This window comes from Streptomyces sp. NPDC096132 (assembly GCF_044763345.1).
Classification (GTDB): domain Bacteria; phylum Actinomycetota; class Actinomycetes; order Streptomycetales; family Streptomycetaceae; genus Streptomyces.
In genome coordinates, this window is the sequence record NZ_JBIWGA010000016.1 from 186,830 (window position 1) to 242,571 (window position 55,742).

Annotated in this window: 54 protein-coding genes and 2 pseudogenes (2 of these 56 running past the window's edge); 28 read left to right on the forward strand and 28 right to left on the reverse strand. The window is 71.7% G+C overall.

Going from position 1 to position 55,742, the window contains the following annotated elements; translation table 11 throughout:
* From ACIRF9_RS33405 to ACIRF9_RS33420, 4 genes are all read right to left on the reverse strand, one after another.
* Positions 1-8 carry the 5' end (the start) of a transketolase gene (locus ACIRF9_RS33405; RefSeq protein WP_403829829.1) on the reverse strand. It extends 1,855 nt beyond the left edge of the window, so the window shows 8 of its 1,863 coding nt (coding positions 1-8); the start codon lies at positions 6-8; its stop codon lies beyond the left edge, outside the window.
* A gap of 4 nt (positions 9-12) precedes the next feature.
* Positions 13-1,587, reverse strand: a complete 1,575-nt coding sequence (locus tag ACIRF9_RS33410) for an FAD-dependent oxidoreductase (protein ID WP_403829831.1) — start codon at positions 1,585-1,587, stop codon at positions 13-15.
* A 136-nt stretch (positions 1,588-1,723) separates the two neighbouring features.
* Positions 1,724-2,800 carry an SDR family oxidoreductase gene (locus ACIRF9_RS33415; protein ID WP_403829834.1) on the reverse strand — a complete coding sequence of 359 codons (1,077 nt, stop codon included), beginning with the start codon at positions 2,798-2,800 and terminating at the stop codon, positions 1,724-1,726.
* Positions 2,801-2,806: 6 nt separating this feature from the next.
* Complete coding sequence (locus ACIRF9_RS33420) at positions 2,807-3,352, reverse strand: phage holin family protein (protein WP_403829836.1); 546 nt, start codon at positions 3,350-3,352, stop codon at positions 2,807-2,809.
* A 113-nt stretch (positions 3,353-3,465) separates the two neighbouring features.
* Between ACIRF9_RS33420 and ACIRF9_RS33425 the strand changes: the two genes are divergently transcribed.
* Positions 3,466-3,846, forward strand: a complete 381-nt coding sequence (locus tag ACIRF9_RS33425) for a VOC family protein (protein ID WP_403829839.1) — start codon at positions 3,466-3,468, stop codon at positions 3,844-3,846.
* Here ACIRF9_RS33425 and ACIRF9_RS33430 read toward each other — a convergent pair.
* Positions 3,843-4,583: pseudogene (locus tag ACIRF9_RS33430) on the reverse strand (arginase family protein). The gene ACIRF9_RS33425 and the pseudogene ACIRF9_RS33430 overlap by 4 nt on opposite strands.
* A 58-nt stretch (positions 4,584-4,641) precedes the next feature.
* Between ACIRF9_RS33430 and ACIRF9_RS33435 the strand changes: the two are divergent.
* On the forward strand, positions 4,642-4,989 hold the full coding sequence (locus ACIRF9_RS33435) for a DUF6204 family protein (protein WP_403829841.1): 348 nt from the start codon (positions 4,642-4,644) through the stop codon (positions 4,987-4,989).
* Here the strand turns inward: ACIRF9_RS33435 and ACIRF9_RS33440 are convergent.
* The 7 genes from ACIRF9_RS33440 to ACIRF9_RS33470 form a co-directional block, all read right to left on the reverse strand.
* On the reverse strand, positions 4,961-5,563 hold the full coding sequence (locus ACIRF9_RS33440) for a GNAT family N-acetyltransferase (protein WP_403829843.1): 603 nt from the start codon (positions 5,561-5,563) through the stop codon (positions 4,961-4,963). The two genes, ACIRF9_RS33435 and ACIRF9_RS33440, sit on opposite strands and share 29 nt — an antisense overlap.
* Positions 5,564-5,582: 19 nt before the next feature.
* On the reverse strand, positions 5,583-5,846 hold the full coding sequence (locus ACIRF9_RS33445) for a LapA family protein (protein ID WP_403829845.1): 264 nt from the start codon (positions 5,844-5,846) through the stop codon (positions 5,583-5,585).
* Positions 5,847-5,882: 36 nt separating this feature from the next.
* Positions 5,883-6,824, reverse strand: a complete 942-nt coding sequence (locus ACIRF9_RS33450; protein ID WP_403829848.1) for an LD-carboxypeptidase — start codon at positions 6,822-6,824, stop codon at positions 5,883-5,885.
* Positions 6,821-8,947 (reverse strand): S9 family peptidase, encoded by a 2,127-nt coding sequence (locus tag ACIRF9_RS33455; RefSeq protein WP_403829850.1) that lies wholly within the window; start codon positions 8,945-8,947, stop codon positions 6,821-6,823. Before ACIRF9_RS33455 ends, ACIRF9_RS33450 begins: the two co-directional genes overlap by 4 nt.
* 15 nt (positions 8,948-8,962) lie before the next feature.
* Positions 8,963-10,291, reverse strand: a complete 1,329-nt coding sequence (locus ACIRF9_RS33460; protein WP_403829852.1) for a M20/M25/M40 family metallo-hydrolase — start codon at positions 10,289-10,291, stop codon at positions 8,963-8,965.
* 78 nt (positions 10,292-10,369) lie between these two features.
* On the reverse strand, positions 10,370-11,203 hold the full coding sequence (locus tag ACIRF9_RS33465; RefSeq protein ID WP_403829854.1) for a M55 family metallopeptidase: 834 nt from the start codon (positions 11,201-11,203) through the stop codon (positions 10,370-10,372).
* Positions 11,204-11,290: 87 nt separating this feature from the next.
* The gene (locus tag ACIRF9_RS33470) at positions 11,291-12,292 is read right to left on the reverse strand and encodes an Lrp/AsnC family transcriptional regulator (protein WP_403829855.1); all 1,002 of its coding nucleotides are present in this window, start codon (positions 12,290-12,292) and stop codon (positions 11,291-11,293) included.
* 163 nt (positions 12,293-12,455) lie between these two features.
* Here ACIRF9_RS33470 and ACIRF9_RS33475 point away from each other — a divergent pair, with 163 nt between their 5' ends.
* Genes ACIRF9_RS33475 through ACIRF9_RS33485 form a run of 3 tightly spaced genes read left to right on the forward strand, consistent with a single transcriptional unit; the run spans position 12,456 to position 14,933 of the window.
* On the forward strand, positions 12,456-13,823 hold the full coding sequence (locus ACIRF9_RS33475) for a rhodanese-like domain-containing protein (protein WP_403829857.1): 1,368 nt from the start codon (positions 12,456-12,458) through the stop codon (positions 13,821-13,823).
* A 31-nt stretch (positions 13,824-13,854) separates the two neighbouring features.
* Complete coding sequence (locus tag ACIRF9_RS33480; protein ID WP_403829859.1) at positions 13,855-14,193, forward strand: rhodanese-like domain-containing protein; 339 nt, start codon at positions 13,855-13,857, stop codon at positions 14,191-14,193.
* Entirely contained in the window at positions 14,190-14,933 is a 744-nt protein-coding gene (locus ACIRF9_RS33485) for a sulfite exporter TauE/SafE family protein (protein WP_403829862.1), read from the forward strand. Before ACIRF9_RS33480 ends, ACIRF9_RS33485 begins: the two co-directional genes overlap by 4 nt.
* Positions 14,934-14,982: 49 nt before the next feature.
* On the opposite strand, the gene ACIRF9_RS33490 is transcribed toward ACIRF9_RS33485, so the two are convergent.
* A complete protein-coding gene (locus ACIRF9_RS33490) occupies positions 14,983-15,261 on the reverse strand; it encodes a metal-sensitive transcriptional regulator (RefSeq protein WP_055638536.1) in 279 nt (92 codons plus the stop codon).
* A 73-nt stretch (positions 15,262-15,334) separates the two neighbouring features.
* On the opposite strand from ACIRF9_RS33490, the gene ACIRF9_RS33495 reads away from it, so the two are divergent.
* Positions 15,335-15,919 carry a rhodanese-like domain-containing protein gene (locus tag ACIRF9_RS33495; RefSeq protein WP_403829865.1) on the forward strand — a complete coding sequence of 195 codons (585 nt, stop codon included), beginning with the start codon at positions 15,335-15,337 and terminating at the stop codon, positions 15,917-15,919.
* Here the strand turns inward: ACIRF9_RS33495 and ACIRF9_RS33500 are convergent, their stop codons facing one another.
* From ACIRF9_RS33500 to ACIRF9_RS33515, 4 genes and pseudogenes are all read right to left on the reverse strand, one after another.
* Positions 15,920-16,645 carry a class I SAM-dependent methyltransferase gene (locus ACIRF9_RS33500; protein ID WP_403829867.1) on the reverse strand — a complete coding sequence of 242 codons (726 nt, stop codon included), beginning with the start codon at positions 16,643-16,645 and terminating at the stop codon, positions 15,920-15,922. It abuts the gene before it with no gap.
* A gap of 236 nt (positions 16,646-16,881) precedes the next feature.
* Positions 16,882-19,389, reverse strand: coding sequence for a SpoIIE family protein phosphatase (locus tag ACIRF9_RS33505; RefSeq protein WP_403829870.1), 2,508 nt, complete (start codon positions 19,387-19,389; stop codon positions 16,882-16,884).
* Positions 19,390-19,532: 143 nt separating this feature from the next.
* Positions 19,533-19,854: pseudogene (locus ACIRF9_RS33510) on the reverse strand (carboxypeptidase-like regulatory domain-containing protein); the annotation flags it as partial.
* 509 nt (positions 19,855-20,363) lie between these two features.
* Positions 20,364-20,807 (reverse strand): SRPBCC family protein, encoded by a 444-nt coding sequence (locus ACIRF9_RS33515; RefSeq protein ID WP_403829874.1) that lies wholly within the window; start codon positions 20,805-20,807, stop codon positions 20,364-20,366.
* Between the two features lie 201 nt (positions 20,808-21,008).
* On the opposite strand from ACIRF9_RS33515, the gene ACIRF9_RS33520 reads away from it, so the two are divergent.
* From ACIRF9_RS33520 to ACIRF9_RS33530, 3 genes are all read left to right on the forward strand, one after another.
* Entirely contained in the window at positions 21,009-22,064 is a 1,056-nt protein-coding gene (locus tag ACIRF9_RS33520) for an Rv2578c family radical SAM protein (RefSeq protein ID WP_403829876.1), read from the forward strand.
* 146 nt (positions 22,065-22,210) lie between these two features.
* On the forward strand, positions 22,211-23,785 hold the full coding sequence (locus ACIRF9_RS33525; protein ID WP_403829877.1) for an alpha/beta hydrolase: 1,575 nt from the start codon (positions 22,211-22,213) through the stop codon (positions 23,783-23,785).
* Between the two features lie 58 nt (positions 23,786-23,843).
* Positions 23,844-23,987 (forward strand): hypothetical protein, encoded by a 144-nt coding sequence (locus ACIRF9_RS33530; protein WP_403829969.1) that lies wholly within the window; start codon positions 23,844-23,846, stop codon positions 23,985-23,987.
* Positions 23,988-24,071: 84 nt separating this feature from the next.
* On the opposite strand, the gene ACIRF9_RS33535 is transcribed toward ACIRF9_RS33530, so the two are convergent.
* A complete protein-coding gene (locus tag ACIRF9_RS33535) occupies positions 24,072-24,647 on the reverse strand; it encodes an adenylosuccinate lyase (protein ID WP_403829879.1) in 576 nt (191 codons plus the stop codon).
* Between the two features lie 624 nt (positions 24,648-25,271).
* Here ACIRF9_RS33535 and ACIRF9_RS33540 point away from each other — a divergent pair.
* The 12 genes from ACIRF9_RS33540 to pssA all read left to right on the forward strand — a co-directional run bounded on the left by ACIRF9_RS33540 (position 25,272) and on the right by pssA (position 38,512).
* Entirely contained in the window at positions 25,272-25,793 is a 522-nt protein-coding gene (locus ACIRF9_RS33540) for a hypothetical protein (RefSeq protein ID WP_403829881.1), read from the forward strand.
* Positions 25,790-26,245 (forward strand): hypothetical protein, encoded by a 456-nt coding sequence (locus ACIRF9_RS33545; protein ID WP_403829883.1) that lies wholly within the window; start codon positions 25,790-25,792, stop codon positions 26,243-26,245. The genes ACIRF9_RS33540 and ACIRF9_RS33545 overlap by 4 nt, the downstream gene beginning before the upstream one ends.
* A 741-nt stretch (positions 26,246-26,986) precedes the next feature.
* The gene (locus ACIRF9_RS33550; RefSeq protein WP_403829885.1) at positions 26,987-27,193 is read left to right on the forward strand and encodes a hypothetical protein; all 207 of its coding nucleotides are present in this window, start codon (positions 26,987-26,989) and stop codon (positions 27,191-27,193) included.
* Between the two features lie 374 nt (positions 27,194-27,567).
* Entirely contained in the window at positions 27,568-29,373 is a 1,806-nt protein-coding gene (locus ACIRF9_RS33555; RefSeq protein ID WP_403829887.1) for a 3-hydroxyacyl-CoA dehydrogenase family protein, read from the forward strand.
* A gap of 160 nt (positions 29,374-29,533) precedes the next feature.
* Complete coding sequence (locus ACIRF9_RS33560) at positions 29,534-30,349, forward strand: TetR family transcriptional regulator (RefSeq protein ID WP_403829889.1); 816 nt, start codon at positions 29,534-29,536, stop codon at positions 30,347-30,349.
* A gap of 424 nt (positions 30,350-30,773) precedes the next feature.
* Positions 30,774-32,117: a crotonyl-CoA carboxylase/reductase gene (gene ccrA, locus ACIRF9_RS33565; protein WP_403829891.1), complete on the forward strand. Its 1,344-nt coding sequence runs from the start codon at positions 30,774-30,776 to the stop codon at positions 32,115-32,117.
* A 17-nt stretch (positions 32,118-32,134) separates the two neighbouring features.
* On the forward strand, positions 32,135-34,162 hold the full coding sequence (locus tag ACIRF9_RS33570; protein ID WP_403829893.1) for a protein meaA: 2,028 nt from the start codon (positions 32,135-32,137) through the stop codon (positions 34,160-34,162).
* A complete protein-coding gene (locus ACIRF9_RS33575) occupies positions 34,159-35,118 on the forward strand; it encodes a CoA ester lyase (RefSeq protein ID WP_062716550.1) in 960 nt (319 codons plus the stop codon). Before ACIRF9_RS33570 ends, ACIRF9_RS33575 begins: the two co-directional genes overlap by 4 nt.
* 4 nt (positions 35,119-35,122) lie before the next feature.
* Positions 35,123-35,635, forward strand: coding sequence for a MaoC family dehydratase (locus ACIRF9_RS33580; RefSeq protein ID WP_403829896.1), 513 nt, complete (start codon positions 35,123-35,125; stop codon positions 35,633-35,635).
* A 3-nt stretch (positions 35,636-35,638) separates the two neighbouring features.
* The gene (locus tag ACIRF9_RS33585; RefSeq protein ID WP_403829898.1) at positions 35,639-36,844 is read left to right on the forward strand and encodes an acyl-CoA dehydrogenase family protein; all 1,206 of its coding nucleotides are present in this window, start codon (positions 35,639-35,641) and stop codon (positions 36,842-36,844) included.
* Positions 36,845-37,014: 170 nt separating this feature from the next.
* Positions 37,015-37,671: a phosphatidylserine decarboxylase gene (locus ACIRF9_RS33590; protein ID WP_403829900.1), complete on the forward strand. Its 657-nt coding sequence runs from the start codon at positions 37,015-37,017 to the stop codon at positions 37,669-37,671.
* A 58-nt stretch (positions 37,672-37,729) separates the two neighbouring features.
* Positions 37,730-38,512, forward strand: a complete 783-nt coding sequence (gene pssA / locus ACIRF9_RS33595) for a CDP-diacylglycerol--serine O-phosphatidyltransferase (RefSeq protein ID WP_403829955.1) — start codon at positions 37,730-37,732, stop codon at positions 38,510-38,512.
* Between the two features lie 134 nt (positions 38,513-38,646).
* Here the strand turns inward: pssA and ACIRF9_RS33600 are convergent, their stop codons facing one another.
* Entirely contained in the window at positions 38,647-39,765 is a 1,119-nt protein-coding gene (locus ACIRF9_RS33600; RefSeq protein WP_403829957.1) for a glycerate kinase, read from the reverse strand.
* A 213-nt stretch (positions 39,766-39,978) separates the two neighbouring features.
* On the opposite strand from ACIRF9_RS33600, the gene ACIRF9_RS33605 reads away from it, so the two are divergent.
* The gene (locus ACIRF9_RS33605; RefSeq protein WP_403829902.1) at positions 39,979-41,052 is read left to right on the forward strand and encodes an ADP-ribosylglycohydrolase family protein; all 1,074 of its coding nucleotides are present in this window, start codon (positions 39,979-39,981) and stop codon (positions 41,050-41,052) included.
* Between the two features lie 94 nt (positions 41,053-41,146).
* The gene (locus tag ACIRF9_RS33610) at positions 41,147-41,647 is read left to right on the forward strand and encodes an NUDIX domain-containing protein (protein ID WP_403829904.1); all 501 of its coding nucleotides are present in this window, start codon (positions 41,147-41,149) and stop codon (positions 41,645-41,647) included.
* Between the two features lie 17 nt (positions 41,648-41,664).
* On the opposite strand, the gene ACIRF9_RS33615 is transcribed toward ACIRF9_RS33610, so the two are convergent.
* The gene (locus ACIRF9_RS33615; protein ID WP_403829906.1) at positions 41,665-41,865 is read right to left on the reverse strand and encodes a type II toxin-antitoxin system VapB family antitoxin; all 201 of its coding nucleotides are present in this window, start codon (positions 41,863-41,865) and stop codon (positions 41,665-41,667) included.
* A 407-nt stretch (positions 41,866-42,272) separates the two neighbouring features.
* Between ACIRF9_RS33615 and ACIRF9_RS33620 the strand changes: the two genes are divergently transcribed.
* Entirely contained in the window at positions 42,273-42,488 is a 216-nt protein-coding gene (locus ACIRF9_RS33620; protein ID WP_403829909.1) for a recombinase family protein, read from the forward strand.
* Positions 42,489-42,608: 120 nt separating this feature from the next.
* Positions 42,609-43,199 (forward strand): hypothetical protein, encoded by a 591-nt coding sequence (locus tag ACIRF9_RS33625; protein WP_403829911.1) that lies wholly within the window; start codon positions 42,609-42,611, stop codon positions 43,197-43,199.
* A gap of 131 nt (positions 43,200-43,330) precedes the next feature.
* On the opposite strand, the gene ACIRF9_RS33630 is transcribed toward ACIRF9_RS33625, so the two are convergent.
* Positions 43,331-45,391 carry a restriction endonuclease gene (locus ACIRF9_RS33630; protein WP_403829913.1) on the reverse strand — a complete coding sequence of 687 codons (2,061 nt, stop codon included), beginning with the start codon at positions 45,389-45,391 and terminating at the stop codon, positions 43,331-43,333.
* 492 nt (positions 45,392-45,883) lie between these two features.
* Complete coding sequence (locus ACIRF9_RS33635) at positions 45,884-46,300, reverse strand: hypothetical protein (protein WP_403829915.1); 417 nt, start codon at positions 46,298-46,300, stop codon at positions 45,884-45,886.
* A gap of 438 nt (positions 46,301-46,738) precedes the next feature.
* Here ACIRF9_RS33635 and ACIRF9_RS33640 point away from each other — a divergent pair, with 438 nt between their 5' ends.
* Together ACIRF9_RS33640 and ACIRF9_RS33645 are read left to right on the forward strand one after the other, a co-directional pair.
* Positions 46,739-47,473 carry an SIR2 family NAD-dependent protein deacylase gene (locus ACIRF9_RS33640; protein WP_403829917.1) on the forward strand — a complete coding sequence of 245 codons (735 nt, stop codon included), beginning with the start codon at positions 46,739-46,741 and terminating at the stop codon, positions 47,471-47,473.
* A gap of 95 nt (positions 47,474-47,568) precedes the next feature.
* Positions 47,569-48,318: an SIR2 family NAD-dependent protein deacylase gene (locus ACIRF9_RS33645; RefSeq protein WP_403829919.1), complete on the forward strand. Its 750-nt coding sequence runs from the start codon at positions 47,569-47,571 to the stop codon at positions 48,316-48,318.
* On the opposite strand, the gene ACIRF9_RS33650 is transcribed toward ACIRF9_RS33645, so the two are convergent.
* Positions 48,315-48,806 carry a DUF6194 family protein gene (locus ACIRF9_RS33650; protein WP_403829960.1) on the reverse strand — a complete coding sequence of 164 codons (492 nt, stop codon included), beginning with the start codon at positions 48,804-48,806 and terminating at the stop codon, positions 48,315-48,317. The two genes, ACIRF9_RS33645 and ACIRF9_RS33650, sit on opposite strands and share 4 nt — an antisense overlap.
* Before the next feature lie 15 nt (positions 48,807-48,821).
* Here ACIRF9_RS33650 and ACIRF9_RS33655 point away from each other — a divergent pair, with 15 nt between their 5' ends.
* Complete coding sequence (locus ACIRF9_RS33655) at positions 48,822-49,556, forward strand: MerR family transcriptional regulator (RefSeq protein ID WP_403829922.1); 735 nt, start codon at positions 48,822-48,824, stop codon at positions 49,554-49,556.
* A gap of 4 nt (positions 49,557-49,560) precedes the next feature.
* On the opposite strand, the gene ACIRF9_RS33660 is transcribed toward ACIRF9_RS33655, so the two are convergent.
* The 5 genes from ACIRF9_RS33660 to ACIRF9_RS33680 all read right to left on the reverse strand — a co-directional run.
* Entirely contained in the window at positions 49,561-50,046 is a 486-nt protein-coding gene (locus tag ACIRF9_RS33660; RefSeq protein ID WP_403829923.1) for a methylated-DNA--[protein]-cysteine S-methyltransferase, read from the reverse strand.
* A 9-nt stretch (positions 50,047-50,055) separates the two neighbouring features.
* The gene (locus tag ACIRF9_RS33665; RefSeq protein WP_403829963.1) at positions 50,056-51,540 is read right to left on the reverse strand and encodes an AlkA N-terminal domain-containing protein; all 1,485 of its coding nucleotides are present in this window, start codon (positions 51,538-51,540) and stop codon (positions 50,056-50,058) included.
* A gap of 115 nt (positions 51,541-51,655) precedes the next feature.
* Complete coding sequence (locus ACIRF9_RS33670; RefSeq protein ID WP_403829925.1) at positions 51,656-52,162, reverse strand: hypothetical protein; 507 nt, start codon at positions 52,160-52,162, stop codon at positions 51,656-51,658.
* A gap of 175 nt (positions 52,163-52,337) precedes the next feature.
* The gene (gene lpdA / locus ACIRF9_RS33675) at positions 52,338-53,750 is read right to left on the reverse strand and encodes a dihydrolipoyl dehydrogenase (RefSeq protein WP_403829928.1); all 1,413 of its coding nucleotides are present in this window, start codon (positions 53,748-53,750) and stop codon (positions 52,338-52,340) included.
* A 76-nt stretch (positions 53,751-53,826) separates the two neighbouring features.
* A protein-coding gene (locus ACIRF9_RS33680) for a glycoside hydrolase family 2 TIM barrel-domain containing protein (RefSeq protein WP_403829930.1) crosses the window boundary here: on the reverse strand, positions 53,827-55,742 show its end. Its footprint extends 2,023 nt past the window's final position; only the last 1,916 of its 3,939 coding nucleotides appear in the window; its start codon lies off the right edge, out of view — the gene reads right to left on this strand; the stop codon is at positions 53,827-53,829.

The window sequence follows — 55,742 nt, forward strand, 5'->3', positions numbered from 1 at the left end:
GTGTCCATCGGGCTACTGATCTCCTTCGGAACGGGGCTGCTGCTTCTTCGCGGGATCGGGAGTGGGCGCGACGACCGGCGCGGAGTCGTCCTCGGCGGAGTCGGGCTCCGGTGCGGGGTCGTCGGCGGTGGCCTCGGGCTCCGGGTCGTCCTGCGTCGCCTCGGGAGTCGGCGCCACGACCGCGGCGGTCCCCTCATCTCCGCCGGACCCGTCGGCTCCGGGCGGGTCGTGCGCGTCCTGGGCGAGGGCCGCGCCGGGCCCGGACGCGGGCCGGTGCTCGCGGCCGCCCGGCACCCGCGCCAGTTCCGGGGAGGCCGTGTCGAGCGGCACCGACCAGGAGCGCACGAGGCCCAACTGGACGGCCTGACGCGGCAGTACGGCGTCCAGCAGCCAGTCGGCGGCGACGCGGACCCGGTTGCCGGGCAGGGCGGCGAGGTGGTAGCCGCGGGTGACGAGGCCCGCCGGAAGACCGGAGAGGGGCACGCCCAGCGGATTGGCGGCCGCCTGCACCCCGCCCAGGTCGACCACGAACCCCATGTCCTTGTGCCGGTAGGACCGCAGCTCGCCCCCGCTGAGCGAGGCGGCCACGTTCTCCCCGGCCACCCGGCCCTGCCGCCACGCGTGCTGCGCGGTCATCGGCGTGTACTGTCCGGGCTGCTCCAGATCGGGTACGGCGGCCGCGTCGCCGCACGCGAACACCTCGGGCCGGCCCGGCACCCGCAGGGTGGGCTCGACGAGGAGCCGTCCGCGTTCCAGGGGCAGTCCGAGGGACTCGGCGAGCGGATCGGGCCGTACGCCCACGCACCACACCAGGGTGCGGGTGTCGACGAACTCGCCGTCGGTCAGCAGGACTCCGTCGCCGGTGGCCTCCTTCACGGAGGTCCCCATGCGCACCTCGACGCCCCGCTCGCGCAGCACCCGGTCGGCGGTGCGGGAGAGCCGTTCGTCGAGTTCGGGCAGGACGCGTTCGGCGACGTCGAGCAGCAGCCAGCGCGGCCGGATGCCCCTGCTCAGCGGGTGGGCGCGCACCAGTGCCTCGGTGAACTGCTGCCCGTGAGCGGCGACTTCGGTGCCGGTGTAGCCGGCGCCGACCACCACGAACGTACAACGCGCCGCGCAGTCGTCGGCGTTGTCGGCGCCGGCCGCCAACTCCACCTGGCGGGTGAGGTGGTCGCGGAGGTAGAGGGCCTCGGGCAGACCGCGGAAGCCGTGGGCGTGCTCGGCGACGCCGGGGATGGGCAGCAGTTTGTTGACGCTGCCGGCGGCGAGGACGAGACGGTCGTAGGCGAGGGTGCCCGTGCCGCCCTCGGGGTCCGTGTAGTGGACCGTGCGGCCGTCGAGGTCGATCCGGTCGGCCTCGCCGAGCACCAGCCGCACCTCCCGCAGGGTCCCGGCCAGCGAGACGGTGACCCGGCGCGGTTCGAGGATGCCGGCGGCCACCTGGGGCAGCAGGGGCAGGTAGAGGAAGTAGTCGGTCGGGTTGAGCACGGTGATGTCGGCCCGTCCTCGGGCCGCCCGTGCGAGGGTGCGGGCCGTGCGGTATCCGGCGAAGCCGGCTCCGACGATCACGATGCGGGGTCGCGCCACGGTTCGCCTCCGGAGGTCGGTCGTACGGGGTTTCCGCGTCCCCCCGGCCGGGAGGGCCAAACCCCGCGAACTCCCCCTGTGCCCGGGTACGGCCCCTTGTCGTCCTCCGCCGCCGTCGCCCGCCCCGCCGGGTGCGTCACGCCCGTGACCTGCGGCGCAGTCCGGCGGTGAGCGCGGCACCCAGGCCGCCGGCCAGCAGGCCGGCCCCCATGCGCGTACGGTTGCGGGAGATCCACTCCTGGACGCTCGTGTCCGCCGCCTCGCCGTCGAAGCGGCCGTGAGCGCCGTAGTCGTGCCCGTGGGGTCCGTCGGCGGGGCTCCACAGGTTGCCCGGGCCCGCGGCGCGCTCGTCCTCCTGCCGCCGCTCGTCCTCCTGCCGTCGCGCGTCCTGCTGCCGTCGCTCGTCCTGCTGGGCGTCGAATCCGGTCCGGGCGAGATACCGGTCCAGGAAGCCCGGAACCACCGCGTTGGCGACGAGGGTCGCCGCGGTGGAGCCTCCCACCCAGTACTCCCGCCGGCGCCCGTGCCCGGCCGCGTGCACGATCGCCCGGGCCGCGACCTCCGGCTGGTACACCGGGGCCACCGGCCGGGCCCGCCCTGGCAGCCGGTTCACCACCCACTCGAACTGCGGGGTGTTCACGGCCGGCAGCTGCACCATCGTCGTACGGACCCGGCTGCCCGAGTGCAGCAGCTCGCACCGCAGCGACTCGTTGAACCCCTGGATCGCGTGCTTGGCCCCGCAGTACGCCGACTGCAGCGGCACCCCGCGGTAGGCGAGCGCGGAGCCGACCTGGACGATCGTGCCGCGATCGCGCGGCAGCATGTGCCGCAGGGCGGCACGGGTGCCGAACACACAGCCCAGGTACGTCACTTCGGTGACCCGGCGGAACTCGTCGGGGGTGATCGCGGTGAAGGGGGCGAAGACCCCGGCGAAGGCGTCGTTGACCCACACGTCGATGCCGCCGAACACGTCGGCGACCTGCTGCGCCGCGTCCTCGACGGCCTTGGCGTCGGCCATGTCGACGCTCACGACGAGGGCCTCACCGCCGGCGCGCTGCACCTCGTCCGCGGCGGCGGCGAGGCCCTCACGTCCCCGGGCGAGGAGGGCGACCCGGTCGCCGCGCGCGGCGAAGGCCAGGGCCGTGGCCCGGCCGACGCCCGCGCTGGCCCCGGTCACCACCACCGCCCTGCCCGGGCCCCAGGGAGTACGCACCGCGCTTCACGCCCGGTGGTGCGGGTTCTCGGGGTCGGTGTCGCCGGCGCCGGGCGCCACGCCCGGCTCCGCGTCCCGGGCGCCGGGCACGTCCGGCGTGGGGGGTGCGGTGGGTGCCGTCGGCGGCATGGGCGGGTACGGGGTGCCCAGACCGGCGGCCGGTCCGGCCGGCGGCATACCGCCGGCGACGGGACCGTGTCCGGCGTGCTGTGCGGCGTGGCTCAGCGTCGCCTCCTGCCCGGCCGCGGACCGGGCGGACGCGTGCGGCCGGGCGGCGCCGCGCAGCGCGTACGCCACGGCGGCGAGGATCGCCGCGGTGATCAGCGCGGCGGCCCAGCCGGGCAGACCGGTGTCGAGGGCGAGGCCCAGGGCGAGCGCGACGGCCGCGCCCGCGTAGAGGGCGACCGCGCCGGACGCCGCGTACAGCGTGGCCTTGCGGCGCTGCCTGCGGGTCTGCTCGCGCAGCTCGTCGCGGATCGTCTCGCGCGCCACCTGCGCCAGCTCGTCGACGAGGTGCTTGTCCAGATGCTCCAGGTGATCCATGCGCTCCATGGCCGCCGGGTACCCGCCGTCCCGGGCCCGTAACGTCACGGGCCGGTGGGCGGGCGGGAGGGGATCGGGTGAAGGGATCCCCACCCTCCGCCCGGCCCAACTAGGCTCGCGGCATGGACATTCTGGGAGCCACGCTGCGGGTCTGTGTCGACGATCTGGAGGCCTCGGTCTCGTTCTACGAGCGGCTCGCGGGCGCCACGGCGCTCCGTTTCGAGCGCGGCGGTGTGGAGGTGGCCGCGGTCGGCTGCTTCCTCCTGATGAGCGGGCCCGAGGCGGAGCTGGAGGTGTTGCGCAAGGTGGCGGCGACGATCGCCGTCACGGACGTCGACGAGGCCCACAAGACCCTCACCGAGCTCGGCGCTCAGGTCGTCCTCGGCCCGGTGGCGACCCCGGCGGGCCGCAACCTGATCGCCCGGCACCCGGACGGCGCGGTGTACGAGTACGTGGACCGCCGGCCCGCCCAGGCCCTGCCCGGACCGGGCACGGGCGTCTAGTCCGCGGAGGGCTCCAGCGACGACACGACGACGTCGGTGAGCAGCGCGCCCGCGGTGCCGTCGGGGTCCAGATCGGGGTCGTAGATGGTGACGTTGAGGCCGACGCAGTGCGGGGAGGCGAGCAACGGCCGCAGCAGGGCGACGAGTTCGTCGGGGAGCAGTCCGTCGGGGTCGGGGCTGTCGACGGCCGGCATGACGGCGGGGTCGAGGACGTCGGCGTCCAAGTGGACCCAGAACCCGTCGAGTTGCGGGATCCCGAAGGCCTGGGCGGTGGCGTCGCCGAGCGCCTCGGGACCCCATATAGGTCCGAGGCCCTCCAGGTTCGTGAGGTCCTTCTGGCCACGGCCGGTGGCCAGCGCCACCTCCTCGCCGCACGCCGCTCCGATCCGGTCCGAGGTGCCGGCGTGCCGGAAGTCCGGAGAGGCTCCCCCACTGCCTGAAGGACGTGGGAGGTACCCCCATCGGCCGCCAGCCCGTACCGTCCCGGGCGGCGCAGTGCGAGCGAGGCACCGAGCTGGATCGAGCAGTCCCCGCCGAGGACGACGGGGAAGGCGCCCGCGCGCAGATGGTCGTAGCGCGGCGGGACGACGACCCCGCCCTCGGCCGCGCCCAGCCGCCGTACGATGCCCTGCTCGCGCAGGGCGCCCGGCGAGCTTGTAGCAGCCGGGGACGGTACCGGGCGCGGGTGGCCGCAGGCCCAGGTTCGACGGGGCGTCGAGCACGACGAAATTCCGCATGCGCCGCGTCCTCGCCGACGTACCCTCGACCGTCCAACGAGTTGAGCGAGGAGCGAACGTGAGCGAGCGGCACACCTACCGGGTCATCGTCCGGGGCACGTGGGACGGCCTCACCGACGAGGCCCGCGCCCGGCTGCTCGCCGAGGCCGCCGATCACGGCATGACCAGCATGCGCTTCACCGAGGAGGGCACGCTCTCGTACGAGCCGCGCCCGCTGAAGCACTTCTCGATGCGTTATGCGGTGGTGTCGGACGCGGCGGACGGCGAGGAGATGGCGGGCGCGCTGGCGGAGGACCGGGCGGAGACAACGCTGCGGGAGCTGGGCTACGGCTTCACGGAGCTGAAGTCGACGGTGACGGACCTCGACACCATGAAGATCAACCGGAAGTCCGCATCTCGGCGGTGATCGCCCACCGCTCGTGGTCGCGCCACTCCCCGTCGATGTGGATCATCTTCGGGGAGAAGCCCTCCAGCCGGAACCCGCAGGCCCGGGCGAGGGCGATCGAGGCGGCGTTCTGGGGCTGCACGTTGATCTCCAGCCGGTGCAGCCGCATCGGCCCGAACGCGTACCCCACCACCAGCTCGAGCCCCTCGCGCATCAGGCCCCGCCCGGCCGCGTGCGCGAAGGCGCCGTAGCCCAGCGCACCGCACTGGAAGCCGCCCTGCACGATGTTGTTGATGTTGATGAACCCGGCGACGGCCCCGTCGGGCTGCCGCTCGCGCTCGTTCTCGCCCTCCCCCGCACGCTCTGTCCCGCGCTCCTTCTCGCAGACCAGGAATCCCGCCTTGGTGGGGTCCTCGATCAGCCGTCCCGCGTAGGCGGTGTACGCCTGGGACGTGGCCGGCGGGAACAGCCACGGGTGGTGCAGGTCCTTGCTCTCGCGGACCCGCGCGGTGAACTCGGCCCCGTCGGCGTACGTGAAGTGGCGTATCCCCACGCAGGGGCTCTCGGCGAGGTAGCGGGAGGCGGTGTGCGGCATCCGGCCAGCCTACGACCGGTCAGCGACGGCGGCCCATGAAGTACGCCCCGCACAGCACGCCGATCAGGCCGGTGGCGAGCAGCGCGGCCCACAGCGGCATGGTCACCACGGGGATCAGCACTCTGATCTCGGTCTCCTGGGTGTTCTCGAAGATGAAGATCAGGGCCAGCACGGCGAGCACCAGGACGGCGACGCGGCCGGGCGTCATCGCCTCGCGCCAGCCACCGGACCTGGGGGCGGTCCCGTAGGTCTTGGCGGACGACTTGGAGGTCTTCGGGCTCATACGTCCAGGGTGGGCCGCGGACCGCTGTCCCGCACGTCAGCGCAGGGCCGGCTCGTCCAGGGTCAGTGTGCCCGCGTCCGCGTCGAGTTCGGCGCCCACCCCGAAGGGCACGGTCAGCGCGCCCTCGCAGTGCCCGAACCCGAGCTCCTCGACCACCGGCACGCCGAGGCCGCCGAGCCGGTCGGCGAACACCGGCCGCAGCTCCTCGTAGGGCCCGCACCGGTCCCAGGAGCCGAGCGCGATCCCGGCGACGCCGTCCAGCCAGCCGGTGCGCAGCAGCTGGGTGAGGGCACGGTCGACCGCATACGGTCGCTCGCCCACGTCCTCGATCAGCAGCAGCCCGCCACGCGCGCCGGCCCGGGTGTGCGGGGTGCCGTATCCGGTGGTGAGGAGCGTCAGACAGCCGCCGAGGGTGACGCCCCGGGCGCGGCCCGGGGCGAGGGGCGTGCCCGAGCCGGCGGAGGCGACGGCGGAGGTGAGGGTACGGACGGTCTCGGGGGCGAAGAGGGTGGCCCGGAGGTGGTCCTGGGCGCGGGCGTTCTTGACGAAGTCGATGCCGGCGGCCACCGGACCGTAGAGCGTGACCAGTCCGAGGCGGACGGCGAACGCCTCGTGGAGGGTGGTGCTGTCGCTGAAGCCGACGAACACCTTCGGCCCGGCCGCCCGCATCGCGTCCCAGTCGAGCAGGTCGACCACGCGCTGGGCGCCGTAGCCGCCGCGGGCGCACAGGACGGCGTCGACGGACGGGTCGCACCAGGCCCGCTGGAGGTCGGCGGCCCGGTCGGCGTCCGTGCCCGCGAGATGCCCGAGGTCCGGGTGCCGGTCCAGGACATGGGGTGCGGGCACCGGGTCGAGGTCCCAGCCGCGCAGCAGGTCCAGTCCGGCCTGCAGCCGTTCCTCCGCCACGGGTCCGCTGGGGGCGACGACGGCCACCCGGGCACCGGGGGCCAGCCGGGACGGCCGGACGAGTTCGTTCACCGCGTGAGCTCCAGGGTGGGGATACCGGGCGGACGCAGCCCGAACACCTGAGCGTACAGCGACAGCTCCGCCTCCAGCGCCCGCACGGTGGTCTCCACCCGCCGGAACCCGTGCCCCTCCCCCTCGAACATGAGACAGGCGTACGGCACCCGCCGCCCGGCCAGCCGCGTCAGGAACCGCTCGGACTGCACGGGCGGACAGATCACGTCGTCCAGGCCCTGCAACAGCAGAAACGGTACGGTGATCCGGTCGGCGTGCTCCAGCGGCGAGCGCTCCGCGTACCGGGCGGGCACCTCGGCGAGCGGCCCGACCAGCGTGTCCAGGTACCGCGACTCCAGGTCATGGGTCCCGCCGGTCGCCCAGCCCACCAGGTCCAGCACGGGATAGCGGATCGTGCCGCAGGCGTACACGTCCGTGCCGGTCAGCGAGGCCGCCGCGGTCCAGCCGCCGGCACTGCCGCCCCGGATCGCCAGCCGGTCGCGGTCGGCGGTGCCCTCGTCGGCCAGCGCCCGGGCTACGGCCGCGCAGTCCTCGACGTCGACCACCCCCCACTGCTCCCGCAGCCGCTCCCGGTACTCCCGCCCGTACCCGGTCGACCCCCCGTAGTTGACCTCGGCGACCCCGATGCCCCGGGAGGTGAAGTAGGCGATCTCCAGGTCGAGCACCAGCGGCGCCCGGTCGGTGGGCCCGCCGTGCGCCCACACCACATAGGGCGGCACCTCGTGCCCGGGGGCCGCGCAGGCCGGATGGTGGGGCGGATACACGTGCGCGTGCACCTCACGCCCGTCGGGCCCGGCGAAGGTGCGGATCTGCGGCTCCGGGTAGTACGCCGGATCCACCGCGTCGTCGTGCGCGGCCCCGATCACCCGGGCCCGGCCGGTCCGCGCGTCCAGCTCCACCACCTCGTGGGCACTGCGCGGACTCGCCGCCACGGCGACCACCCGCTCGCCCCGCACGGCCAGGGTGGACGCGAACTCCGTCCACGGCCCGGCCGCGTCGACCAGTTCCCCGGTCTCCGGGTCGAGTATCCCGAGCGCGGTGGCGCCCCGGCCGTGCACGACCGCGACGAGCCCGTTGTCCAGCGGCGCGAACCAGCGGTGCCCGAGCTTCCACAGGGCCCCGCCGAACTCTTCCTCGCGGGGGCAGACGGGCTCGTGGTCGCGGTAGAGGTTCCACCAGCCGGTGCGGTCGCTTGCATACAGAAGGCAGTCGGCTGGGGGGTGTATGCGATCGTCGGCGGATTGCATACGGGCGACCGTGGACCGCGCGTCGCCACCGGTGGACTGCATACCGTCAGCCGTGGACTGTGCACCATCGCCCGCCGACCGCACACCACCGCCCGCAGATCGCATACCGCCGCCAGGAGACTGCACACCGCCACCCGCCGACCGCTGCCAGTCCACCTGTGCGATCGACTCCTCCGGCCCGCCGGCCACCACCCGTGCGCCGCTCAGGGTTCCGTCCGGTGTGATGTCGGCGACGAGCACCTCCGTGCCGTCCCACGGCATCCGGGGATGGTCCCAGGCGAGCCAGGCGGCACGGCGGCCGTCGGACGAGAGGCGGGCTCCGGTGACGAACCGGTGCCGGTCGTCGGTGAGTTCGCGTACGGCGCCGCGGTCGTCGGCGGCCGAGCCGTCCAGGGGGACGGCGGCCAGGACCCGGCGTACGTCGGTGGGGCCGGGGCCGGTGAACTCCTCCAGGACGCACCAGACTTCGCCCCGGTCGAGGAGCAACTGCGGTTCCGCCCAGCGCAGTCCGCCGCCGAGGGTGGAGACGGGGGTCAGGGGCCGGGGCCCGGCGCCGGGCTCGCAGGCGTACAGGCGCTGGTCGTCGAAGTGCACGAACACCACCAGCGGGCCGTTCTCCAGCGCGGCTCCCGCCCAGGGCTGTCCGCCGTACTCGACGACCCTGCTGCGCACGTTCCAGGGCGGGGGCAGGAACGACTCCTCGGTGCCGTCCACGCGCCGGCGGACCAGGGTGCGCCGGCCGTCCTCGGTGGGGCGGGGCGCGGTCCACCACACCTCGTCGCCGACGAACCCGACGTACTCGGGCCGTCCGTCGTGGGTGGCGGCGAGGTGCGCGTCGAGGGGTGAGGGCCAGGAACCGTACGGCAGGATCTGCACGTTCTCCCCGCTCGTCTAGGCGGTGCGCAGGAAGCGGTCGAGGACCTGGACGCCGAAGTGCAGGGCCTCGACGGGGACGCGTTCGTCGACGCCGTGGAAGAGGGCCTGGTAGTCGAAGCCCTTCGGCAGCTTCAGCGGCGCGAAGCCGTAGGCGGTGACGCCGAGTCGGGAGAACTGCTTGGCGTCGGTGCCGCCGGACATGCAGTACGGCACCACGTGCCCCTCGGGGGCGAACTCCTCGACGGCGGCCCGCATGCGTGCGTACAGCGGGGTGTCCACCGGCGCCTGGAGCGCGGCCGAATGGTGGCGGAACTCCCAGTCGACGTCGGGTCCGGTGAGTTCGTCGAGGGTCGCGCGGAACTCGTCCTCGGTGCCCCAGAGATACCGTCCGTCGACGTGGGCGACGGCCTCGCCCGGGATGACGTTGAGCTTGTAACCGGCTTCCAGCATGGTCGGGTTGGCGCTGTTGCGGACCGTCGACTCGACGAGGGAGGCGGCCGGGCCGAGCTTCTCCAGCAGGGCGTCCACGCCGGCGGGGTCGTCGAGCACGGGGTCGTCGAGCGCGGTCTCGATGCCGTAGAGGGCGGCGAGTTCGGTGAGCGCGGCGCGGACCGTCGGGGTGAGGCGGAGCGGCCACTCGTGCTCGCCGATCCGGGTCACGGCGGCGGCCAGCCGGGTGACGGCGTTCTCCCGGTTGACCTTGGAGCCGTGTCCGGCGCGGCCGCGCGCGGTGAGCCGGAGCCAGCCGGTGCCGCGCTCCCCCGCCGCGATCGGGTAGATCTCGCGGCCGGCGCCGTCGTGGAAGGTGAACGCGCCGGACTCGCCGACGGCTTCCGTGCAGCCCTCGAACAGCGCGGCATGGCGGTCGGCGAGGAACCCGGCGCCATCCTCGGCACTGGCCTCCTCGTCGGCGGTGAAGGCGAGGACGATGTCCCGGCGGGGCCGCACGCCCTGCCGGGCCCAGGCGCGGACCACGGCCAGGATCATCGCGTCCATGTTCTTCATGTCGACGGCGCCGCGCCCCCACACCACCCCGTCGCGGACCTCCCCGGAGAAGGGGTGCACGCTCCAGTCGGCAGCCTCGGCGGGGACGACGTCCAGATGGCCGTGGAGGAGCAGCGCGTCCGCGGCGGGGTCGGTGCCCTCGACGCGGGCGACGACGTTGGTGCGTCCCGGGGTGCGTTCGAGGAGGGTGGGTTCGATGCCCGCGTCGGCCAGTCGGGCGGCCGCGTACTCGGCGGCGGGCCGCTCCCGGCAGTCGCCGCCGCCGCGGTTGGTGGTGTCGATGCGGATGAGGTCGGAGGTGAAGCGGACGACCTCGTCCCGTGCCTGCGCGTCAGCCATCCCGCTCCTGTCCGTGCCCTTGGGCGTGCCCTTGCCCGTGCCGGTCGGTCATCCCGCTCCCGTCCCCGTCTCCGCCGCTCAGCCGTACTGCTCCTCGATCGCCGCCGAGACGATCGTGGTGACCGCTTTGAAGGTACGGATGCCGTCGTACATGGTGCCGCTGGTGTAGGCGATCCTACGTTCGCCCGTGCGGGCCACGCCGGGTACGACGGTGGCGGCCAGGGCGAGGTGCTCGGCGTCGAACTCGACGGCGACCGTATGCGGTCCACCGTCGACCGGATCCCGTCGCACCGCGAGCGGGGCCGCCTCCTTCGCGGCCGCCCGGATGTCGGCGGCGGTACGGGCCGGTGTGCGGCACACGGCGGCGTACCGCGAGACATGGTCCTTGACGGCCACCTTCGGCGCCTCGGGCGCGTAGCCCAGGGCGTCCTCGCAGGCCACGTCGTCGCCGGTGACCAGGACGACCGGCACGCCGTACTCGGCGACGACGCGTGCGTTGAGCAGGCCCTCGCTGGCGCGTACGTCGTCGAGCCAGACGCCGGTGATGGAGTTGGCGAGGTAGGTGTGGGCGAGGACGCCCTCCATGCCGGCGCCGGCGTGGTAGCCGACGAACGCGATGCCGTCGACGTCGCCGTACTGCACGCCCTCCACCATGGAGAGGGACTTGTGCTTGCCGGTGAGCATCTCGGCCCGGTCGTCGAGGCGTTCGAGGAGGAGGTTGCGCATGCTCCAGTGGGCCTCGTTGATCAGCACCTCGTCGGCGCCGCCGTCGAAGAAGCCGAGGACGGCCGCGTTGACGTCGGAGGTGAACATCGACCGGCAGCGCTCCCACTGCGGGGTGCCCGGCAGCACGTCGGCCGGCCAGGTGACGCCGGTGGCGCCCTCCATGTCGGCGCTGATCAGGATCTTCACGTCCGGTCCCCGTCCTCTCCGGCCGCGGCTCCGGCACGAACTCCGGCTCCGGGCCCGGCCCGTCGGCCTCTCCAAGGGGCCCCGAGCCTAACGGCCCGCGGTCCCGTTCCCCGGTGAGCGACTCCGTTCGTACGCCAGTTGCTTCACCTGGCGGAGCATCAGGAGGGTCTCCACGGAACGCACGCCCTCCAGGGCGCCGATCCGCTCGCTGAGGTAGGCGTACAGGGCGCCGGGGTCGGTGTGCAGGGTGGCGGCGACGAGGTTGGCGCGGCCGGTGGTCGCGGCGGCGAAGCGGACCTCCGGGTGGGCGGCCAGCGCGCGTCCGACGCCGGCGAGGGCGGCGGGCTCGACCGTGAGCCAGAGCATCGCCTCGATCTCCTGGCCGAGGGGTTCCACGTCGTGCTGGACGTCGAAGTAGAGCATGCCGGCCGCCCGCAGGCGCTCCAGGCGCCGCTTGGCCACGGACTCCGTGAGGCCGGTGGCGGACTGGAGTTCGGCGAGGGTGGCGCGTCCGTCCTCGCGGAGCAGGGCGAGCAGGTGTTCGTCGTCCGCGTCGACGGCCACGGGGCCGGCGGGCGCCTCCGGGTGGGCCGGGTGCAGGGCGGCCGTCTCATCCGGGGTGAGGGCGTCGATCTTGGTGAGCCAGCCGAGGGGGCCGCCGTAGAAGTAGTGCAGGAGGCAGTGGGCGCTGATCGAGGTGAGGCGGGGGGTGCTCCGGAGGCGGCCGAGGAGCAGGTCGTCGCGTTCGCGGCGGCTGTGGGGCTTCATCGCGCACATCACCTCGGTGCCGCCGGAGATCAGGGCGACGTAGGTGGTGTCGGGGCGGCGGGCGAGTGCTCCGGCGAGGCGGTCGGCGGCATCCGGGGTGCAGGAGAGGCGGACGATCCAGCTGCTGCGGCCGAGCCGGCCCTCGTCGGTCATGCCGAGGACGCGCAGTCCGGCCGTGGTGCGCAGTCGGCGGAAGCGGCGGGCGACGGTCTGGTCGGAGACCCCGAGCACCTGGGCGATACGGCTGAACGGCGCCCGGCCGTCGAGTTGCAGCGCCTGGAGCAGCTTCAGGTCGAGGGCGTCGAGTGCGGGTGGGTTCACCGGGTGGTTCTCCTGCGCGTGGTGGGCGGGTGGGGACACCGTGCCACACACATCGCTCTGCATTCACACCGCCGGGACACCCGCCCGGAATACCCCCCGGGGTATCTCTGTTACGGTGGATACCCGGATACCCCCGGGGGTAATTTTCTGCGAGGAGAGTGCCGTGTTCTTTGCCGACATCCTGGAGACCGAGGGCCTGGGCAACCGGAGCCATCTGGCGGGCGGGGCCCGCGCGGCGGTGGTCGTGGATCCGCCGCGGGACGTCGACCGGGTGATCGCCGCGGCGGCGCGGCGCGGGGTGCGGATCGTGGCCGTCGCCGAGACCCATGTCCACAACGACTACGTGAGCGGCGGTCTGGAACTGGCCCGGCTGACGGGGGCGCGCTACCTGGTGCCGGCCGGGGCGCGGGTGGCGTACGCGCGCGTGCCGGTCGCGGACGGGGACGTGGAGCCGGTCGACGAGGGCCTGGTACTGCGGGCGGTGGCCACTCCGGGGCACACCCCGCACCACACCTCGTACGTGCTTCAGGACGCGGGGCGCGCGGTGGCCGCTTTCACCGGGGGTTCGCTGCTGATGGGTGGCGTGGGTCGGCCCGACCTCGTCGAGCCGCGGCTGACCGAGTGGCTGGCCCGCGCCCAGCACGCCTCCGCGCACCGGCTCGCGGACGAGCTGGACGACGAGGTGGCCGTCATGCCGACGCACGGCTTCGGCAGCTTCTGTTCCGCCGCGCACGGCGGGGGCGCGCAGAGCACGATCGGCGCCGAGAAGGCGTCCAACCCGGTGCTCGTGCAGGACGTCGACACGTTCGTGAAGGAACTGCTGGCCGGGCTGGACGACATCCCCGCCTACTACGCCCACATGGGCCCGGCCAACGCGGGCGGACCGGCTCCGGTGGACCTGACGCCGCCCGGACGGGCCGACGCGGCGGAGATCGCGCGGCGGCTCGCCGCCGGGGAGTGGGTGGTGGACCTGCGCGGCCGGGTGGCGTTCGCCGCCGGGCATGTGGCGGGGACGTTCAACTTCGAGGTCGACGGGCAGCTCGCGACGCAGCTGGCCTGGATGATCCCGTGGGGCAGGCCGGTGACGCTGCTCGCCGCGAGCGCCGAGGACGTCACGCGTGCCCAGCGGGAGCTGGCCCGGGTCGGCATCGACCGGCCGGCCGCGGCAGCCGTCGGCTCCCCCGCCGACTGGCTCGCCGACGGGGCGACGCCGGCGTCCTTCCCACGGGCCACCTTCGCCGGTCTGGCGGCCGCCCGTGAGCGGCGTGACGACGTGGTCGTCCTCGACGTGCGCCGCGACGGCGAGCGGGCGGGCGGCTGGATCGGGGGCAGCACGCACATCCCGCTCCACCAGCTCCACCGGCGTACGGCCGAGGTGCCGCCCGGCACGGTGTGGGTGCACTGCGCGGGCGGGATGCGCGCGGCGATCGCCGCGTCCCTGCTCGACGCCGCCGGGCGGGCGGTCGTGGCCGTCGACGACGGCTTCCCGGCGGCCGCCGCGGCGGGCCTCCCGCTCGTCGTGCCCGCCTGACCGCGCCGCCCCGAACCGAGGAACCCCTACGATGCCCCTCCCCCGCATCACCGCCGCCCAGGCCCGCCGCAGGCTCCTGGACGGCGCCGCCGTCCTGGTCGACGTCCGCGAGCCGGACGAGTTCACGGCCGGTCACGCCCCGGGCGCCCTGCCCGTCCCCCTGTCCCGGCTGTCGGACGGCACCGCGGTCCTCCCGGCCGGGCGGGACCTGATGCTGATCTGCCGCTCGGGCAACCGCTCGCGCCGGGCCGCCGACCTGCTCGCCGAGCGGGGCGTGACGGCGCCGGACGTGATCGGAGGCCTGCAAGCCTGGGCCGCCCTGGGACTGCCGGTCGAGGACGCGCACGGCGGCGCCGGGACCGTCGTATGAGTACGGTCGTCCTGGCGCTGCTCGCCGGAGCCCTGGTCGGCGTCGCTCTGGGCGCGCTGGGGGCGGGCGGCAGCATCCTCACCGTCCCGGCCCTGATCTATCTGCTCGGCTTCGACCCGGCCTCGGCGACCACCGCGAGCCTGATCGTCGTGATCGTCACCGCGGTCACCGCGCTGGTCGCCCATGCGCGGGCGGGGGCGGTGCGCTGGCGGGCGGGGCTGCTGTTCGCGGCGGCCGGTGTGCTGCCCGCAGCCGCGGCCGGGGCCCTGTCCTCGCGCATCCCGCAGTCCGTGCTGACGCTGATGTTCGCGGCGCTGGCCGCCGTGGCGGCCCTGCGGATGCTGCGCCGCCGCGCCCCGGCGGGAACCGGCAGGGTCTCGGCGGGCCCCGCGGCCGCCGCCGGGGCGGGGCTGGGCGCGGTGACCGGGTTCCTCGGGGTCGGCGGCGGCTTCCTCGCCGTACCGGCGCTGGTGGGCGTGCTGGCCGTGCCGATGGGCGCGGCGGTGGGCACGAGTCTGCTGGTCGTCGTCGCCAACGCGCTGGTGGCCCTCGGTGCGCGCGCCTACACGGCGGTCGATCTGGACTGGACCCTGATCATGCCGTTTCTCGCGACCGCCGTACTGGGGGCGTGGGACGGCAGGCGGCTGGCCGCGAAGGTCTCCCCGGGGACGCTCCAGCGGGTCTTCGGCGCCGTCCTGCTGGCCGTCGCGGCGGGCATGGGCCTGACGGCCGTGCTGTGACGCCGCCCCCCGGCGCCCTGCCCCCCCCGCCCTGTCCCCCGGTGGGCGGTCAGGCCAGCGACAGGAACAGCTTCTCCAGGCGGGCGCGCATCTGCGCGGAGTCCCGGACCTCCGGGTCCTCGCTGGTCATGCACTGCTCCAGCCCGGTCGCGATGATCGCGAAGCCGGCCCGGTCCAGGGCCCGGGAGACCGCGGCGAGCTGGGTGACCACGTCCTCGCAGTCGCGGCCCTCCTCGATCATCCGGATCACGCCCGCGAGCTGGCCCTGGGCGCGCCGCAGCCGGTTGAGCGCCGACTTCAGCTCCTCGGCCGACATGTCGAGTTGCACATTTCCTCCTCTTGCATACCCCCATGGGTATCGTACCCGTGCGGGACAACACCCCACAGAAAGGTTCTGTTCCGTGACCGGTCCCCAGACCGCCCCCACCGCCCTCACCCCCGCCGAGGCGACCGCCCGCTCCGGCGCGTTCACCGTCGTGGACGTCCGTACGCCCGGCGAGTACGCCTCGGGTCATCTGCCCGGCGCGCACAACGTGCCGCTGGACCGGCTCGACGAGGCCGCGCCCGCGCTGCGGGCGGCCGCACGGCAGCGGCCTCTGCTGATCGTATGCGCCTCCGGTGCCCGGTCCGCGAAGGGCTGCGAGCGGCTCGCGGCCGTCGGAGTCCGGGCGGCCACGCTGGAGGGCGGTACGAGCGCCTGGGTGGCGGCCGGGTATGCCGTCGAGCGCCCGGCCGGCGTCCGCACCCCGTGGCCGATGGACCGTCAGGTCCGCCTGGCCGCAGGCTCCTTGGTCGTCGCGGGTTTCGTCGCGGGCCTGGCCTGGCCGCCCGCGCACTGGCTGTCCGGGCTGATCGGCGCCGGCCTGGTGTTCTCCGGCGCCACCAACACCTGCGGCATGGCGGCCCTGTTGGCGCGGCTGCCGCACAACCGGCCGCCGAGGGACGCCGTCTCGTTCGAGGAGACGCTGGCGCGCCTCACGGCGTGATCAGTCGGCGCGTCCCGCGACGAGCCACTTCGACGGCAGTTCGATCCTGGTGCCGTCCGGTGCGGACTCGGTGGTGGTGAGCGGAAGTTCACCCGAGGCGAGGACGGTGAGACCGGCGGCCCGCAGATAGCCGGGTACGGCGTCGTCGGCGACCTCGCCGGGGGCGATGCCGTGGCGGAGGATCGGCGCGAGCTTCGGGGGCGGGCCGGACGGGCTCTGGGCGAGGCCGCCGATGACGGGACGGGCTGCCTCGGACAGTTCGACGAGGAAGACCCGGCCCCGCTCGCCGAGCAGCGTGGCGATCGCGTCGGCCAGCGGCTGCCGGTCGACGGGCTCGCACTGGTGCAGGACGCCCCGCATGTAGACGTTGGCGTCGCCGAGTTCGGCGTGCAGGGTCTCGGCGGCGTCCTGCTCGGCCGCGTCCAGCACCTGGTACTCCGCCTGCCCGGCGGGGTCGGCGCGCCGGGCGTGGTCGAGTGCGGCGGCGGCCAGGTCGACGCCGACGACTCGCCGGAACCGGCCGGCGAGGAAGCGGGTCTGGGTGCCGTTGCCGCAGCCGAGGTCCACCAGCGGAAGGCCGGCGTCGGTGACATGGGGCTCGTACAGGGCGAGGTGGAGGGCGGCGGTCACCTGGGGATCCGCGTCCCAGAACACCGCGCCGGGGTCGTCCGGGGCCTCGCGCCAGAAGCCCTCCCAGGCCTCCCGGTACCGCATCGTCACGCTCATGCACAGCTCCCCAGGGTGCGACGCCGATCCGCCGTGAGTGACGGGCGAGTACGGTCTATCGCTCCTGTGTTGCCACTACAAGCGCGGTGCGCGTACCTTCACGCCTCGTTCCGGAACCGTACGCCGTTGTGCGCCCCGAACGCCCCGGTCGTGCGCTCGAACCGGTGTCCGCACGACGGGACGGGGACCGCTCACCGGCGGGACGGGGACCGCTCGGCGGCGGTGACAGGGACCGCTCAGCGGCGGGGCAGGGTGAGCTCGAACCACACCGACTTCCCCGCGCCGGTACGGCTGGTCCCCCACTCGCGCGCCAGTGTGCTCACCACCCGCAGGCCCCGTCCGGTCTCGTCCTCGGGCCCGGCGCTCAGCAGGGTCGGCAGTTCGTGGTCGTCGTCGTCCACCTCGCACAGCAGCGTGTCCCCGCGTACGAGCCGCAGGGCGACGGGCTGCCGGTGGGAGTGCCGTACGGCGTTGGTGACGAGCTCGCTCACCATCAGTTCGGCGTGGTACGCCAGTTTCGCCAGGCCCCAGTCGTGGAGCTGTTCGCGGACCGCCGCGCGGGCCCGGCCGACCTCGGCCGGGTCGAGGCGCAGGCGCCACTCGGCGACGTCGTCGGGTCCGATGCCGTTGAGGCGGGTCAGCAGCAGGGCCACGTCGTCCTTGCGGCCGCCCCGGGTGTTGAGGGCCCGGATGATCGTGTCGCAGGCGTCGTCCATGGAGGCGGCCGGATGCGCGGCGGACTCGCACAGGGTCGCGAGCCCTACGCCGATGTCCTCGCCGCGCACCTCCACCAGACCGTCGGTGCACATCACGAGCCGGTCGCCGGGTTCCACGCGCACGCGTACCGACTCGAAGGGCACCCCGCCGACCCCGATGGGTGCTCCGGTGGGGAGGTCGAGGAGCTCGCTGCGGCCGTCCACGGCGCGCACCAGCACGGGCGGGATGTGGCCCGCGTTGGCGAGGTGGAGTTCGCCCGCGATGGGGTCGTAGACGGCGTACAGGCAGGTGGCGAGGTAGGTGTCGCCGAGGCGTTGCGCCAGGTCGTCGAGGTTGCGCAGGAGTTGGGCGGGCGGCAGGTCGAGGGCGGCCATGGTCTGTACGGCCGTTCTCAGCTGGCCCATCATGGCGGCCGAGTTGAGGCCGTGGCCCATGACGTCGCCGACGACGAGGGCGGTGCGTGCGCCGGGGAGTTTCACGGAGTCGAACCAGTCGCCGCCGACCCGTCCGAGCAGGGTGCCGGGAAGGTAGCGGGTGGCGATGTCGCAGCCCGCCATGCGCGGCGGGATGTGCGGCAGCATGCTGTCCTGGAGGGTCTCGGCGACGCTCTCCTGATACGTGTACATGCGCGCGTTGTCGAGCACGAGGCCCGCGCGGGCGGCGAGTTCGGCGCCGGTGACACGGTCCATGTCGTTGAACTCGACGCGTCCGGGGTGGCGCAGCAGGATCATGAAGCCGAGGACGACGTTACGGGCCTTCAGCGGGACGACCAGCATGGAGCGGCCGGTGATCAGGGGCCGGATGTCGCGTTTCTCGAACTGCGAGGCGATGGCGTGGCCCATCTGCTCGCTGATGCGCGGCACGAGCACGGGCTCGCCGGTGGTCATGCACTGGAAGAACGGGGTGTGGGCCGGAAAGGGCATGGCCTCCCCGACGGGGACGACGTCGTCCCAGCGGCCGGGTTCGTCGGTGTGCTCGAGGGCCACCCGGTGCCACATGGTCCTGGTGTCCGGCACGCCCTCCGCGAACCCCTCGCCGGCGACGACCTGTTCGCGGAGATAGGTGCCGGCGACGTCGGTGAAGCGGGGGACGACGGCCTTGCTGACCTCGATGATGGTGCGGGAGAGGTCCAGGGAGGTGCCGATCCGCCCGCTGACCTCGTTGAGGAACTCCAGGCGTTCGCGTACGGCGGTGTACTCGAGGTCCTCGCCCTCGTCGGCGAAGTCCTCGGGGACGGGCCGACCCTCGGCGGCGGCGCGGGCGGCCCGCTCGCGCCGGGCTCGGCGTTCGACGCGCCGGGTCACGCCCCAGTCGGGGGTGACCGGCACCCGGTCGTTCTGGCTGAACTCCAGGACGGGGTAGCCGAGTTCGAGGACCTGGGCGACGATGCGGGCGCTCTCGCCGACGCTCATGCTGGGCAGGATCTCGGGCAGTCTGCGGGCGAGTTCCTCGGCGCCGGGGAAGTCGGTGTGCAGGGCGAAGCCGGGCGCGATGCGTTCGACGGCGAGAGCCGCCGTCGGCTCCGCCGACTCCGCGGACTCCGTCGGCTGCTGCTGCCGGTGCAGTCCGGACGCGTCGGCGGCGAGGACGAGCAGCCGCTCGCGGCCCGGTCCGACCAGCGGGTACGCCCACCACAGCACGTCGGCACGGCCCTGGTCCGGGTCGGGCACGGTGAGGCGGGCGCGTCCGGCGGCCGGGTAGCTCAGCCCGTGGTCGAGGGAGGACTCCAGGCCGGGTCCCAGCCCGTCGTAGGCCCCGTATTCCCCGTACGCGCCGTGCGGCGGGTCGTCGTCGGGCTCGGGGAGGGCGCCGGAGACGGGGAGCAGGTCGATGGCGGGCTCGCCGATCGCCTCTTCCTTGGGGACGCCGAAGAGCCGGCGTGCGCCGGTGCTCCAGTGGGAGACGAGGCCGTCGCGGTCGACGACGACCACGGCAAGGGGGATGCGCCCGGCGTCGTCGGTGCCGTCCGCCGTCCCGCTGCCCGCTCCGCGGCTCGGAGGTGCGTCCCTCTCGGTGCCACGGTCCATTGGCCCAGGCCCTCTCTCCCCAGAGCTGTGCAAGATCTGTCCGCAGCAACAACCGTACGGCGCACGCCGGTCGGGATGTGCGGCAATCCTGGAATTGGTTTCACCGGGGCGCGCCGGGGTACGCCGCGCGCCGCGGTGGCCGCTCAGTCGTCGTGGCCGAGCCGCAGGTCGCGCTCGGTGCGGCCGCCGCCGGTGAGCCGCAGGACGGTGGCGACCGGCGGGTAACCGGTGGCGACGACGGTGTACTCGCCGCAGGACAGGCCGATGAAGCGGGAACGTGCCGTCGGGGCCGGTGGTGAGGGTGTCGACGACGTTGCCCGCCGCGTCGAGGAGGGTCACGCGCGTCCTCGGCGGGCCTCCCCCACTCTTCGGGCGGGGGACCCCCGTCTCGCTTCGCTCGCCGCCGGTCCGGACGGTGCCGCGCAGCACGGCGCCGCCGGCGGGTTCGACGTCCTGGCGGGGCTCGTGCCGTCCCGAACCCCCACCCACCCGCAGGGGGCCTCACCTGTCAGTGCCGGCCTGGTGCACTCAGCCCGTCCGGCGTTTGAGGACGAGGCCCGTTCAGGGCCGAAGGGGGGTCTGGGGGCGCAGCCCCCAGTGGGGTGCAGGGGCGCAGCCCCCAGTGGGGTGCAGGGGCGAAGCCCCGCTGGGGCAGGGGACGGCGTTCCCGCCGGGTTGCAGGGGTGAAGCCCCTGGTGGGGTCGAAGGGGCGGAGCCCCTGGGGGACGGGAAGGGTAAGGGCGGCGGGGGCGAGGCTGCTCGGGGCAGGCGCCGCCGGTTCGTCGTGCGGTGTCTCCCGCACCGCGGTGATCCGGCCCACGTGCCGCTAGCCTCGTCGCACCTGCCGCGCGGTTCCCGCGTGAAGCGGCCAACCACGGGCGGGTGCGACGGGTTACGGCGCCACACCGGTCACGGGGGAGAACCACCCGAACCGGTGAGGGTCATCAACGCGCGGAATGCGCAGGGGGGTTGGTCTACTTCTCGACCTCGGCGGCGAGCTTGTCGAGGATCGCGTCGTAGATGCGGCCGAGGCCCTTGGGGGCGAAGGTCCGCTCGAAGAAGCCGCCGATGCCGCCGGCACCCTGCCAGGTGGTGGTGACGACGACCCGGGACCTGCCCTCGCCCGCCGGGGTGACACGCCAGACGGTGACCATGGAGGAGTTGCGGTCCTTCTCGACGAGTTCGCCGTCGGTCGGCTCGGTGACCTCCAGGAGGCAGTCGCGGACGCGCTTGCTGGTGGCCTGGAGCTTCCAGTGGACGAGGGTGCCCTCGCCGTCGCCGCCCTCGCGCACCTCGTACTCGCTGAAGTGCTCGGGCAGCAGGTTCGCGCGCGTGCCGCTGTAGTCGGCGAGCGTGTCGAACACCTTGTCGGGGTTCGCCGCGACGACCCGCTCGGTCGTGGCCTCGACCTGCGCCATGAAGTTCCTCCAGGTCCGTGTTGCTCGGGGGCTGCCCGGGATGTGCTCGGGCGAGGCAAGCCAACCACCCCGCTCCACGGCCGCCCAAATCGGGGTCGCGAAAGCGATCAAGGGGCGGCCGAAACGCCGAGGCAGACGCCTGCGCGCACGATCATGGGAACACATGTTCTATTGTGGGCGCAGTGCTACCGAGGAGGCGTCATGCGCTGGGAGAACCTCGCCCTGGAATCCCGCCACGACCGGGCGGCGGACACCGCGCTGTTCGGTGCGGACGCGGTCACGACCCGGACGTTCGACACGCCCGAGTTCGCCGGGATCACGTTCCACGAGATCCGGGCCCGCACGGTGCTCAACCGGGTGCCGGGCGCCTCCCGGATGCCGTTCGAATGGACGGTGAACCCCTACCGGGGCTGCACCCACGCGTGCGTGTACTGCTTCGCCCGCAAGACGCACAGCTATCTGGACCTCGACACCGGTATCGGCTTCGACACCCAGATCGTCGTCAAGGTGAACGCGCCGGAGGTGCTGCGCCGCCAGCTGGCCTCGCCGCGCTGGCACGGGGACCACGTGGCGATGGGCACGAACGTCGACTGCTACCAGCGCGCGGAGGGCCGCTACCGGCTGATGCCGGGCATCCTGTCCGCCCTGCGCGACCACGCGAACCCGTTCTCGATCCTGACCAAGGGCACGCTGATCCTGCGCGACCTGGACCTGCTGAAGCAGGCCTCCGAGGTGACCGACGTCGGCATCTCCGTCTCGGTCGGCTTCACCGACACCGCGCTGTGGCGCACCGTGGAGCCGGGCACCCCGGCCCCCGAGCGGCGTCTGGACGTCGTGCGGACCCTCACCGAGCACGGCATCGGCATCGGCGTGCTGATGGCGCCGGTGATCCCCTTCCTGTCCGACGAACCGGCGCAGCTGCGGGCCACCGTGCGGGCGATAGCGGCGGCCGGGGCCACCTCCGTCACCCCGCTGGTGCTGCATCTGCGCCCCGGGGCCCGGGAGTGGTTCCTGGCCTGGCTGGGACAGCACCACCCGTACCTCGTGCGCCGCTACGAGCGGCTGTACGCGGACGGCGCCTACGCCCCCAAGTGGTACCAGCGCCGGATCACCCGTCAGGTGCACGAACTGGCCCAGGAGTACGGCATCGGCCCCACGCGCGCGGAGATGCCCCGCCGGATCCGGCCGCCCGAGCCGGCGGAGGAGCCCGCCCCTGAGCCGGCCCCGTCCGGGCCGACCCAGCTCACCCTGATCTGAGTGCGTTCGAGCGCATCCGGCGCCCGATCGGGTCAACTATCGGCGCAACACGTATATCCGGACGATCTTTCCGGGACGATGCCGCGAGGGCCGTGAGCCACGCGGCCCGGCCACCCCAAGGCCCCCTCCGTCCTGGGAGGACTCCTTTGAACACACGCGCAGCCGTGCTGTGCGCCACCGCCGTCGTCCTGGCCGGGACCGTCACGGCCCTGCCGGCCGGCGCGGCCCCGGCACCGGCGGCCGCCGCCCCCGCGGCGAAGCTCACCTGGAAGAAGTGCGCCACCACCGACCAGCCGACGCTGCAGTGCGCGTCCCTGAAGGTGCCGCTCGACCACAGCACCCCGGGCGGGGAGCAGATCACCCTGGCGCTGTCGCGCGTCCCGCACACCGCGAAGACGTACCAGGGGCCGCTGCTGGTCAACCCCGGCGGGCCCGGCGGCCGCGGGCTCTCCCTCGCCGGGTTCGTCGCGTCGTCGCTGCCCAAGGCGGTGGCCGCCCAGTACGACGTCATCGGCTTCGACCCGCGCGGGGTGGGGAAGAGCACGCCCGCCCTGGACTGCAGGCCCGGCCACTTCAAGGCCGTGCGCCCCGACTCCGTGCCGGTCACCGAGGCGGCCGAGGACGCCAACCTGAAGCGGGCGCGGTCCTTCGCCGAGGCGTGCGGCAAGAAGTACGCGCGCGTGCTGCCGTACATCGACACGATCAGCGCCGTCCGCGACATGGACGCGATCCGCGCCGCCACGGGCGCGCCGAAGCTGAACTACTTCGGCTACTCGTACGGCACCTACCTCGGCGCGGTCTACGCCAAGCTGTACCCGCAGCGGGTACGGCGTCTGGTCCTCGACTCGATCGTCGACCCCACGGGCGTGTGGTACGACGACAATCTCACGCAGGACCTCGCCTTCAACGACCGTCACCGTGCCCTGATGGCGTGGATCGCCCGGCACGACACGACGTACCGGCTCGGCACCGACCCGGAGAAGGTCGAGGCCGCCTGGTACGCGATGCGGGCGGCGCTCGCCCAGAAGCCCGCCGGCGGCAAGGTGGGCGCCGCGGAACTGGAGGACACCTTCCTGCCCGGCGGCTACTACAACGGCTACTGGCCCCACCTCGCCAAGGCGTTCGCCGCGTACGTGAAGGACAAGAAGGCCGACCCGCTGGTGCAGGCGTACGAGAACCTCGCCGCCGTCGACGCCTCGGGGGACAACGGCTACAGCGTCTACACCTCGGTGCAGTGCCGTGACGCGTTCTGGCCGCGCGACTGGGACGAGTGGCGCTCGGACAACTGGGCGGCGTACCGGAAGGCACCGTTCATGACCTGGAACAACGCCTGGTACAACGCGCCGTGCGCGTTCTGGCCGACCAGGTCGCAGGGGCCGGTGGACATCACCAACGGCGCGCTGCCGCCGGCCCTGCTGTTCCAGGCGACGAACGACGCGGCCACCCCGTACGAGGGCGGCGCCACGGTCCACGCGCTGCTGCGGGGCTCCAGCTTCGTGGTCGAGCAGGGCGGCGGGAACCACGGCATCACGCTGAGCGGGAACAGCTGCCTGGACAAGCACCTGGCGGCGTATCTGACGGACGGCACGGTCCCGCGCGGCACCGGCGCGGTCGACGCGGTGTGCCGGGCCCAGCCCGACCCCAAGCCGCTGAGCTCGAAGGTCGCCGCCCGCACCGCCCACGGCTCGGTCCTGCACGGGCTGTTGGGCTTCCGCGGCTGAGCCCGGCCGGCGCCGGCCCGTCGGGGGCGTCGTCGGACCCGTGGTCCCCCATGGAGGCATGAGTGGGCCGATCAGGATTCCCGCCCCCGACGGGGTCGCCGCCGCGGCCCAGTACACGCAGGTGGTCGTGGGCCTACCCGACGAGCGCCTCGCGGCCGCCTGGCCGTGCGGGTCGCCGCGCTGGTCCGCCCGGAGTTCCTGATGGAGAGCGAGGCGTTCGCGGTGGTGGGCGCCTGACCGGCGGCACACCTGACGGTCCGGCACCCCGGCCCGGAGGCCGGCCGCCTCACCGCTGGCGGGGAATCCGCGCCAGCGCGTGCACGGCCGCCTCGGCGAGCGCGGGGTGCGCGAGGGCCTCGTTCAGCACGGGCCGGGCGCGGTCGTCGCCCAGCGCGCCGAGCCCCTCGACACAGGCCAGGGCCACCCGCCGATAGGGGTCGTGCGGGGTGAGCCGGCGCCGGAGCGTGGTGATGAGCGCGGGCACCGCCTCCGGGGCGCGCAGCTCCACCAGGAGTCGTACGGGGTGCAGGGCGTAGGCGACGCGCAGTTCGTTGGTGGCCAGGGCTGCCGCCGCGCGTGCGGTGCGGGGATCACCGAGGCGGGCCAGGGCGTAGGCGGCAGAGGCGCAGCGCGGTGGGTCGCGGTGGTTGAGCAGCAGGACGAGCGCCTCGAAGGCGCGCCGGTCCCCGGCGAGCCCCAGCCGGAAGGCGGCCACCTCCCGGGCCCACAGCGGGTGCCCCGACTCGGTGAGCACGCCCGCCAGTTCGTCGCGGTCCGCGCCGGCCGCGAGCCGTTCGTACGCGGCCGAACCACCCGACTCCCGCCGTAAGCGCTCCGTGAGTGATCGCAACTCTTCGTCCATGGGTCGAGGGTAGGGGCTGAGGCACACCCCGCGGGCCGGGCGGCGCGTACCGGCGCACAGGAGCACAACCAGCGCACTGGCCATGGGTTCGAATGCGCCTCCGATGTGCGCGCGCCCGTTCCCCTCGGAGCCCTCGGCGCCTCTCCATGTGATCCCTTCCCCTTCAGTGACGTGCAGCAATGTCGTGCACCTCGGGCGGAGGCAGCGCCTCCAGAAACAACCTCGTTCAGCGACGGTCATGTTCGGCTGATTTTCGAAGCGAATTAGTTCGCGCGAGTGAATTTCCGAGGCGGAAAGGGCCGACCGTCCCCGTCAGTACGATGACGCACCCAACAGCGCCGGAAGCGGCTGCTGTTGGCGCATCCCCGCAGCAACCACGGCCACGCGCGGTGGTTCGAGCAGGAACGATCAAAAAGCGTTGCTACTGATAAGTAATGAGCCGTCAGATGGGCGCCGGAATCGACAGGAAAGGGTCGCCGGCCTCCTCCCTGATGATGGGTGCCGTCGATGCGGAGCCGATGGGCTCCTGCACCGAGGCGCCCGGCGGCGCCGTCGTCTTGTCCGAAGGGCCTTGAACACATGAGTTCTACCCCGCCATTCGATCCGTCCTCCTACGGGGAACTGATGCGCGGTCTGTTTCACCCGGTGCGGCTCGACACGTTCGAGACCTACGACGACCCGCGTTACAACGTCACGATCGTCACTCTGGAGGCCTTCACCGTGACCCTGCCCCGGCTGCCCGCCGGAGTGAGCACCAGGGAGGCGTACGAGCGGCTGATGGACGCGAGCACACAGCTCGCGGCCGGCGAGATGAAGCGGGTGCGGGACGCGTGCGGCCCGCACGAGCTGCACCTGATCCCTCTCGTCTCCCTCTACGGCCCCCGGCTCTGCGAGCTGGACGAGGAGCTCCGTCCGTGGCTGGCCGCGGCCGACGGCCTGCCGCTGAAGCAGCGGGCCGTCTTCCGGCTCATCGCCCACCTGGGCTGGACCAACGCCCGGACCGCCAAACTGCTGGGCCGTTCCGAGGGCCATACGAGCAAGGTCATGACACGGGCCAAGGGCCTGCTGACGGACGCCGGGGTCTCGGTGGAGGAGCTGCAGGGCTTCTTCGACGAAGAGATCGAGAGAAGAAAGGACAAGGAATGACCCATGTGACGCCGTACCGCCGCAAGGCGCGTCTCATCGATCATGCCGCTCCGCCCACTCCCGAGGAGTGGCTGGAGAACGACACCCGGTACTTCGAGGACATCGAGGCGGAGATCCGGCGCCGGGCGGCCGGGGGCGATCCCGGCCGGGCTCCCTGGACATCCCCGCTGTACTTCGACACCGGCCACGGCATGTCCGCCACCCGACGCGCCCTGCTCGCCCTGCGCCATCTGCCGCGCGGGGCGGTCGTCCGCCTGGTCCTGGGCCGGCTGCTCCACGGGGAGAGCATCCGTCCCACGACCGGTCCGGACGCCGGACGCACCGGCGACGACACCGACACCGAGGGGCGCGAGCACCGTGCTCAGCACGACCGCTCCCGCTTCCCGGACCACACCATGAACCCCGCCGCCCGCGGCGGGCGAACCATCGTGGCGTCCTCGGCGAGCGCATAGCCGCCGACGGGACGACGTCATGACGGAGCCGCCGCTCCCGGCCCCGGCCACGGAGCGGCGGTCTCCGGCGCCCCACCGCACCACCCACGCCCCGCCGCGAGAACAGAGAGCACGACGATGGCGACCCACGGCACCCCCCGGAACAAGACCGTCGCACGATGCAGCAACGCGACGAGGGCGGGCATACCCCGCGCCCGCACGACACCCGAGACCGACCCGCGGCCCGCGCCCGACCCGGACGCCGCCCCCGGATCCGATTCCGCGCCCGCATCGGACTCCGGTCCCGTATCCGATTCCGCGCCCGCATCGGACTCCAGTCCCGTATCCGATTCCGCGCCCGCATCGGACTCCAGTCCCGTATCCGACGCCGCGCCCGCATCGGACTCCAGTCCCGTATCCGACGCCGCGCCCGCATCGGACTCCGGCCCCGTATCCGACTCCGGCCCCGTATCCGACTCCGGCGCCGCCTCCGGCTCGGGCGCCGCCTCCGGCTCGGGCGCCGCCTCCGGATCCGACTCCGGCCGCACCCCCGGATCCGGTGCCGGATCCAGTGCCGGATCCGGTGCCGACCTCGCTTCCGACTCCGGTCCCGCCCGCGGCTCCGACCTCGAATCCGGTCCCGCATCCGCGCCGGATCCCGCGCGCGCTTCCGGTCCCGCTTCCGGTCCCGCTTCCGCGCCCCACCTCGACCAGGACCCCGGCGCGGCGGCCGGTCGGCCTCCGGCGCGCCCCTGGCGCCGGGTGCTCCTCGCCCTCGAGACCCTCCTCGCCCTGCTGGTCACCGCTGCCCTCGTCTGCGTCGGCCTGGGCATCCCCCGGATGCTGGACCACTCCCCGCTCGCCAACGGGTTCTTCGCGCTGGCGGGTGTCTGCATGACCGGAGTCGCCGCCGGCGTCCCCGTCTGTCTCCACCTCCGCCGCAAGGCCACCTCGGACGGCGGCTCCTGACGCGCGCATCGGTGCGGAACAGGTCACACTCCCCAGGGCTGGCGTGCTCGTTACCCACCGGTTAAGCTCATACGAGCGAGTCACCCACTCGCTTCACCTCCTCGCGGTGGCCTGGTGACGCAGCCTCCGCGAGAGCAGTCGGTTCGGTACTTCGTACCGATGTACGACCCGGCCACGGGACAGGGCCGGTCGGATCTCCCGTTCGCACGGTGGGCGTTGTGCGCGCCCATGGCGACCGGCACCGGGCGTGTGCGCTTGTAGCCCGGCACCACCCGCACTCCTTTCCGCACCCGGTGCGCCCAGGCCTCGCAGAGGTTCCCTCGGCGCACCCGGGGGCGTTCCCAGTCGTCACCCTCTTCTTCTGGAGTCCCGCGATGGCCACTCCCCTCTCCGACACCCCTCTGTCCCCGCTCCGGACGATCGCCGTCGTCGGCCTCGGCACCATGGGCACCGGCATCGCCGAGGTCCTGGCCAAGGCCGGCCGTGAGGTGATCGGCATCGACATCAGCGAGGCCCAGGCGGCGCGCTCGCTCGCCGCCCTGGAAGCCTCCACCGCCCGCGCCGTGCAGCGCGGCCGGCTGACCGAGCAGGAGCGCGCCGACGCCCTCGCCCGGATCCGCACCGCCACCGACCTGCGCGCGGCGGCCGACGCCGACCTGGTGATCGAGGTGGCTCCGGAGTCGTACGAGATCAAGCAGCAGATCTTCCGTGAGCTGGACGGGATCGTGCGGCCTGAGACGATCCTCGCGACCGGCACGAACGCCCTGTCGGTCACCCGGCTCGCCGCCGAGTCGGCGCGCCCGGAACGCGTGCTGGGCCTGCACTTCTTCAACCCGGCGCCGGCGATGAAGCTGGTCGAGGTCGTCTCCTCGGTGCTGACCGCGCCCACCGCCGTCACCGCCGTCACCAACCTCGCCCTGGACCTCGGCAAGGAGCCGGTCGCGGTCGGCGACCGCCCCGGATTCGTCGCGGACGGGCTGCTGTTCGGCTACCTCAACCAGGCCGCCGCGATGTACGAGGCGCGCTACGCCTCCCGCGAGGACATCGACGCCGCGATGCGGCTCGGCTGCGGCCTGCCGATGGGCCCGCTCGCCCTGCTCGACCTGATCGGCGTCGACACCGCCCGTACGGTCCTGGAGGCCATGTACGCCGAGTCCCGCGACCGGCTGCACGCACCGGCCCCGATCCTCAAGCAGCTCAGCGAGGCGGGACTGACGGGCCGTAAGTCGGGCCGGGGCTTCTACACGTACGAGGCGCCGGGCAGCGCGACCGTCGTCCCGGACGCGCTGACGCCCGTCGCCGGCGGGTCCGGCACCCCCGGCCGCGAGATCCGCGGTGTCGGCGTCGCCGGCTCCGGGACCATGGCCTCCGGTATCGCCGAGGTGTTCGCCAAGGCGGGTTACGACGTCGTCCTGGCCGCCCGCAGCGAGGAGAAGGCGCAGACGGCGAAGGCCCGCATCGGCAAGTCCCTCGCGCGCTCGGTCGACAAGGGCCGGATGACCGCCGAGGCCGCCGCCCAGACCCTGGAGCGGATCACCCCGGCCGGGTCCTATGAAGCCTTCGCCGACGTCGACCTGGCCGTCGAGGCGGTCGCCGAGGACCTGGAGATCAAGCAGCAGCTGTTCGCGACGCTGGACAAGGTCTGCAAGCCGGGTGCCGTCCTGGCGACCACCACCTCGTCGCTGCCGGTCGTCGCCTGCGCCCGCGCCACCTCGCGTCCGCAGGACGTCATCGGGATGCACTTCTTCAACCCGGCGCCGGCGATGAAGCTGGTCGAGGTCGTCCGTACGGTGCTGACGGCCGAGGACGTCCACGCGACGGTCCACGAGGTGTGCGGACGGATCAAGAAGCACGCCGTCGACTGCGGTGACCGTGCGGGCTTCATCGTGAACGCCCTGCTGTTCCCGTACCTCAACAACGCGATCAAGATGGTGCAGGAACACTATGCGTCTCTCGACGACATCGACGCCGCCATGAAGCTGGGCGGCGGCTACCCGATGGGCCCGTTCGAACTGCTGGACGTCGTCGGGCTCGATGTCTCCCTGGCGATCGAGAAGGTCCTGCACCGCGAGTTCCGCGACCCGGGACTCGCCCCGGCCCCGCTCCTGGAGCACCTGGTGGCCGCGGGCTGCCTCGGCCGCAAGACCGGCCGTGGCTTCCGCGAATATGCCCGCCGCTGACGGCGCCGGCGACTGGTTCGAAGGCGACCGGGACTGGGGCGGACTGCTCGATCCGGGCGGGCCTCTCCCGCCCGCCCGGCCCGGCGCTCCCCCGCCTCCCACAGGCGGGGGAAACCCCGGACCTGCGCATCGAGCTGCGCACATGCAGTACGTTCGGGTCATGTCCCAGCCCGCCAGGTCCCCACGTACACCAGCCACGCCCGACGCACCGGAGAGTGCCGCGGGCAGCCGCGCGGCCGCACAGCGGCTCAGGATGCGCCGCGAACTGGCGGCCGCGGCCATGGAGCTGTTCGCCACCAAGGGGTACGAGGCGACCACCGTCGACGAGATCGCGGCCGCGGCCGGCGTCGCCCGCCGCACCTTCTTCCGCCACTTCCGCTCCAAGGAAGAGGCCATCTTCCCCGACCACGACGACACGTTGATCCGCGCCGAGGCCGTCCTCAACGCGGCACCGGCGCACGAGCACCCCCTCGACACCGTGTGCCGCGGCATCAAGGAGGTCATGAAGATGTACGCGGCCCGGCCGGAGATCTCGGTCGCCCGCTACAAGCTCACGCGCGAGGTGCCCACCCTGCGCGAGGCGGAGATCGCCTCCGTGGCCCGCTACGAGCGCCTCTTCACCCGCTACCTCCTCGGCCACTTCGACGAGCACGCGCACGACGACGACGCCAACGACGACCCGCTGCTCGCCGAGGTCGCCGCCTCCGCCGTGGTCACCGCCCACAACCACGTGCTGCGCCGCTGGCTGCGGGCCGGCGGGCAGGGCGACGTCGAGGCCCAGCTCGACCACGCCTTCGCGATCGTCCGCCGGACCTTCGGGACCGGCATCGGAGCGGGACGCAACGGCGCCGCCCCCGCGCAGCAGGCCCCCGCGGCGGTCTCCGCCCAGGGCGAGGTGCTGGTGACGGTCGCCCGCACCGACGCCCCGCTGGACGAGGTCATGCGCACCATCGAACAGGCGCTCAAGGAGCGCTGAGCCACCCTCACCACCGAAGATCCCCTGTGATGACGGCCACCCCACCGGGTGGCCGTTTTGGCATGTCAGAGCCCCTTTTCGCGCGGATTTCAGAGCCTGTTCGATCGATCATCGCTCATTTGTTACGTAAAGATTTCAGCTGAGAGCAAGTCCTGGCACTCAGTGCCTTGCGGCCTGACACGGGGTGTCATACGTTGAAGGAGTCCGGGCGGCCGGCGTGCAGAGACCTTTCGTACGCCGGCTGTCCCCGCAAGCCGACGGCCTGCGCGCCCGGACGCCTGCGTCACAGGCAACCTCCCGCGCCACAAAGCGCTGCCGAACAGCACCACCGCCGAACCGACGGCACTTCTCCCAACCCTCAGCAGCACACCGACGTAACCCTCAGCGCCCCGCCCTCAGGGCGCTCACCGCCGGAGGCAACACCGTGACCACTCAGGACATCCTGGACGCGATCCAGTCGCCGGAATCGACGCCGGCCGACTTCGCCGCCCTGCCGCTCCCCGAGTCGTACCGCGCGATCACCGTGCACAAGGACGAGACCGAGATGTTCGCGGGCCTCGAGACCCGCGACAAGGACCCGCGCAAGTCGATCCACCTCGACGAGGTCCCCCTGCCCGAGCTCGGCCCGGGCGAGGCCCTGGTGGCCGTCATGGCCTCCTCGGTCAACTACAACTCCGTGTGGACCTCGATCTTCGAGCCGCTGTCGACCTTCGGCTTCCTGGAGCGCTACGGCCGCCTCAGCGAGCTCACCAAGCGGCACGACCTGCCGTACCACATCATCGGCTCCGACCTCGCGGGCGTCGTCCTGCGCACCGGCCCCGGCGTCAACGCCTGGAAGCCCGGTGACGAGGTCGTCGCGCACTGCCTCAGCGTCGAGCTGGAGTCCTCCGACGGCCACAACGACACGATGCTCGACCCGGAGCAGCGCATCTGGGGCTTCGAGACGAACTTCGGCGGCCTCGCCGAGATCGCGCTCGTGAAGTCCAACCAGCTGATGCCGAAGCCGGGCCACCTCAGCTGGGAGGAGGCCGCCGCCCCGGGCCTGGTCAACTCCACCGCCTACCGGCAGCTGGTCTCCCGCAACGGCGCCGGCATGAAGCAGGGCGACAACGTGCTGATCTGGGGCGCCAGCGGCGGCCTGGGCTCGTACGCCACGCAGTTCGCGCTGGCCGGCGGCGCCAACCCGATCTGTGTCGTCTCCAGCCCCCAGAAGGCGGAGATCTGCCGGTCCATGGGCGCCGAGGCGATCATCGACCGCAACGCCGAGGGCTACAAGTTCTGGAAGGACGAGCAGACCCAGGACCCCAAGGAGTGGAAGCGCTTCGGCAAGCGCATCCGTGAGCTCACCGGCGGCGAGGACATCGACATCGTCTTCGAGCACCCCGGCCGCGAGACCTTCGGCGCCTCCGTCTTCGTCACCCGCAAGGGCGGCACCATCACCACCTGCGCCTCGACCTCGGGATACATGCACGAGTACGACAACCGCTACCTGTGGATGTCCCTGAAGCGGATCATCGGCTCGCACTTCGCCAACTACCGCGAGGCCTGGGAGGCCAACCGGCTGATCGCGAAGGGCAAGATCCACCCGACGCTGTCGAAGGTCTACTCCCTCCAGGAGACCGGCCAGGCCGCGTACGACGTGCACCGCAACCTCCACCAGGGCAAGGTCGGCGTCCTGTGCCTGGCCCCCGAGGAGGGACTGGGCGTGCGCGACGAAGAGATGCGCGCCAAGCACCTCGACGCCATCAACCGCTTCCGCAACATCTGAGACACCCGAGGTCATAGATGACTGAGCGTCAGAAGGACCGGCCGTGGCTCATGCGCACGTACGCCGGTCACTCCACGGCCGAGGCGTCCAACGAGCTGTACCGGCGCAACCTCGCCAAGGGTCAGACGGGTCTGTCGGTGGCGTTCGACCTGCCGACGCAGACCGGCTACGACTCCGACCACGTCCTCGCCCGCGGCGAGGTCGGCCGGGTCGGTGTGCCGGTGGCCCACCTCGGTGACATGCGCAGGCTGTTCCAGGACATCCCCCTGGAGCAGATGAACACCTCGATGACCATCAACGCCACCGCCATGTGGCTGCTGGCGCTCTACCAGGTCGTCGCGGAGGAGCAGGGCGCGGACATCACCCAGCTCCAGGGCACGACCCAGAACGACATCGTCAAGGAGTACCTGTCCCGGGGCACGCACGTGTTCCCGCCGGGGCCGTCGCTGCGGCTGACGACGGACATGATCGCGTACACGGTCTCCCACATCCCGAAGTGGAACCCGATCAACATCTGCAGCTACCACCTGCAGGAGGCGGGCGCCACGCCGGTCCAGGAGATCTCGTACGCGATGTCCACCGCCATCGCGGTGCTGGACGCCGTCCGCGACTCGGGCCAGGTGCCGGCCGAGAAGTTCGGCGACGTGGTCGCCCGGATCTCCTTCTTCGTGAACGCGGGCGTCCGCTTCATCGAGGAGATGTGCAAGATGCGCGCCTTCGGCCGCATCTGGGACCGCGTCACCCGTGAGCGGTACGGCATCGAGAACCCCAAGCAGCGCCGCTTCCGGTACGGCGTCCAGGTCAACTCCCTCGGGCTGACCGAGGCGCAGCCGGAGAACAACGTCCAGCGGATCGTGCTCGAGATGCTGGCCGTCACCCTCTCCAAGGACGCCCGCGCGCGTGCCGTGCAGCTCCCGGCGTGGAACGAGGCCCTGGGCCTGCCCCGCCCCTGGGACCAGCAGTGGAGCCTGCGCATCCAGCAGGTCCTCGCCCACGAGAGCGACCTGCTGGAGTACGAGGACATCTTCGAGGGCTCCCACGTCATCGAGGCGAAGGTCGCGGGACTCGTCGAGGACTCGCTCGCGGAGATCGAGCGGATCCAGGAGATGGGCGGCGCGATGGCCGCCGTCGAGTCGGGCTACCTGAAGTCGCAGCTCGTCTCCTCGCACGCCGAGCGGCGCGCCCGGATCGAGTCCGGCCGGGAGAAGATCGTCGGCGTCAACATCTTCGAGACGACCGAGACCAATCCCCTGACCGCCGATCTCGACACGGCGATCCAGACGGTCGACCCGGCCGTCGAGGCCCGGGTCATCGCCTCGCTCCAGAACTGGCGCGACACCCGCTACCAGCCGCCCTTCAACCACCCGCGTCCGTGCAAGGCGCTGGAGCGGCTGAAGGAGGCCGCCAAGGGCACCGACAATCTGATGGAGGCCACCCTGGAGTGCGCCCGCGCCGGGGTCACGACCGGCGAGTGGGCCGGGGCCCTGCGCGAGGTGTTCGGCGAGTTCCGCGCGCCGACCGGTGTCTCCTCGGCGCCGGTCGCGGTCCCCGCCGAGGAGGGCTCGGCGCTGTCCGAGGTGCGCCGCAGGGTCGATCTGACGGCGCGGGACCTCGGCACCGGCAAGCTGCGCTTCCTGGTCGGCAAGCCGGGCCTGGACGGGCACTCCAACGGCGCCGAGCAGATCGCCGTACGCGCGCGTGACGCCGGCTTCGAGGTGGTCTACCAGGGGATCCGGCTGACGCCGGAGCAGATCGTGGACGCGGCCCTCGAGGAGGACGTGCACGCGGTCGGCCTGTCGATCCTCTCCGGCTCGCACGCGCAGCTGGTGCCGGACGTCCTCGAACGGCTGCGTGTGGCCGGTGCCACAGATATACCCGTGATCGCCGGTGGCATCATCCCGAATGGTGACGCCGAGCAGCTCAGGGCAGCCGGAGTGGCCGCGGTCTTCACCCCGAAGGACTTCGACATCACCGGAATCATCGGCCGCATCGTCGACGAGATCCGGAAAGCGAACAAGCTCGACCCCCTGGAGGTCCCCGCATGACCGTCAACCGTCTTCGTCCGCGGCGTTCGTGTCTCGCCGTTCCGGGCAGCAACCCGCGCTTCCTGGAGAAGGCGCAGGGGCTCCCGGCGGACCAGGTCTTCCTCGACCTCGAGGACGCGTGCGCGCCGCTCGCCAAGCCCGAGGCGCGGCACACCATCGTCAAGTTCCTCAACGAGGGCGACTGGACCGGCAAGACCAGGGTCGTGCGCGTCAACGACTGGACGACCGAGTGGACGTACCGCGACGTCGTCACGGTCGTCGAGGGCGCCGGCCAGAACCTCGACTGCATCATGCTGCCGAAGGTGCAGACGGCCCAGCAGGTCGTGGCCCTGGACCTCCTGCTGACGCAGATCGAGAAGACGATGGGCTTCGAGGTCGGGAAGATCGGCATCGAGGCGCAGATCGAGAACGCCCAGGGCCTCAACAACGTCAACGAGATCGCCACGGCCTCCCAGCGCGTCGAGACGATCATCTTCGGCCCCGCCGACTTCATGGCGTCCATCAACATGAAGTCGCTGGTCGTGGGCGAGCAGCCGCCCGGCTACCCGGCGGATGCCTACCACTACATCCTGATGAAGATCCTGATGGCGGCCCGCGCCAACAACCTCCAGGCGATCGACGGCCCCTACCTGCAGATCCGCAACATCGACGGCTACCGCGAGGTCGCCCAGCGCGCCGCGGCGCTCGGCTTCGACGGCAAGTGGGTGCTGCACCCGGGCCAGGTCGAGGCGTCCAACGAGATCTTCTCGCCGTCCCAGGAGGACTACGACCACGCCGAGCTGATCCTGGACGCGTACGACTACTACACGTCCGAGGCGGGCGGCAAGAAGGGCTCCGCGATGCTCGGCGACGAGATGATCGACGAGGCCAGCCGCAAGATGGCGCTCGTCATCTCCGGCAAGGGCCGCGCGGCCGGCATGCAGCGCACCAGCAAGTTCGAGATCCCGGAGGCGTGACGCGATGCAGTTCGGGCGCACCTACGAGGAGTTCGAGGTCGGGGCGACGTACAAGCACTGGCCGGGCAAGACGGTCACGGAGTACGACGACCACCTGTTCTGTCTCCTCACCATGAACCACCACCCGCTCCACATGGACGTCAACTACGCCGAGAACACGACGGACTTCGGCAAGAACGTGGTGGTCGGGAACTACATCTACTCGCTGCTGCTCGGCATGTCCGTCCCGGACGTCTCCGGCAAGGCGATCGCCAACCTGGAGATCGAGTCGCTCAGGCACGTGGCGCCGACCTTCCACGGCGACACGATCTACGGCGAGACGACCGTGCTCGACAAGTGGCCGTCCAAGTCGAAGAACGACCGCGGCATCGTCTACGTCGAGACCAAGGGCTACAAGCAGGACGGCACGCTCGTGTGCGTGTTCCGCCGCAAGGTGATGGTGCCGACCGAGACGTACATCAAGGAGCGCGGCGGCGAGCAGCCCGGCCGCCCCGAGCTCAAGTCGCAGGAGAAGTAAGCCATGGCCCGTCTCGCCCAGACCGCCGGTCTGACCGACATCCAGCAGGAGATCCTCGCCACCGTCCGCGACTTCGTGGACAAGGAGATCATCCCGGTCGCGACCGAGCTGGAGCACCGCGACGAGTACCCGCAGCAGATCGTCGACGGCCTCAAGGAATTGGGCCTGTTCGGCCTGATGATCCCCGAGGAGTACGGGGGTCTGGGCGAGTCGCTCCTCACCTACGCCCTGTGCGTCGAGGAGATCGCCCGCGGCTGGATGTCCGTCTCCGGGATCATCAACACCCACTTCATCGTGGCGTACATGCTCAAGCAGCACGGCACGCAGGAGCAGAAGGACCACTTCCTGCCGAGGATGGCGGCCGGCGACATCCGGGGCGCGTTCTCGATGTCGGAGCCGGGCCTGGGCTCGGACGTGTCCGCGATCACGTCGAAGGCGGTGCAGGACGGCGAGGAGTACGTCCTGAACGGTCAGAAGATGTGGCTGACGAACGGCGGTACGTCGTCGCTGGTGGCCGTTCTGGTCCGAAGTGACGAAGGACACCCGCAGGGCACCGCGCCCCACAAGTCGATGACGACCTTCCTGATCGAGAAGGAGCCCGGCTTCGGCGAGGTCCGCCCCGGCCTCACGATCCCCGGCAAGATCGAGAAGATGGGCTACAAGGGCGTCGACACCACCGAGCTGATCATGGATGGCCTGCGGCTTCCCGCCGATCGGGTGCTCGGAGGGGTCACCGGCCGAGGTTTTTACCAAATGATGGACGGCGTCGAGGTGGGCCGCGTGAATGTGGCGGCGCGTGGCTGCGGTGTCGCTCAGCGTGCGTTCGAGCTGGGCGTCCAGTACGCCCAGCAGCGTCACACTTTCGGCAAGCCGATCGCCCAGCACCAGGCGATCCAGTTCAAGCTCGCCGAGATGGCTACCAAGGTCGAGGCCGCTCATGCCATGATGGTGAACGCGGCACGCAAAAAGGACTCCGGCGAACGAAACGACCTCGAGGCGGGGATGGCGAAGTACCTCGCCTCCGAGTACTGCAAGGAGGTCGTGGAGGACGCCTTCCGGATCCACGGCGGGTACGGGTTCTCCAAGGAGTACGAGATCGAGCGCCTCTACCGCGAGGCCCCGATGCTGCTGATCGGTGAAGGTACCGCCGAAATCCAGAAAATGATCATCGGGCGCCGACTGCTCGAAGAGTATCGGTTCCAGGGATAGATGTCCGGGTTGGGGGTGTTTTCTTCGAGAAGAAGATCACACCCCGTCAACTTCCCCCGCGTGCCGACTCGGCTTCCTGGCTTACCCAGTTACGCCCCCGAACCGCTACGATCGCCGGAAAGCCGCCGTCCCCCGTCGAAGCGCGGCATCGTCCGCTACGAAGGTCATCCATGCCCCACAGCCAAACCTCTGCACACCGCGACCGCCTGGTAGGCGCACGCCTCGCGCGCGGAGCATCGCCGTGGCTTCTGCCGACCGTCGCCACCGCAGCCGTCAGCCTGGTCCGCGCCCGCCGCTCGGGCGTCGCCAAGGCCGTCGCCGTGCCCGCCACCGCTCTCGCGGCGGGCATGCTGTGGTTCTTCCGCGACCCCGAGCGCGAGATCGCCCCGGGCCGGGTCATCTCCCCCGCCGACGGAGTGGTGCAGAGCATCATGCCGTGGAAGGACGGACGGACCCGGGTCGCGATCTTCATGAGCCCGCTCAACGTCCACGTCAACCGCGCGCCGCTGGCCGGCACGGTGACGTCGGTCGAGCACATCCCCGGCGGCTTCGTTCCCGCGTTCAACAAGGAGAGCGAGAACAACGAGCGCGTCGTCTGGCACTTCGACACCGAGCTCGGTGACATCGAGATGATCCAGATCGCCGGTGCCGTCGCCCGCCGCATCGTCCCCTACATCCCCGAGGGAACGAAGGTCGAGCAGGGCGAGCGGATCGGCCTGATCCGCTTCGGCTCGCGCGTCGACATCTACCTGCCGGAGGGCGTCGAGGTCGACGTCGAGGTCGGGCAGAAGACCGTAGCGGGGGTGACTCGCATTGACCGTGATTGACCCGGAGACGCAGGCGGGCTGGGTTCCCGAGGCCGACGAGGCGGACGACGACGAGGAGATGCCCCTCTCTCTCCGCCTCTCGATAGCGGACACCCTCACCCTCGGCAACGCCACGTGCGGCTTCATGGCGGTGTACTTCACCACCACCGGCATCCTGATCCCGCACCTCACGGGCAGCCAGGAGTCCGGCATGGCCCGCCACAGCGCGGCCACGGCGGTCATCCTGATGCTCTGCGCGGCGGTCTTCGACCTGTTCGACGGCCTGGTGGCGCGCAAGCTCCGCAGCTCCCCCATGGGCGCCGAGCTGGACAACCTCTCGGACCTGATCAGCTTCGGTCTGGCTCCGGCGTACTTCGTCCTCGTCTACGGCATGGTCGCCGACGACGCGCACCAGCGGGTGGCGGCGGTGGGGGCAATCGTGGTGCTCCTGGCCGTCGTGCTGCGCCTGGCGCGCTTCTCGTGCGTCACCCCGAGGAACGGCATGTTCCAGGGCATGCCCTCGCCGTTCGGCGCGCTGACGGTCGTCTCGATCGTGCTGCTGGAGCTGCCCTTCGTGGCGACGCTCCTCGCCATCCTGGGCACCGCCTGGCTGATGGTGAGCCGGGTGGAGTACCCGAAGCCGCGGGGCCGCCTCGCCGGCGCGATGCTCGCCTGGATCGTGCTGTCGATGGGCCTCCTGGCCGCCTGGGCCTTCGACGCTCCCAGCGGCCAGCTCCTCCTCCAGACGGGCTGCGCCCTGCAGCTGGTCATGGGCGCGGTCATCCCGCTGTTCGCCACGGCCCGCCGGGTGAACAACTTCCGCGACAACCGCCGCGAGGCGCGGGCGGCGCAGTTGCCGTAGCGGCACGTGTCGAGGGGCCCCGGACCTGTTGGTCCGGGGCCCCTCGCTTTGGCGTCGTCTGCTTGGCGTCGTCTGCGGCGCCGTCGTGGCCTTTCGCGCAGTTCCCCGCGCCCCTGGGTGGGCCGGCGGTGCCGTCAGCTCAGGAAGTCCCGGGCGATTCGCTCGGCGACCCGCTCCAGGATCGGGCCCGCGTCCGCGATGCACGCGGAGACGTCCGGCTCGATCTCCGTCAACGGGTACGCCCGGCGGATCCCGGCGCGCCCCAGCGCCTCGGGCGGCAGCGCCAGCCGCCCGCACACGGCGACGACCTCCTTGCCGGCCGCGCGGGCCGCCGCGGCGACCCCGGCGGGCGCCTTGCCGTGCAGGGTCTGCTCGTCCAGCGACCCCTCCCCGGTGATCACCAGCTCCGCCCGCTCCAGGGCCGGCGCGAAGCCCAGCACGTCGAGCATGACCTCGATACCGGCCCGGAACCGGGCGCCGAGCAGCAGAGCGCCGTACCCGATACCACCCGCGGCCCCCGCGCCCGGCGCGGCCGCGTACTCCGCCGCCTCGGGTCCGACGGCGGCCTCCAGCACCTCCGCGTAGTGCGCGAGCGCCGCGTCCAGCGCCTCGACGTCGTCCGGGGAGGCGCCCTTCTGCGGCCCGTAGACCGCCGGCGCGCCCTTCGGCCCGGTCAGCGGGTTGTCGACGTCGCTCGCGAGGATCAGCTCCACGGACGCGAGCCGCGGGTCCAGCCCCGACAGGTCGGCCCGCGCCAGGTCGGCGAGCCCGCCGCCGCCCGGTGCCACCGGCTCCCCGTCCTCGTCCAGGAACCGCGCGCCGAGCGCGGACAGCATGCCCGCGCCGCCGTCCGTGGTGGCGCTGCCGCCGACCCCGAACACGATCGTCCGCACGCCCGCGTCCAGCGCGGCCCGCAGCAGCTCTCCGGAGCCGTACGTCGACGCGGTGAGCGGCGCGAAGACGCCGGCCGGCAGCCGCTGCAGACCGCTCGCCTCCGCCATCTCCACCACGGCGGTGTCGCCGCGCAGCGCGAACGCGGCGGTGACCTCGTGCCCGAGGGGCCCGGCGACCCGTACCTCCCGGCGCTCGAACCCGGCCGCGACCGCCGCGTCGACCGTGCCGTCGCCGCCGTCGGCGACCGGCAGGGCCTCCACCTCGACGTCCGGCACGACTCGGCGCAGCCCGGCCGTCACCCGCTCGGCGACCTGTACGGCCGTCAGCGACCCCTTGAACTTGTCCGCGGCCACGAGCACCCGCCGGGTGCCCTGCGCTGCAGCGTCCGCCACCGTTTCCATCCCCTTGCTCTCCGGGCCCCGCGCACGTCAGGGCCAGTCGCGCCGCAGCGACCTTAACCGGAGGACGCCCTCTGCGTCATGCGATGCCCGCACCCTGGAACAGCCTGAGGGCCGCCTGTGGGCACCGCCGAAACCCGCGCGGGAGCCCCCGGAATCGGGTAAACCGGAGCCATGACCCCTGTGGGCACCGAGCCGGAGCTCGCGGACCGCGTGCTCGGCGGCTGGCTGGGCCGGATCGCCGGCAACATGCTCGGCAAGCCGGTCGAGCAGGGCGAGGTGTGGACCCGCGAGCGCATCGAGAGCTACCTGCGGCGCACCGGCGCCCTGCCGCTCACCGACTACCTGCCCGAGCCGCCCACCGAGGAGGACCGCCTGCGGCTGCGCCCCGAGTGGCGCCAGTGCGTGCGCGGCCGCATCCACGGCAGCTGCCGTGACGACGACGTCGACTACGCGATCCTCGGCCTGGACCTGCTGGAGACCCACGGCTTCGGGTTCAGCACCGAGCAGGTCGGCGACCTGTGGCTGCTGCGGCTGCCGTACCTGCAGACGTTCACCGCGGAACGCGCCGCGTACCGCAACCTCGCGAACGGCCTCAAGCCGCCGCTGACGGCGACGTACGACAACCCCTACCAGGAGTGGATCGGCGCCCTCATCCGCGCCGACGTCTACGGCTGGACCTGCCCCGGTGCCCCGCGCCGCGCCGCTGACCTGGCCCGCCGGGACGCGGTGCTCTCGCACACCGGCAACGGCGTCTACGGCGCCATGTGGGCGGCGGCGCTGATCGCGGCGGCGTTCACCGCGCCGACGGTGCGCGACGCGCTCGACGAGGCGCTGGCCGTCGTACCGGCGAGCAGCCGCCTCGCCCGGACCGTACGCCGCGTCAGCGCCCTCCACGACACGGGCCTGGCCTGGGAGGACACCCTCACCACGATGGCCGGGGAGACGGCCGGACTCGGCTGGATCCACACCGTCCCGAACGTCGCCGTCCTCACCGCCGGACTGCTGTACGGCGACGGCGACTTCACCCGCACCCTCGCGCTCACCGTGCGCGGGGGCCTGGACACCGACTCCAACGGGGCCACGGCCGGTTCGGTGGCCGGCGTCCTGAGCGGCGCGCGGGCGATCCCCGACCGGTGGACGGAGCCGCTGGAGGACACCGTGCACAGCGCGGTGTTCGGCTTCGACGGCGTACGGATCAGCGAGCTGGCGGAGCGGACGGTGCGACTCGTGGCGACGAAGGTCTAGCCCGCCCGGCCCGGCGAACACGGCACGGGCGGACTGTCGTACGTACGGATGAACTTGGCGGAGGCGGCCGGGCCGGGCTGGATACCCTGCGGAGGTGACTACTTCCAGCGCCTCCGACTTCGCCGCGTACATCGCCTCCCTGCCCCGCGTCCTGGCCGGCGCCGCCGCGCTCTTCCGGGACGCGGAGGGGCGGGTCCTGCTCGTCGAACCCAACTACCGCGACGGCTGGGCGCTGCCGGGCGGCACCATCGAGTCCGACCAGAACGAGTCCCCGCGCCAGGGCGCGCGCCGCGAGACGCTGGAGGAGATCGGCCTCGACCGTCCGCTCGGGCGGCTGCTCGCGGTGGACTGGGTGATCGGCCCGGGCCGGCCGCCGCTCGTGGCGTACCTCTACGACGGTGGAGTCCTCGACGAGGACGACCTCAAGGCGATCCGGCTGCAGGAGGAGGAGCTGCTGTCCTGGCGGCTGGTCCCCCGCGAGCAGATCACCGACCATCTGCTGGGCTCGCTGGGCCGCCGGGTCCTGGCCGCGCTGGACGTGCTCGAGGACGGGTCGGGACCGGTCGAGCTGGAGAACGGCCACCGCGCCGGCTGACCTCCCGGCACGCGGACTCAGCCCTGGGTGTCCCGGGGCTTGCCGTCCACCTCGCGCAGCGCCTCGTCGCGTACGGCGGTCCGGGCCTCCGTGCGATGACCGCGCTCGATGTAGTCGCGGACGACGAGCTCGACGGCGTCCTGGGGACTGCCGACGCCGGAGAGAACCATGACCTCGACGACGAGTTCGGCGTCGAGGGAGACGGTGACCTTGGCCATGGCGGGACGGTAGCAGCAGCCCCGGCGCCCGGATATCCGTTCGCCGCACCCGGATCCGCCGATCTACCCTCGATCACATGAGCAAGCCCCTCGTCGCCGTCCTCACCGGGGCCGGTGTCTCCACGGAGCAGAGCATCCGCAGAAGTAACCTCGCGCCATGACGGATGACTTAGTACAGCGAGCGCACTGGGGTGACTTAGAAGGACAGAACTGGGCGGGGCTGGTCCGGCTCTCCCTGGAAGCGGACGACGAGGAGCCGACCGCGCCGCTTCCGGTCCGGACAGCGGGTCAGCCCGCCGGCGGCAGCGGCAAGTGGCGACCGGTACGTCTACACGTACGAGGAACCCGACACGTCGGCCTGGAAGCGCAAGCGGGTACGCCTGCCGGACGGCACTGTCGCCTATCGCGTGATCCGGCCCGTGTTCGAGGGTGCCTTGGACGACCTGAAGCGCGGCACGGCCCCGGACGGTCAGCGGCTGGACGGTCTGATCGTTTACGACATCGACCGCCTGACACGCGACAACCGGCACCTCGAAGACGCCATCGAGGTCGTCGAGAACTTCCACCGTCCGATCATCGACATCACGGGCACGCTCGAGAGGAGTATCGCCACAAGGGCGTGAACGAGGCTTGACATGGATCATCAAGCCGCGTTCACAGCCTCTTCGACGAACTAAGCCGACAGGCCCCCAGACAGAGGCCCGCTTGCAACGCATTCTTTGCCCCGTGTGAGAGTGGGGCGCATGGGTAACTCGCGGGCGTATCCCGTCTTCCATACCACCGAAGCCGTCGAGGCATGGACGCAGGCACTGCGCCTGAGCGCCCTGCTGGAGGAGCACGACGACGAGGTGACCCTGATGGCCGTTCTACTGACTGTCGAGGACGCACGACGGATGGCGGCGGTGCTGCCCGACGCCGACTTCGACCACGAACGTCCCCGAATGGACCCAGTGACACATGACTATTCGGAATTCAGCTTGGCGATCACCGCCGCGGAGGACTCCGCTCTGGAGCCAGAACTGCCTCTGTCCGTCCTGCACTACGTTCAACGGGGCACCGTGGAGGACCAGTTCGTGCGAGCCGTGGGGAAGGGAATGGCCTCGATCGGCTGGCACGGCAGGTGGCCGGACGACGCAGAGACGGAGTCGTACGGCGCTGCCAAGTACGACGGTGTGGAGGTTCGCTTCAACGGCGACGACGTCAACTGGTCGCAGCCGGCCGACCACCACACCGTCTTCGTCCACGTCGACAATTGGGGCGATCTTCCACGGGCAGAGAAACTCGCTGCACACCTCAGCAGCACCCTGCTGGGGGACGCCCAGAACGGCTGGTGAGGGGCGCGGCTCCGCCAGTCCGGTCGACTTCTTGAACATGCCCTGGAAAGGTCTATGAGCGTGGCTTGACATGGATCATCAAACCGCGTTCCCAACCCTCATCCAGCGCAGCGGCTCTGGCCCAGGTTGAGCTACTCCACCTCGATGCCGAAATCCTGAACGAGTTCCTCCAAGCCGCCCATGTAGCCTTTGCCGCCCAGCACGAAGTCCCAGTCTCCGTTCGACCTTCGGCGGAAGGAGCCGAGTACCAAGGCGGTTTCACGCGGCCGACCGTCGGAGACCTCAAGCTGTCCCAGCTCAACCAGTCCCGGATCGAGCAGGCGGATGCTGGCGTCCGTGAAGCCAGAGAGGTCGGCGTCCGGGTTGACCTCTGGGTCGATGGCCGCCACGAGTACGAACCGGTCAGCCTCATCGGGCAATCCGTCGAAGGAGACACAGATTGCGGCCTTGTCAGGTGCGGTGGCGGGGAGAGCACGCACTGAGCCGTCCGGCGTCTGAGGGTTGTTGAAGAAGACGAAGTGATCGTCACTGAGGACGCGGTTGCCGCGGCAGACGAGGGCACACACGTCCAAGGCGACGCTTCCGGTCCATGACATGCCCAAGACGTTGTAATCGTCTGGCAGCCGAGTGTCCGGTACGGAGGGCGTCGGCTGTGCTGGAACTTGCCGACCGCGGTCACCAAGCCGCCCACGCAGCCCATGACGATGCAACAGGTCTACGAGTTCGGGGCCCGAGATGAGTTCCAACGGCTTGCCGTTGGCGAAGGTGTGTGAGCCGGGGCCGAATCCTGACGTCGTCACGAGGACGCCCTTGTTGGCGCCGGCGTCCTGCACGGTTCCGTACAAGTCGCGCACAGCGGTGGGCGGCACCGTGTTGCGGTAGCGCTTCACCTGAACAACGATCTTGCCGCCTCGGATCGGTGTGGGATCCAGTGCGTCGACGTCCACACCGCCATCGTTGGAGCGCTGGGTGGTCACCGCCTGCATCCCCATGGCCCGGAAGAGATCGGCAACGAGGTTCTCGAAGGCGATCGGGTCCATGGCGAACAGGTCCGGCTCCTCATCGCTGCCGTGGGCGACAACGCGGTTCCCGACATCTGGCGGCCGCCTACTCGGCCGTACCGGCGTGAGCTGATCCGGTCGGGCCGAGAGCTGCCCGCGAAGTGCGTCAGTCAGGCAACTACCTGCGTCCACCTGCGCCAGGTGCAAGTCACGGAACGATGAGCGCGAGGCCATGACGGTTGCAAGGAAGATATGGCCCGGTCGGCCCGTCATAGGGTCATGCCCATCGACAAACCCGTTCAAGGTCACTGACTCAAGCGCACCCAGCTCATCTGCGGCGAACAGCTCGTGCAGAACAAGCAGCATGCACTGAGCCAGAACCTCCCTGTACAGGGCACGGCGCTGGCCAACTGGGCGGGGAGTCTCCTTGTCCTGGTCGACCCCGGACATGTACCGAACGGCCTTGACCTCCGGCACGACGCTGTAGGCAGGCAACTCCCAATCCAGCACCAGTTGCCGGGCTGCAGGGTCGTAGGCTGCTGCCACCTGGCGCGGGAAACCTTCCGGCCATGCGGTCGAGGCATAGAGAGCGGCAGAGAAGTACTCGATCACGGAATCGGGATCCCGGCGCCTTACGCCGTCGGTTATTGCCGCGACGCCGGCGTTGTGCCGCCGTACATCAGCCACCTGAGCATCGGCCCACTGTTGGTACTCCCGCTGGTACGACGCAAGCTGTTGCTGCCGGTGAGCCTCCGCGGTTTGGGCAGCCTGCCAGTCCCGCTCGAAGCGCGCTCGTGCTTCGGCCTGCGCCTGGGCCCGGCGACTCGCAGTCCAGCCGCTCTGCGTTTGGTAGTGATTGAAATCCGGCATGGGCACTGGCTGGGCCAATGGTCCTGGAGCGAAGGGCTGGACTTCCTCAGCTCGCATGAGAGAGGCAGCCCTGAAGGCCGGAGCCTGGCAGCCCGAGGCAAGGAGACCTTGCAACGACGCAACCTGCGCGTCCAGCTCCTCCGTGCGCCGCAGAGCCTCTGCCTGCCGGTAGTCGCGGTGGCTCTGGGCAGCTCGCCGCTGGTAGGCCCGCGCTTGCTGTTCTTGCTGTCTCCGCCGTCTGGCTTCGGCTTCCAGTTGGCGCTGCTGCTGCCGTTGCATCTCAGCCCAGACGCCAACAAAACCAGTAGAGCGACGACTCATGTGCTGCAGGCCCTCCCCAGGACGTTGGCAGCCGAAAGGCACTTTGGTTGTCCCCACAACCAGTTGTAACGAGACGACTCTAGCCAGCAATCACCGTCTCGCATATCCACTCGTCAAAGGAAGCACGGTCGGTCCATCCCCGCAGGTCAACATGACTGGAGGGTAACCAGGGTCGTGCCGGGCCGCAGTACCCAAACGGTCGCATTCCCCAGCGCTGGTCTCGCAGTGCGCGCCGGACCCAGAAAGGACCATGAACACGGCTTGACAGGGCTTGATCCACGTCATCCGGTCGCGCCTCAACGCAACGGGAAGCGACGAGGGCGAACGCGGACATGTCGATCTCTGGGACGCCAGCTGATCGAGCGTGGTGCCTAGCCTGACTGGTGAGCCGTCGGGGTGGGTCGAGCATTCGCAGATCGTCTGGGAAGCGGAGCGCGTAGACGCGGTCGACACGGTCACGCGTGACGTTGTGGGTCCGAGTCCCTCTGGAGGTCAGCCGAGAGCCGTGCCGGGGATGAAGGCCACGAGCCCGGAGAGGAAGCTGCCCAGCGCGGCCAGGGTGACCAGAGTGGCCTTACCGTCTGAGAAGAGGCCGGAGCAAAACTCACGTACTTGGCGGCGGAGGATCAGCATCTTCAGCTTCTGCCAGCGATGCTGGCGGATGTGGCAACCCATGAGAAGACCTGTTGCGTTGTTCCGGCAACCGTCTTCCCTTCCCCTGACAGGGGCCCCGCATGTCACTGGTGCTTGGAAGAAACACCAGATCAGCACCAGCCCCGACAGGGTCGCGACGACCACAGGTCCCGCGGCCCTGTTGATCCATGCTGCGATCAGAAGAGCGGCTGCAATGATGCCCCACCACTGTCCCAAGCCACCGAGTCGACTGCTTCTTGCCCCCGAAGTCGCCATGCCTGTAATCGTGTCGTGAAGTTCGGCGAATCATGCCCCGAGAGGTTGGCTTGACTGAAAGTGCGCCCCAGGACGGCTGACGTCCTGCAATCCCGATCGCGCCCAGGCTGCACCGGATTCGGCCATGATGCCATGCGTGATGCTCAGCGCCACCGCCGGTAGGTGAGCTTCGAGCTTCGGGCGGGCTACTCCTCCGTGGCTACCGGAGCCGGGGCAAGGCCAGCCGGGCAGGACGCCCCCGTTCGTCCTTAACGGCTCAGTTAGCTTGACTCCCGTCCCGCCTACCCCGCAGACCCGTTCAGGCTTTTGACGCACGAAGGAGGCTGGGTTGGTACGGATCCCTCAGATAGAACCCAGGATTCGTCTGAGAGCATCTCCTGGCACGGTCCGCCGGATATCCGTTCGCCCCGAGCAGGCAGGCGCCCTACTCTCACCTGCATGAACAGGCCACTCCTCGCCATCCTCAGCGGTGCAGGCATCTCTACCGATTCCGGGATCCCTGACTATCGCGGTCCGAACGGGCTGTGGCGGCGGGATCCGGAGGCGGAGAAGCTCGTCACCTACGACTACTACATGGGCGACCCGGAGATCCGGCGGCGCTCGTGGCAGATGCGGCGCCGGAGCGAGGCGCTGGGGGCCGAGCCGAACGCCGCGCACCTGGCTGTCGCCGAGCTGGAGAAGTCCGGGATCCCGGTGCGGGTGATCACACAGAACGTGGACGGGCTCCATCAACTCGCCGGCGTGCCCGACCGCAAGGTACTGGAGCTGCACGGCACCGCGCGCAGCGTCGTGTGCACCAAGTGTCATGCCCGCGGGCCGATGGAAGACGCCCTTGCCCGCGTGGAGGCCGGCGAAGAAGACCCGCCCTGCCTGGAATGCGGCGGGATCCTCAAGTCGGCCACCGTGATGTTCGGTGAGCGGCTCGACCCGGTCGTTCTGGGCGATGCGCTCGCCATCACCAAGGCTTGCACTGTGTTCATTGCCGTCGGCACCAGCCTGCAAGTACAGCCCGCCGCTGGACTCGCCGGTGTCGCCGCCGATCATGGGGCCCGTCTGATCATCGTCAACGCCGAACCGACCCCGTACGACGACATCGCCGACGAAGTCATCCGCGAGCCCATCGGCACCGCCCTGCCTCAGCTCCTCCGCAGCCTGGAGAGCGAGAGCGCGTAAGGCGCCTTCTGCCCTCACAGGAGTCAAGGCGACCTCAGGCCTGCCCGGGGATCACACAGCGGTTCACGGCTCCCCTCGGCAGCGTCGCCCTGACCTTGGGGAGCCTGTTACATCCACCGATACCTTGCGACTCCGGCATCCCCGACTACCGCGGCCCAGGCGGACTGTGGCGGCGGGATCCGGAGGCGGAGAAGCTCGTCACGTACGAGTACTACATGCGCGATCCGGAGATCCGGCGCCGGTCCTGGCAGATGCGGCGCAAGAACCGGGCCCTGCGGGCCGAGCCGAACGCGGCCCACCGGGCGATCGTCGACCTGGAGCGCTCCGGCGTACCGGTGCGGGTCATCACACAGAACGTCGACGGACTGCACCAGCTCGCCGGACTGCCCGCCCGCAAGGTCCTCGAACTCCACGGCAGCGCACGGCAGTTCATCTGCACCAAATGCCACGCCCGTGGCCCCATGGAGGACGCGCTCGCCCGCCTCGACGCCGGCGAGGACGACCCGCCCTGCCTGGAGTGCGGCGGCATCCTGAAGTCCGCGACCGTCATGTTCGGCCAGCGCCTCGACCCGGTCGTCCTCGCCGAGGCCGTCGCCATCACCAAGGCCTGCCAGCTCTTCTTCGCCGTCGGCAGCAGCCTCCAGGTCCAGCCCGCCGCCGGCCTCGCCGGCATCGCCGCCGACCACGGCGCCCGCCTCACCGTCATCAACGCCGAACCGACCCCGTACGACGAGATCGCCGACGAGGTCGTACGCGAACCCATCGGCACCGCCCTGCCCAGACTGCTGGGCTCCCTGGGCGGCCACGACGGCGACCAGGGCGACCAGGGCGACCAGGGCGACTAGGGCGACCAGGACATGAGACCCGGATCATGGCGGAGGTTCGGGTGTCGTTCGGAGCGGGTGCGGGCAGTGGTGTGGGCGTGGTGCAGGAGGCGGATGACCAGGTCCGTGGTTCTCTCGGCGGGGTTGACGACGCAGATCCAGCCGAGCGCGCCGTAGACCGGGTGCGGCATCACCAGGTCGGTGGCCGTGTGGTCGCGGGGGCGGGTGAGGGTGCGTGGGTCTTCTCCGGTGAGCTCGTGGAAGGTCGGCCGGTCGACGTCGATGTTCACCCGCCAACGGCCCGGCGGGTCGAGGTCGGAGGCGGTGTCGTCGGGGTAGTCCTTGGTGACGATCGTCCCGTAGGGCTGACCCCGGCGCGGCGTCCGGCCGTCGGGGGCGTAGGAGAAGAACGCGTCTCCCCAGGCGATCTCGGGAAGGTCGCCACCGGGTGCCGGGACGACCACGAGCGCGCCGTCGAAGGATCGTACGGTCGCGATGATCTGTTCCATACTCATGGTTCGAGCATGACCTTCAAGTGCTGGTGTGGGGTTGCTGGGGGGAAGCCGTTGCGTACGGTCGACGTCGCCCGGGAGTCGGGGTACTCGGTGCAGCAGGTGCGTGATCTGGAGCGGTTGGGGGTGCTTCCGCCGGCCGCCCGGTCGGCCAACGGTTATCGGTGCTACACGCCGGCGCATGTCCGCGCGCTGCGCGCCTATCGCGGGCTCGCGGGGGCCGTCGGGCCCGTCGAGGCCAGGCAGTTGCTCGCGAGGGTGCGGACGCAGACGCTCGCGGAGGCGGCCGCGGCGATCAGCGAGGTGCATGTCCGGCTCGCGCGGGAGCGCGACGAGGCGCTGCGCGCCCGGGAGGCGTTGCGGGCGATCCAGGCGGGGGCGGGGGCAGGGGGGTCCGAGCGCGAGGGTGACGCGATGACGATCACGGAGCTCGCCGGAGCGCTGGGGGTCCGACCCTCCACGCTGCGGTTCTGGGAGCAGGAGGGGCTGATCGCCCCCGAGCGGGTGACCTCGCTGCGGGCGCGTCGCTACGGTCTCGCCGCGGTCCGGGCGGCCCGTGTCGTCGCGGCGCTCCGCAGCAGCGGGTACGGCATTCCCGCCGTGCGCGAGATCATGGGCTCCCTCGACCGGCTCGACGGGCTGGAGGAGACCGGGCGCGTCCTGGGGCGGCGCCTCGACCGGATCGCCGCCCGGACCGTGGCCCTGCTGCGGGCGGGCGCGGACCTGGCGGCGGTCTGCGGGAGTTGAGCGGTCAGAACAGGGCCGTGCCGTTCTCGAAGTCCAGCAGGCGCCGCTTGCGGTCGAGGCCGCCGCCGTAGCCGGTGAGGCTGCCGTTCGCGCCCACGACGCGGTGGCAGGGGACGATGATCCCGATCGGGTTCTTGCCGTTGGCCAGGCCCACGGCCCGGGAGGCTCCCGGGTTGCCGAGGAACTCGGCGAGTTCGCCGTAGGAGCGGGTCTCGCCGTACGGGATCTTCCGCAGCTGATCCCACACCGCGCGCTGGAACGGGGTGCCGCCGTCGAGGAGGAGCGGGACGGTGAACTCCTTCAACGCGCCCTTGAAATAGGCCTCCAGCTGTTCCTCGGTCTCCCCGAAGAGGGTGTCGTCGCGCGGGCCGAAGCTCTCCTCAGGTGGACGGTGTCGCTGCTCGGTCATGTAGAGGCCGCACAGCACGCCGTCGTCGGCGACGAGGGTGAGGGGACCGTACGGGCTGTCGATGACGCTGTGGCACTTCATGGAACGTCCTTACACGGGCAGGAAGTTGATCGGGTGACTGTCCGTCGCCCACAGGTACTGGACGGCGTACGCCCGCCAGGGGCGCCAGGCCGTCGCACGGGCCGTGAGAGCCGCCGGGGTGGAGGGCAGGCCCAACTCCTGTGCGGCGCGGCGGATTCCGAGGTCGGTGGGGAGGAAGGCGTCGGGGTCGCCGAGGGCGCGCATCGCGATGACGTCGACGGTCCAGGGGCCGAAGCCGGGGAGGGCGAGAAGCTCGGACCTGGTCTGCGGCCAGTCACTCTCGGGGCCCAAGTGGACTGTGCTGTCGGCCAGTCGGCGCACCAGTGTGGTGAACGTGGTGCGGCGGGAGCGGGGCATCGCCAGGGACTCGGGGTCGACGGCGGCCAGCGCCTCGGGGGACGGGAAGAGGTGGGTGAGGCCGCCCTCCGGGTCGTCGACCGGGTCGCCGTACGCGGTGACCAGCCGGGCCGCGTGGGTGCGGGCGGCCGCCGTGGACACCTGCTGGCCCAGCACGGCGCGTACGGCGAACTCCGCCTCGTCGACCGTGCGGGGCACACGGCGGCCGGGAGCCTTGTCCACCAGCGGTGCGAGCAGCGGGTCCGTGCGCAGCTGGTCGTCGATGGCGACCGGGTCGGCGTCGAGGTCGAGCATGCGCCGGCAGCGGCTGATGGCGACGGTGAGGTCCCGCAGGTCGCTGAGGGTGAGACGGCAGCCGATGTGGTCGGGATGCGGGGTGAGCGCGACGACTCCGTGCCCGTACGGAAGACGGAGCGTGCGCCGGAACGCTCCGTCCCGCCACTCCTCCACACCGGGCACACCGGTCGCGGCGAGGTGCCCGAAGAGGTTGTCGGGGTTGAGCGGGGCACGGAACGGCAGCCGGAGCTGCAGCGTGCAGCCGGTGGCCGGCGGAACCGGACGCACCGCGTTCCTCTTCGGGACGCGGGCGCGCAGATCGCTCGGGGAGAGCGCGAACACCTCGCGCACGGTGTCGTTGAAGGTGCGGACGGAGGCGAAGCCGGCGGCGAACGCGACGTCCGCCATGGGCAGTTCGGTCGTCTCGATGAGGAGGCGGGCGGTCTGCGCGCGCTGGGCGCGGGCCAACGCCAGGGGGCCCGCGCCGAGTTCGGCGAGGAGCTGCCGCTCGATCTGGCGGGTGCTGTAGCCGAGGCGGGCGGCGAGGCCCGGAACGCCGTCCCGGTCCACGACACCGTCGGCGATCAGCCGCATGGCGCGGGCGACCAGGTCGGCACGCTGGTTCCACTCCGGGGAGCCCGGGCTGGTGTCCGGCCGGCAGCGCTTGCAGGCCCGGAAACCGGCCTGCTGGCAGGCGGCCGCACTCGGCTGGAAGACCATGTTCTCCGGCTTGGGCGGCACGACGGGGCAGCTCGGCCGGCAGTAGATGCCCGTGGTCAGGACCGCCGTGAAGAACCACCCGTCGAACCGTGCGTCCTTCGACTGCACGGCACGCACACAGCGCTCCCGGTCGGTGTACATCCCGTTCTGCATGCGTCCAGCATCGGCCACCGGCGACCCCGACGCTGGCGAGAATCCGACATGGACCTCGCCCGTCCTGCGGAGCCGAGGGGGCCGCCGAGCGGGTGCCGAGTCGCTACGTACGGCGGCCGGACGCCGGGGCCGTCCTTTCCCGACCTGCGGCCAGGGCCCGGATCACGAAGATGTCGATGGCCATCACGGTCACCGACCACAGCGGTTCGTAGGGGAGGAACAGGAACTGGGCGACCATGCTGAGCCCGGCCAGGAGGATGCCCGCGTAACGGGCCGGGGCCAGGTCCCTGAGCAGGCCCACGCCGGTCGCGGCCGCGAGGACGCCGAGGACGAGGTGGATGGTGCCCCAGCCGGTGAGGCTGAGCTCGTAGACGTAGGTGCCGACACGGGCGTAGACGTCGTCCTCGGCGAGGGCGGCGATGCCCTGGAGGACGGAGAGGACGCCACCGCACAGCATCAGGACGCCGGCGAAGGCGACGCCGCCGGTGACCCGGCTGTCGCGCGGGGCGGGTGCGGGCGGGCGCGGGCCGCCGGGCGGTACGGACCAGGCGGTGCCTATCTCGCCCTGGGTGTGACCGGTCGGACCGTGGGGAGGGGGGTGGGAGGTCATGGGGGGCGTCCCTTCCGGCGGGGCGCACCGCGGTCCGGCATGGCGGGTGCCCTCGTCCGTCGCTCGGGTCCTGGGCTGGTGTTCAGCACATCCCGGGCGTACGGCGGCGGCGAGCGCGGCGGGGCCGTTCGGGTGAACGGCCCCGCCCCCTCCACGGCGACCCCGCCGGCCGGGATCACATGTTGATCATGTGGCCGGCCAGGCCGTGCACGGCCTCCTTGACGGCCTCGCCGAGGGTCGGGTGGGCGTGGACGTTGCGGGCGACCTCGTGGACGGTGAGGTCCCACTGCTGGGCCAGGGTGAGTTCGGGCAGCAGTTCGGTGACGTCGGGTCCGATGAGATGGCCGCCGATCAGCTCGCCGTGGGTGGCGTCGCTGATGAGCTTGACGAAGCCGGTGGTGTCGCCGAGGCCGTGGGACTTGCCGTTGGCGGTGAAGGGGAACTTGGCGACCTTGACGTCGTAGCCGAGGTCGCGGGCCTGGGCCTCGGTGTAGCCGAAGCTGGCGACCTGGGGCTGGCAGTAGGTGGCGCGGGGGATCATCGCGTAGTCGAGTTCCATGGTCTCGGCGTCGGCGATCGTCTCGGCGGCGATCACGCCCATGGCCTCGGCCGCGTGCGCGAGCATCAGCTTCGCGGTGACGTCGCCGATGGCGTAGAGGTGCGGGACGGAGGTGCGGCAGCGGCCGTCGACGTCGATGGCGCCGCGGTCGGTGACCCTGACGCCGGTGTTCTCCAGGCCGTAGCCGGTGACGTTCGGGGCGAAGCCGATCGCCTGGAGTACCTTGTCGGCCTCCAGGACCTGGGGGGTGCCGTCCTTGGCGGTGACGGTGACACGGACCTGGGGCCCGGACTCGTCGATGGCGTCGACGCGGGTGGAGGTGAGGACGTCGATGCCGAGCTTGCGGTACTGCTTGGCGAGTTCCGCGGAGACCTCGGCGTCCTCCAGGGGGGCGACGCGGTCCAGGAACTCGACCACGGTGACCTTCACGCCGTAGTTGTGCAGGACGTAGGCGAACTCGATGCCGATGGCGCCCGCCCCGGCGATGATCACGGACTGCGGGAGGTCCTCGGCGAGGATCTGCTCCTCGTACGTGACGACGCGGGAGGTGCGGCGGGTGCCGGGGAGCAGCTTGGGGGTGGCGCCGGTGGCGATGATGCAGTGGTCGAAGCCGAGGGTGCGGGTCTCGCCGTCGTAGCCGGTGACCTGGAGGGTGTGCGGGTCGAGGAAGGTGCCGCGGCCGTCGAACTCGGTGATCTTGTTCTTCTTCATCAGGTAGTGGACGCCCTTGACGCGGCCGTCGGCGACCTTGCGGCTGCGGCGGTAGGCCTCGCCGTAGTCGAAGGAGACCGTGCCGTCGACCTTGATGCCGAAGGTCTTCGCCTCACGGGTGAAGATGTGCGCGAGTTCGGCGTTGCGCAGGAGGGCCTTGGTGGGGATGCAGCCGACGTTCAGGCAGACGCCGCCCCAGTACTTCTCCTCGACGACGGCGACGCGTTTGCCCAGCTGGGCGGCGCGGACCGCGGCGACATAGCCGCCGGGCCCGGCGCCGAGGACCACGACGTCGAACCGGTCGTCATACTCGGCCATGGGAGGTTCCTCTTCCGTAGGTACCGTTTCCTGTTCCGTCGGGAAACGGTACCCACGGCGTGCCGCTCATGCCTCGCTACCGTGTCGCCGTGGGCCTGCGGGAGGCCGCCATGGCCTGGTCCACGCCGGTCAGTGGCCGGAGCCTGTAGGTGTACGCGTAGTCGCGGTCGGCGAACAGCTTGTACTCGTCGTGGGTGTGCGCGCCCCAGCTGTTGTCGCCGCCGACGCCCATCTGGCGGTGGTTCAGGCGCAGGACGACCTCCTTGCGGGGGGTGAGCTGGTAGTCGTGGCGGGCGCCGACGGAGAGGTCCTCGGGGGTGAAGTGCGAGGCGTTGACCTCCAGGAGCGGTTCGCCCGTGGCGAGCAGTCCCCTGCCGTGGCGGTCGGTGAGGGCGATCCAGCGGACGTCGGTCTTGTTGCCGTTCTCCTGCGGCCGCAGGTAGGAGGTCCACTGTCCGGTGACGGTGCCGGAGTACAGGCCGACGTCGGTGGCGTCGTTGCGGTCCCAGTGGTTCTCCTCGGGGCCGCGGCCGTAGTAGTGCAGGTACTCCAGGCGGGCCGGCAGGAACAGCAGGGTGCCCACCTCCGGGATGTACGGCAGGCCGGCGGCGCCCGGGTGGAGGGTGTTGTCGACCTTGATCTCGCCGTTTCCGAAGACGGTGTAGGTGGTGGTGTACGTCGACTCGGTGGTCGTGGGCAGGGTGCCGGCGACCTTGATCTCGACGGCCCGGTCGCGCAGCGCCCGCACGCTCACGTCGGTGACCTCGCGGTGCGCGCCGGCGTCGCGCCAGGTCTGGTTGCGGGTGTGCTGGCCGTTGCCCCGGTCGTTGTCGGTGGGGGCCCGCCAGAAGTTCGGGGCCGGGCCGGAGGTGATCAGGGGGACGCCGCCGGCCCGGTAGGAGGTGATGACTCCGGTCTTCTTGTCGACGGTGACGGAGAAGTCCTCGCCGGTGACGGTGACCGAGGTGGCCGTGTCCTGGTGGGTGAGCGCGGGGATGCCGTCGAGGGACACGGGGGTGACGGCGGGGCTGCCCGCGTCGACGGGGATCTGCTGCCGGGCCACCTCGAAGCCGGCCTTGGCCCACTTCGTGCTCTCCCTGGTGGTGAAGGACAGCTGCAGGAAGTACTCCGCGCCCGGTGCCGGATCGCCCGGCCGCGCGAAGGGCACGGTGATGTCCTTGCTCGACAGGGGCGCCAGGTCCAGTTGGGCGCGGCTCAGCCTGCCGCGCTGGACCGCCTTGCCGTCGGCGACGAGTTCCCACCGTGCGTCGAACGCGCGGAGGTTGGTGAAGAGGTACTCGTTGGTGAGGGTGAGCGCGGCTCCGGGGGCGAGCCGGTCGCCTGTGGCGGGTGCGGCGCCGATGGCCTGGTAGACGCGTTTGATCTCGGCGGACTTGCCGGTGTGGCCGCGGTCGGCGGTGACGATGCCGTCCCCGGAGAAGGCGCCGTCGTTGGGGTTGTCGCCCCAGTCGCCGCCGTAGGCGAGGAACGACTTCTCGCGGGGCCGTTTCTCGGTGAAGCCGACGGTGGCGGCGTCGAACCAGAACCGTACGCCGTCGTCGCCGGGGCCGCGGCCGGCGGAGGCCAGTTCGGCGGCGGTCAGCGCCCGGGCGTAGACGCGGGCCCGCCGGACGGTGCCGCTGAATCCCCGGGTCGGGTTGTCGACGTCGGTGGCCAGGGACAGGGGCGTGGTGTTGACGGCGGGCCGGACGGTGGTGGTCCGGGTGGCCCGGACGGCGCCGTCGACGTGGAGGGTCAGGGTGCCGGCCTCGGCGTCGAACACGCCCGCGACATGGTGCTCGCGGCCGGTCCAGTCGTCGGGGAGCGCCCAGACGGCGGTGATCCACTGGCCGCTGCCGTAGATGAAGAACTCCAGGTTCCGGTTGGTCTGCTTGAGGGCGTAGTGGGTGTCGCCCTTGACGAGGATCGGCTGGTGGTAGCCCGTCACGTGCGGGGTGATCCAGGCCTCCAGCGTCAGGGAGCCGGTGAGGT

What these genes read in the sequence shown, in the direction of transcription:
- ACIRF9_RS33460 (WP_403829852.1), bottom strand. Translation starts at nt 10,291, where the DNA reads ATGGCTGACGCGCAGGCACGGGACGAGGTCGTCCGCTTCACCTCCGAC.
- ACIRF9_RS33635 (WP_403829915.1), bottom strand. Translation starts at nt 46,300, where the DNA reads ATGGCGACTTCGGGGGCAAGAAGCAGTCGACTCGGTGGCTTGGGACAG.
- ACIRF9_RS33575 (WP_062716550.1), top strand. Translation starts at nt 34,159, where the DNA reads ATGACCGTCAACCGTCTTCGTCCGCGGCGTTCGTGTCTCGCCGTTCCG.
- ACIRF9_RS33615 (WP_403829906.1), bottom strand. Translation starts at nt 41,865, where the DNA reads ATGGCCAAGGTCACCGTCTCCCTCGACGCCGAACTCGTCGTCGAGGTC.
- lpdA (WP_403829928.1), bottom strand. Translation starts at nt 53,750, where the DNA reads ATGGCCGAGTATGACGACCGGTTCGACGTCGTGGTCCTCGGCGCCGGG.
- ACIRF9_RS33640 (WP_403829917.1), top strand. Translation starts at nt 46,739, where the DNA reads ATGAACAGGCCACTCCTCGCCATCCTCAGCGGTGCAGGCATCTCTACC.
- ACIRF9_RS33520 (WP_403829876.1), top strand. Translation starts at nt 21,009, where the DNA reads ATGCGCTGGGAGAACCTCGCCCTGGAATCCCGCCACGACCGGGCGGCG.
- ACIRF9_RS33440 (WP_403829843.1), bottom strand. Translation starts at nt 5,563, where the DNA reads ATGCCGCACACCGCCTCCCGCTACCTCGCCGAGAGCCCCTGCGTGGGG.
- ACIRF9_RS33505 (WP_403829870.1), bottom strand. Translation starts at nt 19,389, where the DNA reads ATGGACCGTGGCACCGAGAGGGACGCACCTCCGAGCCGCGGAGCGGGC.
- ACIRF9_RS33650 (WP_403829960.1), bottom strand. Translation starts at nt 48,806, where the DNA reads ATGGAACAGATCATCGCGACCGTACGATCCTTCGACGGCGCGCTCGTG.
- ACIRF9_RS33585 (WP_403829898.1), top strand. Translation starts at nt 35,639, where the DNA reads ATGGCCCGTCTCGCCCAGACCGCCGGTCTGACCGACATCCAGCAGGAG.
- ACIRF9_RS33555 (WP_403829887.1), top strand. Translation starts at nt 27,568, where the DNA reads ATGGCCACTCCCCTCTCCGACACCCCTCTGTCCCCGCTCCGGACGATC.
- ACIRF9_RS33655 (WP_403829922.1), top strand. Translation starts at nt 48,822, where the DNA reads ATGACCTTCAAGTGCTGGTGTGGGGTTGCTGGGGGGAAGCCGTTGCGT.
- ACIRF9_RS33540 (WP_403829881.1), top strand. Translation starts at nt 25,272, where the DNA reads ATGCGCGGTCTGTTTCACCCGGTGCGGCTCGACACGTTCGAGACCTAC.
- ACIRF9_RS33500 (WP_403829867.1), bottom strand. Translation starts at nt 16,645, where the DNA reads ATGAGCGTGACGATGCGGTACCGGGAGGCCTGGGAGGGCTTCTGGCGC.
- ACIRF9_RS33670 (WP_403829925.1), bottom strand. Translation starts at nt 52,162, where the DNA reads ATGACCTCCCACCCCCCTCCCCACGGTCCGACCGGTCACACCCAGGGC.
- ACIRF9_RS33480 (WP_403829859.1), top strand. Translation starts at nt 13,855, where the DNA reads ATGCCCCTCCCCCGCATCACCGCCGCCCAGGCCCGCCGCAGGCTCCTG.
- ACIRF9_RS33605 (WP_403829902.1), top strand. Translation starts at nt 39,979, where the DNA reads ATGACCCCTGTGGGCACCGAGCCGGAGCTCGCGGACCGCGTGCTCGGC.
- ACIRF9_RS33560 (WP_403829889.1), top strand. Translation starts at nt 29,534, where the DNA reads ATGTCCCAGCCCGCCAGGTCCCCACGTACACCAGCCACGCCCGACGCA.
- ACIRF9_RS33665 (WP_403829963.1), bottom strand. Translation starts at nt 51,540, where the DNA reads ATGTACACCGACCGGGAGCGCTGTGTGCGTGCCGTGCAGTCGAAGGAC.
- ACIRF9_RS33485 (WP_403829862.1), top strand. Translation starts at nt 14,190, where the DNA reads ATGAGTACGGTCGTCCTGGCGCTGCTCGCCGGAGCCCTGGTCGGCGTC.
- ACIRF9_RS33570 (WP_403829893.1), top strand. Translation starts at nt 32,135, where the DNA reads ATGACTGAGCGTCAGAAGGACCGGCCGTGGCTCATGCGCACGTACGCC.
- ACIRF9_RS33420 (WP_403829836.1), bottom strand. Translation starts at nt 3,352, where the DNA reads ATGGAGCGCATGGATCACCTGGAGCATCTGGACAAGCACCTCGTCGAC.
- ACIRF9_RS33545 (WP_403829883.1), top strand. Translation starts at nt 25,790, where the DNA reads ATGACCCATGTGACGCCGTACCGCCGCAAGGCGCGTCTCATCGATCAT.
- ACIRF9_RS33425 (WP_403829839.1), top strand. Translation starts at nt 3,466, where the DNA reads ATGGACATTCTGGGAGCCACGCTGCGGGTCTGTGTCGACGATCTGGAG.
- ACIRF9_RS33590 (WP_403829900.1), top strand. Translation starts at nt 37,015, where the DNA reads ATGCCCCACAGCCAAACCTCTGCACACCGCGACCGCCTGGTAGGCGCA.
- ACIRF9_RS33625 (WP_403829911.1), top strand. Translation starts at nt 42,609, where the DNA reads ATGGGTAACTCGCGGGCGTATCCCGTCTTCCATACCACCGAAGCCGTC.
- ACIRF9_RS33630 (WP_403829913.1), bottom strand. Translation starts at nt 45,391, where the DNA reads ATGAGTCGTCGCTCTACTGGTTTTGTTGGCGTCTGGGCTGAGATGCAA.
- ACIRF9_RS33660 (WP_403829923.1), bottom strand. Translation starts at nt 50,046, where the DNA reads ATGAAGTGCCACAGCGTCATCGACAGCCCGTACGGTCCCCTCACCCTC.
- ACIRF9_RS33515 (WP_403829874.1), bottom strand. Translation starts at nt 20,807, where the DNA reads ATGGCGCAGGTCGAGGCCACGACCGAGCGGGTCGTCGCGGCGAACCCC.
- ACIRF9_RS33580 (WP_403829896.1), top strand. Translation starts at nt 35,123, where the DNA reads ATGCAGTTCGGGCGCACCTACGAGGAGTTCGAGGTCGGGGCGACGTAC.
- ACIRF9_RS33530 (WP_403829969.1), top strand. Translation starts at nt 23,844, where the DNA reads ATGAGTGGGCCGATCAGGATTCCCGCCCCCGACGGGGTCGCCGCCGCG.
- ACIRF9_RS33445 (WP_403829845.1), bottom strand. Translation starts at nt 5,846, where the DNA reads ATGAGCCCGAAGACCTCCAAGTCGTCCGCCAAGACCTACGGGACCGCC.
- pssA (WP_403829955.1), top strand. Translation starts at nt 37,730, where the DNA reads ATGCCCCTCTCTCTCCGCCTCTCGATAGCGGACACCCTCACCCTCGGC.
- ACIRF9_RS33535 (WP_403829879.1), bottom strand. Translation starts at nt 24,647, where the DNA reads ATGGACGAAGAGTTGCGATCACTCACGGAGCGCTTACGGCGGGAGTCG.